Below are 57671 nucleotides of genomic sequence, written 5' to 3'. Positions count from 1 at the left end.
GGCAATCAGGATGGTCAGGTAAGCCATATAAAGAAGGATCGCCGGCAGCAGCTTGAGGAAACGCCCCTGACGCGGATTCACCCGCGACAGCGGCACCGCCATCAGGGTCACGATGAACACCAGCAAGGGCAGGGACATGCGCCATTGCAGTTCGGTTTTCGAACGGATGTCGTCGCTGCCCCACAGGGACGAGGTCGGCATCGCGTCGCGGTCGGTGACCTCTTCGCTGACATCCGGCTTGGGCAGCAGCACACCGTAGGTTTCGTAATGAATGGCGCGGTAATCCGCCTGCCCCGGGCTGCCGTCATAGCGGTAGCCGTTGTCGAGGATCAGGTAGCGATTGCCATCGGGGCGGATTTCCTGGCGGCCCGACTCGGCGACCAGCACGGAAATCCCGCGGTCCTTTTTATCGGCGCCAAGGTTTTTCTGCGAGATGAACACGCTGCCGAGATTGACCCGATCGTCGCTCAGGGTTTCGGTGTAGGTCACACGGGTTCCGTCGCGCAGCGCCTGGAAGCGGCCCGGTTCGAGAGTGTCGAACTCGGTGAGCGCGTCCTGCTTGTTCAACAGCAGCTGAAACTGGTTGGCGCCCTGCGGAGCCAGGCCGAGGCTCAGCCACGCCACCACCAGTGCCACCAGCGTTGCCGGAAACAGCGTCATGCGAAACAGCTTCTGCTGGCTCATGCCGGTGGCCGAAAGAACGGTCATTTCGCTTTCGAGGTACAGGCGACCGTAGGCCAGCAGGATCCCGAGGAACAGGCCCAGCGGCAGAATCAGTTGCAGGAAACCCGGCAGACGAAAGCCCATGATCAGGAACAGCGAACCCGGATCGAGCTGACCGGCCGCAGCCTGCGCCAGGTATTTGATGAAGCGACCGCTCATGATGATGACCAGCAGCACGGCACTTACGGCGCTGAGGGTCAACAGGACTTCGCGGGACAGATAACGGAAGACGATCAAACCAGACACTCCAGGGTTGTCAGGCTAAGGCGGCCAAACAAGCAAACACATCGACCGGCCCGCCATGCAGAGCGGTCGAAAAAAGATGCGGCATTATCCTGTGATTGGGTGCGCCTGTCACTGCGCACACTCATCCATCTCGGTAATCCTTTGCTTATCGTACAACCTAGGGGGCGTTCTCAATTAGTTTTCACACCGCGCCGAGTCTGCTGTTGTGCAGGGCAAGGCGCGAGAAGCGTGGTTTGGTCATTCCAAATAAGCTTCGAGCAACGCAGCCCTGCACAACAGCAGGCCCGGCCCTTCGGGTTGTGCCTTAAAGCCGGCCAGTCTGCGTTGCAGGCCTTGGAAAGGGAACAACCATTCCCAGCGGCCTGCGCCTTGCCTGGCTGGCTTTAAGGCGACAACGCGGTGTGAAAACTAATTGAGAACGCCCCCTAGGGTTGTCAGGCGCGGGGAGCGAGGTTCAAACTGCGGCCCTTGTCGCAGGCTTTGGCCTGCGCCTCTTCTATCTATAAGCAGGCGATTGCGGACAGCGTCGAACGCCTGCGTGTTGACCATTCATTCAGGGATCCGGACATGGAACTGGTTGTAAAAAGCGTTAGCCCAGAAACGTTGAAAACCGCCACCCTGGTGGTTGCCGTCGGCGAAGGCCGCAAACTCGGTGTCGCCGCCAGACTGGTCGACGAGTCGAGCGGCGGTGCGATCAGCACCGTGCTCAAGCGCGGCGACCTGGCCGGCAAGGTCGGTCAGAGCCTGCTGCTGCACAGCCTGCCGAACCTGAAAGCCGAACGCGTGTTGCTGGTCGGCGTGGGCAAGGACGAAGAGCTGGGCGACCGTCCGTTCCGCAAAATCGTTGCCGGCATCCTCAACACCCTCAAAGGCCTGGGCGGCGGTGATGCCGTGCTGGCGTTGGATGAAGTCATCGTCAAAGGTCGCGACAGCTACGGCAAGACCCGCCTGCTGGCAGAAACCCTGGTCGACGGCGGCTACACCTTCGACCAGTTCAAGAGCCAGAAAGCCGAACCGCGCGCCCTGAAGAAAATCACCCTGCTGACCATCAAGGCTGCGCAAGCCGAAGTGCAGCGCGCCGTGAACCACGCTACCGCGATCGCCAACGGCATGGCGTTCACCCGCGATCTGGGCAACCTGCCGCCGAACATCTGCCACCCGACCTTCATGGGCGAACAAGCCAAGAACCTCGGCAAAGAATTCAAGGATCTGAAAGTCGAAGTGCTCGACGAGAAGAAGATCAAGTCTCTGGGCATGGGCTCGTTCTATGCCGTTGGCCAGGGCAGCGCTCAGCCGCCGCGCCTGATCGTCATGCAATTCAACGGTGGCAAGAAATCCGACAAGCCATACGTGCTGGTCGGCAAGGGCATTACTTTCGACACCGGCGGGATCAGCCTGAAGCCGGGCGCCGGCATGGACGAAATGAAATACGACATGGGCGGCGCCGCCTCTGTGTTCGGCACCCTGCGCGCCGTGCTCGAGCTGAAACTGCCGATCAACCTGGTCTGCATCCTCGCCTGTGCCGAGAACATGCCGAGCGGCAACGCCTCGCGTCCGGGTGACATCGTCACCACCATGAGCGGTCAGACCGTGGAAATCCTCAACACCGACGCCGAAGGCCGTCTGGTGCTGTGCGATGCGCTGACCTACGCCGAGCGCTTCAAGCCGCAAGCGGTGATCGATATCGCGACCCTGACCGGCGCTTGCGTCGTCGCCTTGGGCGCGCACACGTCTGGCCTGCTGGGCAACAACGACGAGCTGATCGACCAATTGCTCAGCGCTGGCAAGGCTGCCGACGACCGCGCCTGGCAATTGCCGCTGTTCGATGAGTACCAAGAGCAGTTGGACAGCCCGTTCGCCGACATCGCCAACATTGGTGGCCCAAAGGCCGGCACCATCACTGCCGCGTGCTTCCTGTCGCGTTTCACCAAGAACCTCAACTGGGCGCACCTGGACATCGCCGGCACGGCATGGACCAGCGGCGGCAAGGACAAGGGCGCCACTGGCCGTCCGGTTCCGCTGCTGACCCAGTACCTGCTCGATCGCGCCAAAGCCTGAAACCGCTGAAAGGTGGCGTCACTCTCGGGTGTCGCCACTTGCCGCTCTGGAACCGCAATGACCAAAGTCGACTTCTATATCCTGCCCAGCGCCGATCCTTCGGCGCGCCTGGATTTTGCCTGCAAGCTCACCGAGAAGGCCTGGCGCATGGGCCACCGCATCTACCTGCATTGCAGCGATGCCGCCCAGCGTGACGATCTCGATGCGCGTCTGTGGGCATTCAAGGGTGAAAGCTTCGTGCCCCACGGCCCGGCCGACAGTGAGCCCGACGGCTTGATCGTGCTGGGACTTGGAGACGACTGCGGTGAGCATCAGGATCTGCTGGTCAATCTTGATCTGAAAGTCCCGGCCTTCGCCAGCAAGTTCGCCCGTGTGGCGGAAATGGTGGTCGAAGATCCGGCCATTCGAGCGGCGGCGCGGGAGAGTTTCCGTTTCTATCGCGAACAGGGCTATGCTCTGCAAGACCACCGTTTACAGCGACTCTGAGCACTCCAATGGACACTCCGAAACCGCAACAGAAGTCCGCACATCTGCTGGACGACCTCGAATCGATCCGCCAGCTGCTCGGCGACGACAACCTGCAACCGCCGCTGTTGACCGATACGGTCGATGACAGCGAACAGGAACAGATTCCGATGCTGTTCGATTCCGTCGGCAATCAGCCGGCGGCCGTCGAGCCGCCACCAGCGCCGACCCCAGCCGCTCCGGCTGCCGCACCGGTCGATAAAGGCCCGGATGCCTTGCTGCACCTGGACAGCGAACTGCGCGCCGCCGCGCAATTGATCATGCAAGACGTGATCGACGACTTCGCCCCGCACATCGAAACCGAAATCAAACGCCGCCTCGATGCGCGGATGGAGCGGCTGCTCAGCCAGTACGAGTAACAACAAATCCAATGTGGGAGCGGGCTTGCTCGCGAATGCGGTAAGTCAGGCGACACGCCGGTGACTGATACACCGCATTCGCGAGCAAGCCCGCTCCCACAGTTGAAACGCACACTATCCTCCCCCCGCTCGCCCTCGGCACCATGCCCCGCTATACTTGCCGGCTTTTCCTGAATAAATGCCAATAGGGTCCCGCCGCGCATGGATAAGACCTACCAGCCGCACGCCATTGAAACTTCCTGGTACAAGACCTGGGAGTCCGAGAACTACTTCGCCCCGCAAGGCGCGGGCGAGTCCTACACCATCATGATCCCGCCGCCGAACGTCACCGGCAGCCTGCACATGGGGCACGGTTTCAACAACGCGATCATGGACGCCTTGATCCGTTTCCGCCGCATGCAGGGTCGCGACACGCTGTGGCAGCCAGGCACCGACCACGCCGGTATCGCCACGCAGATGCTGGTGGAGCGCCAACTCGAAGCCCAGGGCCAGAATCGCCACGATCTGGGCCGGGAAAAATTTCTTGAGAAAGTCTGGGAGTGGAAGGATCAGTCCGGCGGCAACATCAGCCGGCAGATCCGCCGCCTCGGCTCGTCCGTCGACTGGAGCCGCGAGCGCTTCACCATGGACGACGGCCTCTCGGAAGCGGTCAAGGAAGCCTTCGTGCGCCTGCATGAAGACGGCCTGATCTATCGCGGCAAGCGTCTGGTCAACTGGGACACCAAACTGCACACGGCGATTTCCGACCTCGAAGTGGAAAACCACGAAGAGAAAGGTTTCCTGTGGAACCTAAAATACCCATTGGCCGACGGCGTGAAAACCGCCGAGGGCAATGACTTCCTGATCGTCGCCACCACCCGCCCGGAAACCATGCTTGGCGACTCAGCCGTCGCGGTTAACCCGAACGATGAGCGTTACAAGGCCCTGATCGGCAAATTTGTCGAGCTGCCATTGGTTGGCCGCCGTATCCCGATCATTGCCGACGATTACTGCGATCCCGAATTCGGCACCGGTTGCGTGAAAATCACCCCGGCCCACGATTTCAACGACTACGAAGTCGGCAAGCGCCACAACCTGCCGCTGCTGAACATCTTCGACAAGAACGCCAACGTGCTGCCTGCCGCACAGGTGTTCAATCTCGATGGCACGCTGAACGACAGCATCGACGGCAAGATTCCCGCCGAGTTCGCTGGTCTGGAGCGTTTTGAAGCGCGCAAGCAGATCGTCGCCGCATTCGACGCCGCCGGCCTGCTCGTGAGCGTCAACGATCACAACCTGAAAACGCCGAAGGGCGATCGCTCCGGCACGGTCATCGAGCCGTGGCTGACCGACCAGTGGTACGTATCGACCAAGCCTCTGGCCGAGCCGGCGATTGCTGCCGTTGAAGACGGTCGCATCCAGTTCGTGCCCAAGCAGTACGAAAACATGTACTTCTCGTGGATGCGCGACATCCAGGACTGGTGCATCAGCCGTCAGCTGTGGTGGGGCCACCGGATTCCGGCCTGGTACGACGAATCGGGCAAGGTCTACGTCGGTCGCGACGAAGCCGAAGTGCGTGCCAAGCACAACCTCGGCCCGGACGTTGCGCTGCAACAGGACAATGACGTACTCGACACCTGGTTCAGTTCCGGCCTGTGGACCTTTTCCACCCTCGGCTGGCCCGAGCAGACCGAGTTCCTGAAGAAATTCCACTCCACCGACGTGCTGGTCACCGGTTTCGACATCATCTTCTTCTGGGTTGCCCGGATGATCATGATGACCATGCACCTGATGAAGAACGAAGACGGCACGCCGCAGGTTCCATTCAAGACTGTGTACGTACACGGACTGGTGCGCGACGGTCAGGGGCAGAAGATGTCCAAGTCCAAGGGCAACGTACTGGACCCGCTGGACATTATCGACGGCATCGATCTCGAGTCGCTGGTGCAGAAACGCACCTCCGGCCTGATGCAGCCGAAACTGGCGAAGAAGATCGAGAAGCAGACCCGCGAAGAGTTCGCCAACGGCATCGAAAGCTACGGCACCGACGCCCTGCGCTTCACGTTCTGCTCGCTGGCCTCGACCGGTCGCGACATCAAGTTCGACATGGGTCGCGTCGAAGGCTATCGCAACTTCTGCAACAAGATCTGGAACGCCGCGCGTTACGTTCTGGACAAGGGCGAAGACTGCGGTCAGAACGGCGAAGCCTACGAGCTGTCGCTGGCTGATCGCTGGATCATTTCGCAACTGCAACGCACAGAAGCCGAAGTGACCCGTCAACTGGATCAGTTCCGTTTTGACCTGGCCGCGCAAGCGTTGTACGAGTTCATCTGGAACCAGTACTGCGACTGGTATCTGGAATTGTCCAAGCCAGTGCTGTGGGACGAGAACGCGCCAGTTGAGCGTCAGCGCGGCACTCGCCGTACGCTGGTGCGCGTGCTGGAAGTGGCGCTGCGTCTGGCGCATCCGTTCATGCCGTTCATCACTGAAGAAATCTGGCAGCGCATCGCGCCGCTGGCCGGTATTCAGGGCAAGACGATCATGCTGCAGCCTTGGCCGGTGGCCAATGAAGAGCGCATCGATCCGGCGGCGGAAAACGACATCGAATGGCTCAAGGAACTGATGCTCGGCACGCGTAATATTCGCGGCGAGATGAACATCGGCCCGGGCAAACCGCTGCCGATCTTCCTGAAGAACGTCAGCGCTGAAGACCAGCGTCGCCTGACCGAGAACGAAGCGCTGCTGAAGAAGCTGGCGCGTCTGGAGTCGATCACCGTCCTCGCCGCTGGCGAAGAAGCACCACTGTCCGCCACCGCACTGGTCGGCGAGATGGAAGTGCTGGTGCCGATGGCCGGCCTGATCGACAAGGCTGCGGAACTGGCACGTCTGGACAAGGAAATCCTGCGCTTGCAGGGCGAAGTCCAGCGGGTTGGCGGCAAGTTGTCCAACGCCGGTTTCGTCGACAAGGCCCCGGCCGAAGTCATCGAGAAGGAGCGCGCCAAACTGGCCGAGGCTGAACAGGCCCTGGGCAAACTGGCCGAGCAGCATGCGCGGATTGCCAGTCTGTAACGGCAAATCGCACTGAAAAGGGAGGCCCAGGTGGCCTCCCTTTTTTATGTCCACCACATCTCGGCGTATTCGACGTCAATGTGGGACAATGCCTGCCACTTTCAGCCATACCCGAATCGACCACGCCCATGACCGCCCCCCGCACACCCAAACCTGCGCGCAAGAAGCCTGACGCCGCGTCCCCGAGCAAAGCCGTCGAGCCACGCGAAAAGGCCAGCCTGCATCCGCGCAATCGCCATCAGGGTCGTTACGACTTCCCGGCGCTGATCAAGACCACGCCGGAACTGGCGAAGTTTGTGATCACCAACCCGTACGGCAAGGAAAGCATCGATTTCGCCAGCCCCGATGCGGTGCGCGTGTTCAACAGGGCGCTGCTCAAGGCCTTCTATGGCATTCAGCATTGGGATATTCCGGCGGATTACCTCTGCCCTCCGGTTCCGGGGCGTGCCGATTACGTGCACTTTCTCGCCGACCTGCTGGCGAGCATGAACGACGGCAAGGTCCCGCGTGGCGCGATCGTCAACGTGCTGGACATCGGCATGGGCGCCAACTGCGTTTATCCGCTGATCGGCAACAGCGAATACCGTTGGCACTTCCTCGGTTCGGAGATCGACCCGACAGCCGTGGCGGCCGCCCGCGCCATCGTGCAGTCCAATGATTTGAGCAAAGTGATCCAGCTGCGCCAGCAGGAAAACCGCAAGCACATCCTCATTGGCTTGCTCGAGCCGGGCGAGCGCTTCGACCTGACCATGTGCAACCCGCCGTTCCACGCTTCAATGGAGGAAGCGACCAAGGGCAGCGAGCGCAAGTGGCGTGCTCTGGGCAAGGCCGATCCGAAACGCAAGCTACCGGTGCTGAACTTCGGCGGGCAATCGGCGGAGCTGTGGTGTGAAGGCGGCGAAGCGCGCTTTGTGACGCAACTGATTGCCGAGAGCGCCAACTTCCAGCACAAGGTCTTGTGGTTCAGCACATTGGTGTCGAAGGCATCCAACCTGCCGGCGATCGAAACCGCGCTGAAGAAAGCGGGTGTGCTGGAAAGCCAAGTGGTGGAGATGTCACAGGGGCAGAAGCAGAGCCGCTTTGTCGCGTGGACCTTCCAGACCAAGTCCGAGCAGCAGATCTGGCGGCGTGAGCGCTGGGTGCGCTAAATGATGCAAAACTACATGTGGGAGCGGGCTTGCTCGCGAATACGGGAGGTCAGTCAATAAACATGTCGACTGACACTCCGCTTTCGCGAGCAAGCCCGCTCCCACTTTGGCCCAGCGATTCAGTCGCCAAATAACAGACACAAAAAAACCGTGCCCAGGATCACTCCGAAGCACGGTTTTTTTTATCGCTGCGTCTTACTTGTTCACAGCGTCGGTCAGGCCTTTGGCCACAACCAGCTTGATCACTTTCTTGGCAGGGATTTCGATGGCAGCGCCAGTCGATGGGTTACGGCCAGTGCGGGCAGGACGCTCGGTCACTTTCAGCTTGCCGATACCTGGCAAGGTGATTTCGCCGCCGTTTTCCAGCTGATCGGCAACGATTTGGCCCAGTTGGTCCAGAGCGTTACGCGCGGTGGTTTTCGGCGCGTCGATAGCTTCAGCGATGTCGGCGATCAGTTGGTCTTTAGTAAGAGCCATGTAGTGTTCCTTCCCTATCAAATTCATATGGATTGCAGAGTGCAGTGTCAGCCATCGAGCCCGATCTTCTGGATCTGGCACCCTCGGCGATAACCACGACGAGTCGGGTTATAGATGCCGAAATCAGGGTTTGGTTCGACCTGACAAATGCTGAATGCACGCTTAACGCAGTGACTTCGCGTAAGACCGGGCAAAACTAGCACAGCGACAAGGAAATATCCGCTTCTAGCTACCCATTTGGTCAGCTTTATTGCGCTAAACCGGTAAAAAACCGCATAAGGCCGGCCTCTTGCCCCGGTTTCACCCTTCAAGCCTCTGTAGGAGCTGCCGAAGGCTGCGATCTTTTGACTCTGATTTTTCAAAAACCCGATCAAAAGATCGCGGCCTTCGGCAGCTCCTACGCAGAGCCTCCACTAGAGATTCGGGTACACTGAGCGCTTTTTCGGGGGAGCCTGCCCTCCTCCCTTCCAACAGCCGAGAAGCCCATGCCGATCCGTCATTGCATCGTCCACCTGATCGACAAAAAACCCGACGGCACGCCCGCAGTTCTGCACGCCCGTGACTCCGAACTGGCCGAGTCCGCAGCCATCGAAAACATGCTCGCCGACCTCAACGAAAGCTACAACGCCAAACAGGGCAAAGCCTGGGGCCTGTTCCATCCCGAATCCGGCGCGTTCCCGTTCAGCGGCTGGCTGAAGGAATACATGGACGGCGGCCGTGACTTCACCGCGTTCAGCAAAGTGGCGGTCGAGCATCTGCAGAAGCTGATGGAAGAATCGAACCTGTCGGTCGGCGGCCATGTGCTGTTCGCGCATTATCAGCAAGGCATGACCGACTACCTGGCGATCGCCTTGCTGCACCACAGCGAAGGCGTGGCGGTGACCGACGAGCTCGACGTGACACCGTCGCGCCATCTCGACCTTGGCCAGTTGCATCTGGCAGCGCGGATCAATGTCTCCGAGTGGCAGAACAACAAGCAGTCGAAACAGTACATCTCATTCATCAAGGGCAAGAACGGCAAAAAGGTCTCGGAGTACTTTCGCGACTTCATCGGCTGCCAGGAAGGAGTCGACGGTCCCGGCGAGACGCGTACGTTGCTCAAGGCGTTCAGTGACTTCGTCGAGAGCGAAGACCTGCCGGAAGATTCGGCCCGCGAGAAAACCAAGACCCTGGTCGATTACGCCAGCAGCCAGGCCAAGCTCGGCGAGCCGATGGGCCTGGAAGAGCTCTCGGAGCTGATCGACGAAGAACGCCCGAAAGCTTTCTACGACCACATTCGCAACAAGGACTACGGCCTGTCGCCAGAGATTCCGGCAGACAAACGCACCCTCAATCAATTCCGCCGTTTCACCGGTCGCGCCGAAGGTTTGTCGATCAGCTTCGAAGCACACCTGCTGGGTTCGAAGATCGAGTACGACGAAGAGAACGGCACCCTGATCATCAAAGGCTTGCCGACCTCGCTGACCGATCAGTTGAAGCGGCGCAACTGATGCTCGCCAATGTGCTGAAAAAGGTCGCCCTGGTGCTGCTGGTCGTTGTGGTCTACCAGAACTGGGGCAAGATCGAGCGCCTGATCGACCCGTCGCAAATGGTCTCGGAACAGACACGGGCGCAGGCTAACGTCGTGCTCTACGCCACCGATTGGTGCGGCTATTGCAAACAGACCACACGCTTTCTCGACAGCAAGGGCATACCGTTCAAGGAGTTCGATATCGAGAAGGACGCCGCAGCGCGCAAAGCGTATGAGGCATTGGGTGGGCGCGGGATTCCGCTGATTGATGTGAACGGCACGTTGATTCGCGGATTTGACCCGGACGAAATCCTGGCTGCCCTGAAATAAACGTCGAGATCAAAAGATCGCAGCCTTCGACAGCTCCTGCACAAGTCTCACGCAGGCTCTGCCGCAGGCTGCGATCTTTTGCTTTTAGCTGGCTTCGATGCGGAAACCAAAGCGCGGGAAGTGCACATGCACCACGCCGCCACGTTCGTCTTCGCGGCGAATGATCAGCTCTTCGCTCCCGGAAAACAGCAACTCACCGACCACCGGATCGACGCCGTAATCGATAGCGGCAATCGCCACTTGCTGGCCCGCCTTGAAGCCGTTCGGATCGACGAACTGCTCATCTGGCAATGCCGCTGGCGTCGCGTTACGCGCGACCTCCAATGCCTCGGCGGACGACATCTCGCTCGCCGCGCCATGGCCAAAGCCAAGCACACGCCCAAGCCAGGCGACAACAGCCGGATACTCATCGACCAGTGGTGCGGTCACATGGGTCGCCTTGAGGAACCACAGCGGATGCGCCAGCGCGAAGTCGGCAATCGACGGCTCGCCGAAGAGGAAATCGCCCTGCTCGCGCTGCAACTGTTGTTCCAGTCGCGCCATGATCGTCGGCCATTGATGTTTGGCCTGCTCCGCGCTCAGGCGCGTTGCGCTGCCTCCGCTGAATAACCCGGCGCGGTCGGCGATAAACGCCTTGATCGCTTCCGGGGGCAACTTGCCGAAGCGCACTGCGACCGATTCCGGCTGGAACACCAGGCTCACGGCGTGCTGAAACACCACCGAATCGGCCCACGCCGCAAAACTGGCGCTGGTCATTTCCTGTCCCTCGGGGAAAAACGCCGGCAGGGCTTTTTCCTGTTCCAAGCGTCGAGCGATCAGGGCGGTGTCGCAATAAATGTCAGCACCGACCTGCAACACCGGGGTTTTGCGATAGCCGCCGGTCAACGCCGTGAGATCAGGCTTTGGCATGACCGGCGAAATATGCACCGAACGCCAGGACAAACCTTTGAAGCCCAGCAGCAGCCGAGCCTTCTCGGCAAATGGAGAGGTCGGGTAATGGTGCAGAATCAACTCGGACATGCTCGGCTCCGCCGCTGGAAAAGTGAGTTCGCAGCTTAGCGCGCATTTGATTAGCAGCCTACAGATCTGCCTGATGGGAACCAATCAGTCAGATTGATAAGACGCGACCAGGCATTCCTTGGCGCTCTTGCGCAGCTTTTTGATCAGCCGTTCCTGTCGCAAAGCATCACTTTTGTCGCGGCACAGTTCGGTGTAGACCAGCGCCATCGCCGGGCTGGAAAGAAAGAACCGCGCGCCCTTGCCGCTCTGGTGCTTGGCGAAACGCCGCGCCGGGTCGTCGCTGATTCCGCAATACAACGAACCATTGGCGGCACGCACGAGGTAGACGAACCAGGATTTGCTCACTGGCTCGGCAGCATCCACGGGTTTTTCGCTAAGGCTGGTCACTTCGGGATCTGAACATGTAGGAAAACAGGCGGCGATCTTATCAGCGCCCGGCCTGAAATGCCTTCAGTCCCTTGCGCGCCTGGGCACGCACGGCGTTGCGCACCAGCGGCGTCCAGCCCAGCAGCAAGCCTTTGAAACCCAACGCCTGACGCGACCAGCGCCACAGATCGAAGTGGTCGTGGTGCTCGCAGATCTTGCCGTCGCGCAAGACGAAACGCGCCTGAATATCGTTGATCACAATGTTGCCGGTCTGGCTGAAGAGATACGTAGCCACCCAATGCGCGCCGCCTGTGCGCTCGTTGGCGCGGACGTTGTCGAAGGTCAGGGAGAAATCCCTGGCGCGGGTGGTGAGCATGCGCCACATGTCGCCGGCGTCGCGACCGCGCAATTCACCGAAGGCCGGATCGCTGAAAACCACGTCATCGGTGTAGCAGGCGGCCATGGCTTCGGCATCAAGGCGCTGGAAGGCTTCGTAGAAGCGGGTGATCAGGGCGCTGTGGGCTTCGCTCAAGGCAATCTCCAAAGAAATATATACAGATTGCCAGCACGATAATCTGCAAAGCGCAGAAACACTATCGGCATTCGCTTGCCGAATACCCGCAGTACACAAATCCAGTGTGGGAGCGGGCTTGCTCGCGAATGCAGTGGGTCAGCCAACATTGATGTGACTGACACACTGCCTTCGCGAGCAAGCCCGCTCCCACATTTGAAATCAGTGCATTCAGGTTCTTTCGCTTTGCACCTGCACATAAAGCGCCCGCCCGGCACCCAGCCCGGCAATGATCGCACCGGCGCCGATAATGCCGAAGATCCAGCCCAGCGCATTCCAGCCGCCGGTCCAGTCATGCACCACGCCCACGGCGAACGGTCCCATAGACGCCAACGTGTAACCGAAACCCTGCGACATGCTCGACAGGTTCGCCGCCACATGGGAATCGCGCGAGCGCAGCACGATCAGGGTCAGGGCCAGACTGAACGTACCGCCCTGCCCCAGCCCGAGCAGAATCGCCCAGCCCCACAGACCTTCGATCGGTGCGTACAGGCAGCCGAACAGACCGGCCAGGGTCAGCGCCATGACCACGACGATCGCCAGACGCTGATCCTTGCCACGGGTTGCCAGCCACGGCGCGGCCAGTGAGCTGGCCAGTTGAATGATCACCGAACCGGACAGCACCAATCCGGCCTGAGTCGGTGTCAGCCCGCGCCCGATAAGGATCGACGGCAACCAGCCAAACACGATGTAGGCCAGCGACGATTGCAGGCCCATGTACAAGGTCACTTGCCAGGCCAGCGGATCGCGCAGCAACCCGCGCACGCGATAAGCGACGTTGTGCGCGCCGTGCCTGGAGCCGACTTGCGGCAGCCAGAATACCGCTGCCACCAGCGCCGGAATCACCCAGAACCCCAGGCCCATCGCCCAGTTGTTGCCGAAATGCTCACTCAGCGGCACGGTCGAACCCGCCGCCATCGCCGCGCCCAGGCACAGGGCCATGGTGTAGACGCCCGTCATGGTGCCAGCGTGTTTGGCAAAATCGCGTTTGACGATACCCGGCAGCAAAACGCCGACGATGCCGATGCTGGCGCCGCCGAGCACACTGCCAGCGAACAGGCCGATCTCGCCGAAGTTACTGCGCAGGATAATCCCGCCAGCCAGCGTCAGCAGAATGCCCAACACCACCCGCTCAGCACCGAAACGCCGCGCCAGAATCGGCGCCAGCGGCGCAAACAAACCCAGGCACAGCACCGGCAACGTGGTCAGCAATCCCGCCTGCGCCGCAGACAGCCCGAGGCTCCTGGAGACCTCGCTGAGTAACGGCGCCATGCTCGACAATGCCGGGCGCAGGTTCAGCGCCACCAGAATCAACCCGAGCAGCAACAGCCATGGACGTTTTACTAACGGATGACTTTGCTGGACCTGCTCGTCATCAGCCTCGGCATCAATCAGCAACTCCTCCAGCTCAGGCGAGCGTTTCGACGTTGTGGATAACTCAGTGCGGGGCATGGTTTTCTCGGTTTCAAGGTTCATTGATCAGTTGCCTCGACAAGGCTTTGGCCCGTTCCGGGTCGCGTTGCTCGACCGCATCGAGCAACGCGATGTGCAAGTCGAACACTTCCTGACGGCGCGGGGAGATATTCAGGGTCTGACGCAATTGCGCGCCCACGATGCTGGAGAAGTAGCGATACAGCTCGCTGAGGGTCGGGTTGTGCGCGGCGTCGACCAGACGCCGGTGAAACACCAGATCGCAGGCGATGTAAGTGTCGAGGTCGCCATGGTAGTGGCAGCCACTGGTGCCGAGCGCTTCACGCAACGCCGCCAGATCCTCGTCGGTACGGCGCAGCGCCGCCAGGCCGATGGCCTCGACTTCGAGGATATGCCGGGTTTCCCGCGCCTGATCCAGCGAACACCGCGATAACGCTTTCAGCGTGTCGAGCGGATCGACCAAGGCGCGCAGATAACTGCCGTCGCCCTGACGGATTTCGATCAGGCCAGAAAACGCCAGCACGCGCATGGCCTCACGCACGGTGTTGCGGCTGATGCCCAGCTCGGCGCACAGCTCCGGTTCAGTCGGCAGCCGCTCACCGACCTGCCATGCACCGCTGTTGATGCGCTGACGCAGTTGGTCCAGAGCCTGGTCGACCAGGGATCGCTTGATCAAAGGGGAAATGTCGGACATGAACCTCGCCTTTTCATCCAATCATAGGATGAATTTTCCGACATGTTAGTCAGACCCGACGGCGCACACAACCTTGGGGACGCTCTGCTTATGGGCACGTTTTCGATCGGGCCCACGGGCGAAGGCAATAACCGCGCGCAAAAACAAACCCGGAACAGGTCCGGGTTTATTTCAGAGCGCAGTCAGATCAATGCAAAATCTGACTCAAGAACAACTTCGTCCGATCGTTTTGCGGATTATCGAAGAAGTCGTTCGGCGCGGCCTGTTCAACGATCTCGCCCTTGTCCATGAAGATCACGCGGTTCGCCACGGTGCGGGCAAAGCCCATTTCATGGGTCACACAAAGCATGGTCATGCCGTCTTCGGCGAGACCGATCATGGTATCCAGAACCTCTTTCACCATCTCCGGATCGAGCGCTGACGTCGGTTCGTCGAACAGCATGATTTTCGGCTTCATGCACAAGGCGCGGGCGATCGCCACACGCTGTTGCTGACCGCCGGACAATTGGCCCGGGTATTTGTGCGCCTGCTCCGGAATGCGTACGCGCTCCAGGTAATGCATGGCGATTTCTTCGGCCTTGCGCTTGGGCATCTTGCGCACCCACATCGGCGCCAGGGTGCAGTTCTGCAGAATGGTCAGGTGCGGGAACAGGTTGAAGTGCTGGAACACCATGCCGACTTCGCGGCGGATCGCTTCGATCTGCTTGAGGTCGTTGGTCAGCTCCACGCCATCGACAACGATGCGGCCTTGCTGGTGTTCTTCCAGGCGATTGAGGCAACGAATCGTCGTCGATTTGCCCGAGCCCGACGGCCCGCACAGAACGATACGCTCGCCCTGTTTGACATTGAGGTTGATGTCTTTGAGTACGTGGAACTGGCCATACCACTTGTTGACGCCCTGCATCTGGATAATGCCTTCAGGGCCCACAGGCTTTTTGATTGCTTCGCTCATTTACAGAGAACTCCTAACGCTTGTGGCCAGTGTCGAGCTTGCGTTCCAGATGCATGGAATAGCGCGACATACCAAAACAGAAAATCCAGAACACCAGGGCGGCGAACACGTAGCCTTCAGTGGCCATGCCCAGCCATTTCGGATCGGCAGCAGCTTGCTTGACGCTGTTGAGCAGGTCGAAGAGGCCGATGATGATCACAAGGCTAGTGTCCTTGAACAGCGCAATGAACGTGTTGACGATGCCGGGAATCACCAGCTTCAGGGCTTGCGGTAAAATCACCAGGCCCATCGAGCGCCAGTAACCGAGGCCCATTGCCGCTGCGGCTTCGTATTGGCCTTTGGGGATCGCTTGCAGGCCGCCGCGCACCACTTCGGCAACATAGGCCGACTGGAACAGGATCACCCCGATCAGTGCGCGCAGCAGCTTGTCGAAGTTCATGCCTTCGGGCAGGAACAGCGGCAGCATCACCGAGGACATGAACAACACCGTGATCAACGGCACGCCGCGCCAGAACTCGATGAAGGTCACACAGACCACGCGAATCGCCGGCATGTTCGAGCGCCGGCCCAGCGCCAGCACGATGCCCAGCGGCAACGCTCCGGCAATACCAACGGTGGCGATCACCAGGGTCAGCATCAGGCCGCCCCACTGGCTGGTCGGCACGGTGGTCAGACCGAAACCGCCATGCAGCAAAGTGAAGGCGATGATCGGGTACAGCACCAAAAAGCTCAGGCCGTAGACCGCTTTGCGCGGCATGCGCGAGATGAACAGTGGCGCTGCACCAATGACTGCCAGCCACACGGTCAGGTCAACGCGCCAGCGCAGTTCGGTCGGGTAATAGCCGTACATGAACTGGCCGAAACGCTGCTGAATGAACACCCAGCAGGCGCCTTCCTTGGTGCAGTCGGCGCGCGTGGTGCCGACCCAATTGGCATCGACGATCGCCCAGCTGAGGATCGGCGGCACGACGAGGTAGATCAGGTAGAACGCGAACAGCGTCAGCAGGGTGTTGAGCCAGCTGGAAAACATGTTCGCGCGCATCCACGCCACCACGCCGATGCTGCTGTTGGGTGGAGGCATGTCGGGTTTGAAAGTATGAGTACTCATGCGCTTTTCCTTACCGCTCGATCAGCGCAATGCGCTTGTTGTACCAGTTCATCAGCAGGGAAATGCTGATACTGATCGCCAGGTACACGCTCATGGTGATGGCAATCACCTCGATGGCCTGCCCGGTCTGGTTGAGCACGGTGCCGGCGAACAGCGAAACCATTTCCGGGTAACCGATACCGGCCGCCAGCGAAGAGTTCTTCGCCAGGTTCAGGTATTGGCTGGTCAGCGGCGGAATGATCACGCGCAGGGCTTGCGGAATGATCACCTTGCGCAGGGTCGGGCCGTTGCGCAGGCCGAGCGAACGCGCCGCTTCGGTCTGGCCATGGCTGACCGACTTGATCCCGGAACGCACGATTTCGGCGATGAACGCTGCGGTGTACACGGTGAGTGCGAGGGTCAACGCCAGCAGTTCCGGGATCAATACCCAGCCGCCGACAAAGTTGAAGCCCTTGAGCTCAGGCATTTCCCAATGCAGCGGAGCGCCGAAGATCAACGCACACAAGGTCGGGATCACCAGCAGGATCGCCAGGCCGGCCCAGAACTTGTGGAACGGCACGCCGGTTTCTTCGAAGCGCTTGTTGGCCCAGCGGGTCATCAGCAGGATGCCGACGATGGCCAGCACAATGCTGATCACGAAGGCCCAGAAGCCGTCAGCGGCCAGCGCGGCCGGCATGTTCAGGCCACGGCTGCTGACGAAGAAGGTGTCGCCGAAGTTGTGGCTGTTGCGCGGTCCCGGCATGGTCAGGAACACCGCGAAGTACCAGAACAGAATCTGCAGCAGCGGTGGAATATTGCGGAACACTTCCACATACACCGTCGCCAGTTTGGCGATGATCCAGTTCTGCGACAGCCGCGCTACACCGACGATGAAACCGAGAATCGTCGCCAGGATCACGCCGATAAAGGTCACCAACAAGGTGTTGAGCAGGCCGATGACAAACACCCGTGCGTAGCTGTCCGCTTCGGTGTAGTCGATAAGGGTTTGAGCGATGCCGAACCCGGCACTGCGCTCCAGAAAGCTGAAACCGGAGGTGATGCCCCGGTGCTGAAGGTTGGTTTGGGTATTGTCGAACAGGTACCAGCCAAGCGAGACCACCGCCACAACCGTGATGATCTGAAATAGCCACGCACGCACTCGTGGATCGCTGAGGCTGAGCCTCTGCTTTGGTGCGCCGATTGAATTTTGCATGAAGTGCCCCGGAAGAAATGGAACAAGAACATCACCCGGCGGTTGGCCCGCCGGGCGATAGAACCATTAGCGCACTGGTGGTGCGTACTGAATGCCGCCGTTGTTCCACAGGGCGTTCAAGCCGCGGTCGATTTCCAGCGGAGTGCTCTTGCCGAGGTTTTTCTCGAAGATTTCACCGTAGTTGCCGACTTGCTTGACGATCTGCACAACCCAGTCTTTCGGCAGTTTCAGGTCTTTGCCGTACTCGCCGTCAGCGCCGAGCATCCGGGCCACGTCCGGATTCTTGGTGGACTTGGCTTCAGCTTCGACGTTTTTCGAAGTGATGCCGGCTTCTTCAGCGTTGAGCAGCGCGTAGCCGACCCAACGCACGATGGCCAGCCACTCGTCGTCGCCGTTACGCACGACCGGGCCCAGTGGTTCTTTGGAAATGGTTTCCGGCAGAACCACGTAGTCCTTTGGCGAGGCCAGCTTGCTGCGCTGGGCGAACAGCTGCGACTTGTCGGAGGTCAGCACGTCGCAACGACCGGATTCCAGCGACTTGGCGCTTTCATCGGAGGTGTCGAAAGTGATCGGGGTGTATTTCAGACCGTTGCCACGGAAGTAGTCGGAAACGTTCAGCTCGGTGGTGGTACCGGCCTGGATGCAGATGGTCGCGCCGTCGAGCTCTTTGGCACTTTTCACGCCCAGCTTGTTGTTAACCAGGAAGCCGATGCCGTCGTAGTAGGTGATGAAGCCCGGGAATTTCAGGCCCATGCCCGCATCGCGAGAGCTGGTCATGGTGGTGTTGCGCGAGAGGATGTCGATCTCGCCCGATTGCAGCGCGGTGAAGCGCTCCTTGGCGTTCAACTGACTGAACTTGACCTTGTTGGCGTCGCCGAAAACGGCGGCGGCCACAGCGCGGCAAACGTCAGCATCGATGCCGAGGATCTTGCCGGTTGCATCCGGTACCGAGAAGCCTGGCAGACCGTCGCTCACGCCACACTGCACGAAACCTTTCTTTTGTACCGCATCCAGGGTTGCACCCGCCTGAGCGAACCCGCTGACGCCGAGTACTGCTGCTGCAGTCACGACCGCCAGAGTGGATTTCAACATCTTCATTCAAACCTCCAGTTTTGCTCTTGTTGTGTCGGAGCTTGAGTCCAGTCGCACCCTTTTGAGGCGTTGTTGACCCGTGTTGGCTTTTTTTGGGGTCAACCGACGTAAGACCTTCGCCATGAGTCTAGTAGGAGAAAATCCACATCATGGATCACTCACTTCTCACCAATCGGCCGAACGGGCTGTAGCCCTTTCACGTTCGCTAAGCCCGTAGCGGCCATTGGCGAACATCCATCACCGGATTCGTTGCTGTCCCATCGTGCGACGTGGACTGATAGTGTTACCGCCACGCGTAGGACGCTTCGTACGCAAACCTCCATAGCAAACGCCGTACCACACCGCTTGCCAAAGTGATTGCACGACACGTCAATAGCTAAACTTGTAGCCTTGCGACATCTTGTTAACGGATCAACCGGGCGCGCACTTCAATCACGCACTCAATGAGAGCGCCCGCACATTTTTGGAGCAGATATGACCGAGCCCTTGATTCTTCAGCCTGTTAAGCCTGCAGATGCCTGCGTAATCTGGCTGCACGGCCTCGGCGCCGACCGCTATGACTTCCTTCCGGTGGCCGAGGCACTGCAGGAAAGTCTGCTGAGCACACGTTTTGTGCTGCCGCAGGCGCCGACGCGTCCGGTGACGATAAATGGCGGATATGCCATGCCCAGCTGGTACGACATCAAGGCCATGAGCCCGGCACGGGCAATCGATCTCGACGAGCTGGAAGCCTCGGCGGATCGCATCATTGAACTGATCGAAAACGAGCGCGCCAGCGGAATAGACGCCTCGCGGATTTTTCTCGCCGGTTTTTCCCAAGGCGGCGCCGTAGTGCTGCACACCGCTTTTGTGAAGTGGCAGGGGCCGTTGGGTGGCGTTCTGGCGTTGTCGACTTATGCGCCGACGTTCAGTGATGAACTGGAATTGTCCGCCAGCCAGCAACGCATTCCGGTGCTTTCATTGCATGGACAATTCGATAACGTGGTGCAGAACTCGATGGGCCGCAGCGCTTATGAGCATCTGAAGAAGCATGGTGTCACCGTGACATGGCAGGAATACCCAATGGAGCACGAAGTGTTACCTGAAGAGATTCGCGACATTGGCGTCTGGCTGAGCGAACGCCTGCGCTGATTTGCGGCCAATCCCTGCCCTTTGATCCCTCCTACTACGCCGCGCCCGTTTCTTGCATTACACTGGCCGGCGTACATTCCTTAACCAATTGATGAGATGACCGTGCTCAAAGCACTCAAGAAAATGTTCGGTAAAAGCGAGGCTGAGCAGCTCGCGCCAGTTCCCAGTGCGCCGTCGCACGCCCCCGGTCATCGCACCGATGCCCCGCAGGCCGACCGCCCCGCTCCCGCAGCCGCACCGACGCCAGAAGAAAAACCCGTTACGGCCGCGCCAATCGCCGCCGAGCCTGCGCGCAGCGAAGCGCCGAAACCGGCCAGACCGCGTCGCGAACCGAAGCCCAAGGCACCGGTGATTCCATGGAAACTCGAAGACTTCGTCGTCGAGCCACAGGAAGGCAAGACCCGCTTTCACGATTTCAAACTCGCCCCGGAACTGATGCACGCCATCCAGGATCTGGGCTTTCCGTATTGCACGCCGATCCAGGCGCAGGTGCTGGGCTTCACCCTCGCCGGCAAAGACGCCATCGGCCGCGCGCAGACCGGCACCGGCAAAACCGCCGCGTTCCTGATCTCGATCATCACCCAGTTGCTGCAGACGCCGCCGCCGAAAGAACGCTACATGGGCGAGCCGCGCGCGCTGATCATTGCGCCGACACGCGAACTGGTGGTGCAGATCGCCAAGGATGCCGCTGACCTGACCAAGTACACCGGCCTCAACGTGATGACGTTTGTCGGCGGCATGGATTTCGACAAACAGCTCAAGCACCTCGAAGCGCGCCACTGCGACATCCTTGTCGCCACACCGGGCCGCCTGCTCGACTTCAACCAGCGCGGCGACGTGCACCTGGACATGGTTGAAGTGATGGTGCTGGACGAAGCCGACCGCATGCTCGACATGGGTTTCATCCCGCAGGTGCGGCAGATCATTCGGCAAACCCCACCGAAGTCGGAGCGCCAGACTTTGCTGTTCTCCGCGACCTTCACCGAAGACGTGATGAACCTCGCCAAGCAATGGACTACTGACCCGGCGATCGTCGAAATCGAAATTACCAACGTCGCCAACGAGAACGTCGAACAGCACATCTATGCCGTGGCCGCTGCTGACAAATACAAACTGCTCTACAACCTGGTCAACGACAACGGCTGGGAGCGCGTGATCGTGTTCGCCAACCGCAAGGACGAAGTGCGCCGCATCGAAGAGCGTCTGGTGCGCGACGGCATCAACGCCGCGCAACTGTCCGGCGACGTGCCGCAGCACAAGCGCATCAAAACCCTGGAAGGTTTCCGCGAAGGCAAGATCCGCGTGCTGGTGGCCACTGATGTCGCCGGTCGCGGCATTCACATCGACGGCATCAGCCATGTGATCAACTTCACCCTGCCTGAAGTGCCGGACGACTACGTGCACCGCATCGGCCGTACCGGTCGCGCGGGGGCCGATGGTGTGTCGATCAGCTTTGCTGGCGAAGACGACTCGTATCAGTTGCCGTCCATCGAAGAGAAACTCGGTCGCAAGATCAGCTGCGAAACGCCGCCGACGCATCTGCTGCGCGCGGTTGACCGCAAGCGTCCGCAATAAGCGTCGCGGTATGAAAAAGCGCAGCCGGAAACGGACTGCGCTTTTTTTATGCCCGATGGTTGCTCGCCAGAACTAAAAGTCCATAATGGAAAAATAAGTTTAGTTTTGGAGCAAAAATGTCCAGCACCCCCTATGTGATCAATCAAGCTCAGGCCCGTGAGCTCCTGGCATGCATCGATGTGCCGGAGATTCTGCGCAAACTGTTCCGCGATCTCGCGGCCGGTAACGCCGTGCAGCCAGCTCAGCAGTTGGTGGACTTTCCCAAGGGTGCTGGCGACTTCATCAATTATCTCGGTGTGCTGGCCGAGGACGGCGTCTACGGGGTGAAGACTTCGCCGTACATCGTTCGTGAGCAGGGTGCGCTGGTGACGGCGTGGACCCTGTTGATGTCGATGCAAACCGGCCAGCCGCTCTTGCTCTGTGATGCCGGTGAACTGACCGTCGCGCGCACGGCTGCAACCACGGCGGTAGCGGTCGATGCACTCGCGCCGCTGAATGCTCAGCGACTGGCGATCATCGGCAGCGGCAAGGTCGCTCAAGCGCACCTGCATTACGTCAGATCCGTGCGCGACTGGCAGAGCATTACCCTTTATTCCCCTTCGCTGATGGAAGATGCCGAAACTCAGGCCGTATTGAAGGCCATCGCGCCGCCATTGAAGATTGCCGATAGCCGCGAGTCCGCCATCGCCGACGCGCAGGTGATCATGCTCTGCACCTCGTCGGCCGGGCCGGTGATTGATCCTGCCGAATTGAGCAAACCGGCGTTGATCACCTCGATCAGCACCAACGCCCCACGCGCGCATGAGGTGCCGCCGGGCAGCCTCAACGACATGCAGGTGTTCTGCGACTATCGTCTGACCACCCCGGCGTCTGCGGGTGAGATGTTGATTGCGGCTGAGCAGCATGGCTGGAACAAGGAGTCGATTGTTGGCGATCTGGCGGATTTGCTCAGCGAGAAGACTGCACGGCCCGATTACCATCGGCATGTATTTTTCCGTTCGATCGGCTTGGGCCTGGAAGACATTGCGCTCGCCAATGCGGTTTATCACCTGCACCACTGACACCACATGTCCCCTGTAGGAGCTGCCGAAGGCTGCGATCTTTGATCCTGTTTTCAAGATCGAGATCAAAAGATCGCAGCCTCGTTTCACTCGACAACTCCTACAGAGTTCTCGATAGCCCTGGAGTTTTCATGAACCACGCAGATTTCATCATCATCGGCGGCGGGATTGCCGGCGCTTCCACCGGGTTCTGGCTGGCCCCGCACGGCAAAGTGATCGTGCTCGAGCGTGAATCTCATCCGGGCTATCACTCCACCGGTCGTTCCGCTGCGTTGTACACCGCCGCCTACGGCACCGCACAGGTACGCGCACTGACTCAGGCCAGCCGCGCGTTCTTCGACCACCCGCCGAGCGGTTTCTGCGAGCATCCGCTGCTGACCCCGCGCGGTGAAATGACCGTCGATTTCATCGGTGACCCCGCCGAACTGAACAACCAATACCTCAGCGCCAAAGCCACCGTGCCGCAGATGCAATTGCTCACTGCCGAAGAAGCCTGCGCACGCCTGCCGATTCTGCGCCGGGACAAAGTCCACGGCGCGATCTATGATCCTTCGGCCTGCGACATTGATACTGATGCGCTGCATCAGGGCTATCTGCGCGGGATTCGGCGCAACCACGGCGAAGTCCGCACCGATTGCGAAGTGCTCGGCCTGAGTCGCGATGCCGAAGGCATCTGGCACGTGCAAACCAGCGGCGAGACTTTCAGCGCACCGGTGCTCATCAATGCCGCCGGCGCCTGGGCCGACAGGATCGGCGCTTTGGCAGGCGCCCGGCCGCTGGGCCTGCAACCGAAACGTCGCGCTGCGTTTATCTTTGCCGGTCCTGAAGGCGTGGATATTCATCATTGGCCGATGCTGGTCAGCCTCGACGAATCCTTCTACATGAAGCCCGACGCCGGTATGTTCCTCGGCTCGCCGGCCAATGCCGATCCGGTCGAACCGCATGACGTGCAGCCGGAAGAACTCGACATCGCCATGGGCATCTACCAGATCGAAGAAGCCACCACGCTGACCATCCGCCGCCCGACGCGCACCTGGGCTGGCTTGCGCAGTTTCGTCGCTGACGGTGATCTGCTCAGCGGTTTCGACCCGCAGGTGCCGGGGCTGTTCTGGGTTGCTGCGCAGGGCGGTTACGGCATTCAGACGTCACCGGCGATGGGCCAGGCCAGTGCGGCGCTGGTGCGCGGCGAGCCGCTACCCGAGCACCTGCACGAATTCGGCCTGGACAGCGCCATGCTCTCCCCCGCTCGACTGACTTGATCGCATCGACTCATCCCAGAGATTGCGGCACACTCGCAGCGCCCCGGCACAAGGGGCGCTGACGCTGCCTGGAGCTCCACTGTCATGACTGCCCCCGAATTCGACCCGGCGCTGGATAACTTCCGCGCCATCGCCGACGCCATCGCTACGCTGTTCTTCCCTCATGCCGAGGTGGTGCTGCACGACCTGCGTACGCAGAAGGTCGACTACATCGCCAACAACCTGTCCAAGCGCGAGATCGGCGACGACTCGTCGCTGGAAGACATGCTCAGCGAGGATGTCAGCGACAGGAACATCGGCCCGTACGAAAAGCTCAACTGGGACGGTCAGAAAATTCGCAGCCTGAGCACCGTGTTGCGCGACGGCGAAAGTCGTCCGCTGGCGGTGCTGTGCATCAACCTCAACATCTCATTGTTCGAAAACGCCAAAGCGGCGCTGGAACTGTTCCTGTCACCGAGCAAACTGATTCCGCAACCGGACTCACTGTTTCGTGATGACTGGCAGGAACGCATCAATACCTTCCTCCACGCCTGGCTGCGCGAGCGGCAGTTGAGCCTGAACCTGCTGACCCGTGATCACAAACGCGAACTGGTATTGGCACTGCACGCCGAAGGGGCGTTCAAGGGCAAGAGCGCCTCGAACTATGTGGCCAATGTGCTGAACATGGGCCGGGCGACGGTGTACAAGCATTTGAAGGAATTGAAGGGCTGAAAATCAAAAGATCGCAGCCTACGGCAGCTCCTACAGGAGAACGCATTCCCATGTAAGACCTGCCGAGGGCTGCGATCTTTTTATCAGTCGCCGTAGATATCGGCCTTGAAATACCTTTCGGAAATCTTCTGATACTCGCCACTCGCACGAATCCCGTCGATGGCGCTGTTCAGCTGGCTGACCAGTTCGGCATTGCCCTTGCGCACCGCAATCCCGGCACCTTCGCCGACGTACTTCGGATCCTTCAGCTCCGGCCCGACAAACGCATAACCCTGGCCGCGCGGCATCGACAGAAAGTCGTTGAGCGGGATGGTGTCGGCGAAAATCGCATCGAGGCGCCCCGCCGCCAGGTCCATGTAGATCTCTTCGTTGTTGCTGTAGCGCTTGACGTTGATGCCCTTGGGTTCGAACACCTCGGTGGCGAAACGATCGGTAGTGGTCGCGCGTTGCACGCCGACGTTCTTGCCCTTGAGGCTGGCGTATTGATCGTCGACACTGGCGCCCTCTTTCATCACCAGACGCGAAGAAGTGAAGTAATACTTGTGGCTGAAATCCACCGACTTCCTGCGATCTTCGTTGATGGTCATCGACGACAGCGCCATGTCGATCTTCTTCACTTTCAACGACGGAATCAGGCCGTCGAACTCACCCTCGACCCACGCGCACTTGACCTTCATCTGCGCACACAGGGCATTGCCGATGTCGTAGTCGAAACCGACGATTTCACCTTTGTCGGTTTTCGAAGCGAACGGCGGGTAAGCGGCTTCGATGCCGATGCGCAGGGTTTTCTCGGCGGCGAAGGTGCTGGCGCAAGCCAACAGACTGAGGGCCAGACCGGTGACGAGGGGGAGTTTCTTCATGTTCGTTCTCTCGCGAAGTTGTGAAGAGCAGCGGAAAGACAGCAGTCTTTTTTTGTACTTGTAAATCCATACTGGACTTAGATGTACAAATCGTCAATCAGGCAAAGAGAGAGGATTTTTGGTGTTTCGCAAGGCCCCATCGCGAGCAAGCCCGCTCCTACGCTGGATCGGCGAACGACTCAGATCCAAGGTGGGAGCGGGCTTGCTCGCGAAGGCTTACGGGAGAACACCACAAGAATTACTGCTTCCAGCGATCCGCAGCCGCATGATCACTGTCGCGCCCTTCAACCCAGCGCGGGCCGTCGCTGGTGTTTTCTTTCTTCCAGAACGGTGCGCGGGTTTTCAGGTAGTCCATGACGAAGGCGCAGGCATCGAACGCGGCCTGGCGATGAGCGCTGGCGGCGCCGACGAAGACGATCGGCTCGCCCGGCTCCAGCGCGCCGACGCGGTGCAGCACTTCCAGTTTCAACAGCGGCCAGCGCTGCTCAGCTTCGACAGCGATCTTGCCGAGGGCTTTTTCGGTCATGCCCGGATAGTGCTCGAGAAACATCCCGGCCACGTCGCGGCCGTCGTTGAAGTCGCGTACATAACCGACAAAACTCACCACCGCGCCGACGCCGACATTAGCCGCATGCATCGCATTGACTTCAGCACCGGGATCAAACGGTGCCGCCTGCACGCGAATCACCATGGCTCAGCCTCCGGTCACGGTGGGGAAAAAAGCCACTTCGTCACCATCGACCACTGGCTCGTCGAGTTGGCAGAGATCTTCGTTGCGCGCGCACATCAGGTTCTGCTCGCTCATCACCTCGGCGCCATCACGTTGCGCCAGCAATGCGCGCACATCGTCGATGGTGTTGAAATTGCCTTCTACTTCCACCGAATCCACGCCCAGCGCTTCACGGTAACGGGCAAAAAACTTAACGGTCAGTTTCATGGCTGCTCCGCCTGGAAGTGGCCGCTTTTGCCGCCGACTTTCTCCAACAGACGCACGCTTTCGATGGTCATGCCACGGTCGACGGCTTTGCACATGTCGTAAATGGTCAGGGCGGCAACGCTGGCGGCAGTAAGCGCTTCCATTTCGACGCCAGTTTGCCCGGACAACTTGCAGCGGGCGACGATGCGCACACTGTCATTACCCTCGGCGTTGAGTTCGACTTTCACACCCGTCAGCATCAGCGGATGGCACAGCGGAATCAGATCGCTGGTTTTCTTCGCCGCCTGAATCCCGGCAATGCGTGCCACGGCGAACACATCGCCCTTGGGATGACCGCCGCTGACGATCATCTGCAGGGTTTCAGGAAGCATGCGCACCAGCGCTTGAGCGGTCGCTTCACGGAACGTCACGGCTTTTTCAGTGACGTCGACCATGTTGGCGCGACCTTGGGAATCGAGATGAGTCAGCACGGGATTACTCCTGATCAGGAGCGTGGATTGTAAACCTGTGGGTCAGATGTCTGCGAGCGCGATCACCGCCCCGACGCAAATCCCTGTGGGAGCGGGCTTGCTCTCGAAAGCGGTGGATCAGTCACCTTTGAGATGGCCTGACATACCGCTTTCGCGAGCAAGCCCGCTCCCACATCTGATTTTGCATTCAGGCATAAAAAAACCGGGTGGCTTGAGGGCCGCCCGGTTTTGGGTGAAGGGTTACAAATGCGACTCTGCGTATTCAGCCAGAATCGAGCGAGGCACCCCTTGCAGGGTGATGTGCACACCGTTGGGGAAATCCTTGAAGCGTTCGGTCAGGTAGGTCAGCCCGGAGCTGGTCGCGGACAGGTAAGGCGTGTCGATCTGCGCCAGATTGCCCAGGCATACCACTTTGGAACCGGCGCCGGCACGAGTGATGATGGTTTTCATCTGGTGCGGCGTGAGGTTCTGGCATTCGTCGATCAGGATCAGGCTCTGCTGGAAGCTGCGCCCACGAATGTAGTTGAGCGATTTGAACTGCAGCGGCACTTTGCTGAGGATGTAGTCGACGCTGCCATGGGTGTTTTCGTCATCCATGTGCAAGGCTTCGAGGTTGTCGGTGATGGCGCCCAGCCAAGGCTCCATTTTTTCCGCTTCGGTGCCGGGCAGGAAACCGATTTCCTGGTCCAGGCCCTGCACGCTGCGGGTGGCGATGATGCGGCGATAACGTTTGCTGACCATGGTCTGCTCGATCGCCGCGGCCAGCGCCAGAATGGTTTTGCCGGAACCGGCGGCGCCGGACAGGTTGACCAGATGAATGTCCGGATCAAGCAGCGCGTACAGCGCCAGACTCTGATAGATGTCGCGCGGCTTCAGCCCCCACGCCTCCTGATGCAGCAGCGGTTCCTGATGCAGGTCGAGGATCAGCAGCCTGTCTTCCTGGATTTCCTTGATCCAGCCGACAAAGCCCTGCTCGTCAATGATGAACTCGTTGATGTGCACGGCCGGCAGGTTGTCGATCAGTTGCACCTGATGCCAGGTGCGGCCGTGGTCCTGCCGGGTTTCGACCTTGCTCACGCGGTCCCAGAAGGAGCCGGTCATGTTGTGGTAGCCGTTGGGCAGCAGGGATACGTCATCGACCAGTTGGTCGGTGCTGTAGTCCTCGGCGTCGATGCCACAGGCGCGCGCCTTCAGGCGCATGTTGATGTCTTTGGTGACCAGCACTACCGGTTTCTGCGGGTCGCGGGTGTGCAGATCAATCAGTTGGTTGATGATTTTGTTGTCGTTCAGGTGCTCGGGCAGAATCAGGTTCGACTCGGCCTGCTTGCTCATCAGAATTGACAGCAAGCCCTTCGGCCCGCCCTTGCCGCGCTGGATCGGCACGCCCAGTTCGACGTCCTCGGGGGACGCATCGCCCAGGGTCTTATCGATCAGGCGGATCGCCTGGCGGCATTCGGCGGCCACGCTGTGGTGGCCGCTCTTGAGCTTGTCCAGCTCTTCCAGCACGGTCATCGGGATGGCGACGTGGTGTTCTTCGAAATTCAGCAGGGCATTTGGATCGTGAATCAATACGTTGGTATCGAGTACATACAGGATTGGCTGGTTGGAGGAAGGGCTGCGTCCGTGATCATCCATACTCGGTCACCTTTGTGGGAGCCATTCGACGCAATACCTTGACAGTGCTGCGCCTCGAGGTGACTGCCGATTCATCCACGAGGGCCTGGATGAACTGCACACAGTAGGAGTCTGGGAAGACGCCACCTGTGTTGCAGGTTTCGGCGGTCTGTCTTCGTAATACTCCAAAACCGATGACATAAAAAAGCACTTTGACGGTTTTTTTAAGTTTATTTTGCAGAGTGACGAAAAGCCCTTGGCGGACTCCCCGGACACCGCTAAAGTCGGAAGTCCGCCTGCATCGAACCCCCTACAAAAATCACCCCAAACCCAATGTTTTCGGGCCCTTCGTCTTTCTCAACGAAAGGCGTCCTGACAGTCTTCCCACCCAATGCCGCTCTGCGCAGTCTGGGTGATCAGCCACGGCAGCGACGTCTTCACTGCATCCTGTTTCATGTTGAAATTGATCACCCCGTGCCGCCACAGCAGCATCAGGGTCAACACCCGCTGCGCGCTTGCCGGGCCCTTGAGCTTGCCGGCACCGTCCTGGGCATCGATGTCCCACAGCGCTACTTGCAAGCCCTGGCTATTGAAGAAACCTTGTGCGTCACTGCGGCGCTGGCCATCCGGTGGACGGAACAGCGGCACGTAGTTTTCCGGCAACTTGTTCTTCACCAGATCGGCACTGCGCCGTACCGAATCCTGCCAGTCCTGCCAATGGCTGTGGGAGCGGAACTCCCAGCCCTGGACGCCAACGCACTGCCGGGAAAAGCTCGCCTGCAGACTGCTGACCGAACGGCCAGCGAGTCGTGCCTGAATATCCTTGCCCAGCACAAAGAACGTTGCGCTCAGATTGGACTTGCGCAGGTACTCGGTCAGCCAGTCAGTATTGTCCGGTTGCACGTTGGCGCCGCTGTCGAAGGTCAGCAGAAACAGTCGGTCGTGCATCTCGTCGCCGTTACGCTCGTAGTCGCCGAAACGATCGAACTCATTACTCGTTTGCGGTGACAGCGCGGCCTTGCGCATCAACTCGTCGAGGTACTGCAAATGGAAGATCCGGCTCGGCTCGGCCCACTTGGTGTAATAGCTGTCGTCGCTGACCACGAACTTGGCCGCTTGCTCACGCAGGGTCGGCAGGTCTTCGACGAGGAAGCAGAACGAGGCGTCCTGATCGCAGCTTTGCTGGGCGTAGTTGTAGTTGGCCAGCAAGCGCTGCCAGAGACGTTGGCGCAGCTGATTGACCGCATCGGTATTGACCGTACGCAGCCCCAGGCGCTGGGCCAGTGCGGCCTCGTCGATGGATTCGGTACCGAGCAGACCGCGAGCGAACATGAGGATTTCCGCTCGCGATGCGACGTCGAACAGGGTCGGATTGCCGAGCTGCTCCGGCCAGGATGTGCGATCCAGCGTCGCCGCCTCACCGGGCGCCGCCACGGCCCCGAAGCTCAGCAGCCACGCGGTAAACAAAAGAACAATGCGCAAAGGGATGTCTCCATAACAAAACCCGCGCGGCACTATATCGCGGGTGGATCAAAAGAAAGATCAAAAGATCGCAGCCTTCGGCAGCTCCTACCTGTCCCCCATTGGATTCATTGCGGTTTCATGTCGTGCGCAATCTGTAGGAGCTGTCGAGCCCCGGCGAGGCTGCGATCTTGTTCCATGACACCACCGATCACCTATCATGCTCATAGCTGGAGTCAACAAGAACAACCCCCTAGAATCGCCCCCACGATTAAAGGAGACGACTTCATGCTGATGGTGATTTCCCCCGCCAAGACCCTCGACTATGAAACACCGCCGGCGACCCAACGCTTTACCCAGCCGCAGTACCTCGACCATTCGCAGGAACTGATCCAGCAACTGCGCGAACTGAGCCCGGCGCAGATCAGCGAGTTGATGCACGTGTCCGACAAGATCGGTGGCCTCAACGCCGCGCGTTTTGGCAGTTGGACACCCGCCTTCACCCCGGAAAACGCCAAGCAGGCCCTGCTCGCATTCAAGGGCGATGTGTACACCGGCCTGGACGCGCAGTCCTTCAGCGAAGCGCAATTCGACTACGCGCAAAAGCATCTGCGTATGCTCTCCGGCCTTTATGGACTGCTGCGCCCGCTGGACCTGATGCAACCTTATCGTCTGGAGATGGGCACCAAACTGGCCAACGGCCGTGGCAAGGATTTGTACGCGTTCTGGGGCACACGCATCAGCGAATGGCTGAATGAGGCGCTGGCTGAGCAAGGCGATGATGTGCTGCTCAATCTGGCTTCCAACGAGTACTTCTCTGCGGTCAAGCGCAGCGCGTTGAATGCGCGAATCATCAACACGGAGTTCAAGGATCAGAAAAACGGCCAATATAAAATCATCAGTTTCTATGCGAAGAAAGCACGCGGTCTGATGAGTCGTTTTGTGATTCAGGAGCGCATCAACGACCCCGTTCAGCTCAAGCAATTTGACGTGCAGGGCTATCGCTACAGCGCCGAGCAATCGAAACCTGACAATCTTGTGTTTTTGCGCGACCACGCCCCGGAATAAAGCATGCCCAATGCACGACTCTTTCCATACAGAGTCGTGCACATCGCACGATGTCAGAAATCCCCCGCCACATTTCGCCAGTTTAATGGCGCCAAAAAAATACCCCTGTCTTTTCTAAGATTTCTTTCACTCGACACTCGTCAGTTTTTTCAGTAGTGGCACCTAAATTTTTTTGCAGTAGTGGCACAAAACTATCGAGCACGCTTTTAGCCCCAGAACTAAAGGGCGAAATAGCAAGTGCTATCAATTTGCATCCAGTGCCATCTTTATCAATATTTCAAAAAATTTCGGCTGGCACGATGAGCGGGCTGGAACTATGTCCAAATGCGTTGCTCATACCACCGGTAACGATTCTCGCCGAGTTTGTACGAGATAACTTACGCAGAGCTGATAGCCATGTAACCAAGTTGTCACAGCAACTTGCCTGAGTGACTAACGAGTCTCAAAACAATCGAAGGACAGGAGATACGCACCATTAATATCCCCTACAAAGGCCAAGGCCGCGCCCCTATAAACGTGCTCGCCTGAGCACCTAACTGCTTGATTTAACGGCTCCCTACCGGACGTCGAGCAGGCTACACGACAGCACTAGAGTCTTCCCGCACGGAAGATCGGCTGCATAACAGGGCAAGTCATAACAACAAGGCCTAGTTGCGCACATCTTGAGTGCACTTATTAGACACTCGGAACTTTGTATGCCTGCACACGGCATTGTGGCGCCTGTAAGCCGCACTTCCGAGTGCACTAGTGACCGCTGAACACCATTAACTCCGGCCTTCTAAGGCCTGATATATACAGAGGTAATTGCGATGCGCATCAGCATATTTGGTTTGGGTTACGTTGGCGCAGTATGTGCCGGTTGCCTGTCTGCACGGGGCCATGACGTAGTTGGCGTCGATGTTGCCAAAGACAAGATCGACATGATTAACGCCGGCAAATCGCCGATCGTTGAACCAGGCCTGGGCGAACTGCTGCAGCAGGGTATCCAGACCGGTCGTCTGCGCGGCACGACCAACTTCGCCGAGGCGATTCGTGATACCGACCTGTCGATGATCTGCGTCGGCACGCCGAGCAAAAAGAACGGCGATCTGGAACTGAACTACATCGAGGCCGTGTGCCGCGAGATCGGTTTCGTCCTGCGTGAAAAAACCACCCGCCACACCATCGTCGTGCGCAGCACCGTGTTGCCAGGCACCGTGGCCAACGTGGTCATCCCGATTCTGGAAGACTGCTCCGGCAAGAAAGCCGGCGTCGATTTCGGCGTTGCGGTCAACCCTGAATTCCTGCGTGAATCCACCGCCATCGCTGACTACGATCAGCCACCGATGACCGTTATCGGCGAGTTCGATACCGCGTCGGGCGACGTTCTGCAATCGCTGTACGAAGAACTCGACGCACCGATCATCCGCAAGGACATCGCTGTTGCCGAAATGATCAAGTACACCTGCAACGTCTGGCACGCGACCAAAGTGACCTTCGCCAACGAGATCGGCAACATCGCCAAAGCGGTCGGCGTCGATGGCCGTGAAGTGATGGAAGTGGTCTGCCAGGACAAGACCCTCAACCTGTCCCAGTACTACATGCGCCCAGGCTTCGCCTTCGGCGGCTCGTGCCTGCCAAAAGACGTCCGCGCCCTGACCTACCGCGCCGGTTCGCTGGACGTCGAAGCGCCGCTGCTCAACTCGCTGATGCGCAGTAACGAATCGCAAGTGCAGAACGCTTTCGACATCGTTGAAAGCCATGAAAAGCGCAAAGTCGCCCTGCTCGGTCTGAGCTTCAAGGCCGGCACCGACGACCTGCGCGAAAGCCCGCTGGTCGAACTGGCCGAAATGCTGATCGGCAAGGGTTACGACCTGAGCATCTACGACAGCAACGTCGAGTACGCCCGTGTTCACGGCGCTAACAAAGACTACATCGAGTCGAAAATCCCGCACGTATCGTCCCTGCTCAATTCGGACTTCGATTCGGTGATCGACAACTCCGACGTGATCATCCTCGGCAACCGCGACGAGAAATTCCGTTCGCTGGCTCAGGAAGCGCCGCAGGGCAAGCAAGTCATCGACCTGGTGGGCTTCATGTCCAAGGCCACCAGCGCCGGTAGCCGCACCGAAGGGATCTGCTGGTAAGCAGACATTGCGCGGCACCGCATACCGCGTCGCCGCGCACTGACTGTGTGAACCCGTGGTAGGAGCTGACGAGTGAAACGAGGCTGCGATCTTTACCGGGGTCACTTGAGTCGTGAGTGAACACCCAGAAGATCAAAAGATCGCAGCCTTCGGCAGCTCCTACAGTGGGCCATTGATGAGCCTGCCTTAACCCCATCGGGCCCAGCCCGAGATAGAGACGGATGCAGATTATGCACAGGCTAAAACACGGCCTACTTCAGGCCGCCGGTTGGCTGTTTTACCTAAGTTTGTTGATGGGCCTGGCCTTGATGCTGCCCACGTCCACATTCGACTCCGAGTCGAAGGACTTCATTTTCCTGATTGGCGCCGTGGGTATCTGGCGCTACTCGATGGGTGCAACGCACTTTGTGCGCGGCATGATTTTTCTCTACATCGTCTACCCGCACCTGCGTCGCAAAGTACGCAAGCTGGGTAAAGCGGCCGACCCGTCGCATGTATTTCTGATGGTCACGAGCTTTCGTATTGACGCGCTGACCACCGCGCAGGTCTACAGCTCGGTGATCCGCGAAGCCATCGACTGCGAACTGCCGACCACCATTGTCTGCTCGATCGTGGAAATGTCCGACGAGCTGCTGGTCAAGGCGCTGTGGGCGCGGATGAATCCGCCGGAGCGGGTCAAGCTCGACTTCGTGCGTATTCCCGGTACCGGCAAGCGCGATGGTCTGGCCTTCGGTTTCCGCGCGATCTCCCGTCACCTGCCGGACGACCGTGCAGTAGTGGCCGTGATCGACGGCGACACCGTGCTCGGCGAAGGCGTCGTGCGCAAGACCGTGCCGTGGTTCCAGCTGTTCGGCAACGTCGGCGGCCTGACCACCAACGAATTCTGCGAAGTACGCGGCGGCTACATCATGAGCGAATGGCACAAGCTGCGTTTCGCCCAGCGCCACATCAACATGTGCTCGATGGCCCTGTCCAAGCGCGTACTGACCATGACCGGTCGGATGTCGGTGTTCAAAGCGTCCGTGGTGACCAACCCGGAATTCATCGCCGACGTTGAAAGCGACTCGCTGCAGCACTGGCGTCTGGGCCGCTTCAAGTTCCTGACCGGTGACGACAAGTCGAGCTGGTTCAGCCTGATGCGCCTGGGTTACGACACCTTCTACGTGCCGGACGCCGCGATCAACACCGTTGAGCATCCGCCGGAAAAGAGCTTCATCAAGGCCAGCCGCAAGCTGATGTTCCGCTGGTACGGCAACAACCTGCGCCAGAACTCCCGTGCACTGGGTCTGGGTATCCGCCGCCTCGGCGTATTCACTTCGGTGGTGCTGTTCGACCAGCGCGTGTCGATGTGGACCTCGCTGCTCGGCCTGACCGTCGCACTGATCGCCAGCTTCAAGTACGGCACCGCGTTCATCCTCGTGTACCTGCTGTGGATCGGCATCACCCGCCTGATCCTGACGCTGTTGCTGTCGTGTTCCGGTCACCGTATCGGCCCTGCTTACCCGGCGATTCTGTATTACAACCAGATCGTTGGCGCCCTGGTGAAGATCTACGTGTTCTTCCGCCTCGACCAACAATCCTGGACTCGCCAGCCCACATCCCTGACCCGTGATCTCGCCAGCTTTCAACGTTGGTTCAACACCTGGTCGTCTCGGACCATGACCTTCTCCGCCGGCAGCATTTTTGTCGCCGTGCTGCTGATGATGGTCTGACCCGCTCCTATTGAATTAACAAGGAAATCGCCCCTATGAATACCGCCGTCAACGTCAACGTAGTGCATGAATCCGAAGCCCAGCGCCAGCACGCTCGCGTGAAAATCCCGGCCAAGCTGCGTTTCTTCGGCCCTGACCGGACTCCGGTCGAAGCGCGGGTATTGGACCTGTCGGCTGGCGGTCTGGCGTTCAACGCCGGGCAGATGCCGCTGACCATCGGCGAGGTGTACAAGGCGCGTCTGCAATTTGTCATCGACAACCTCGGCCTGGCCATGGACGTTGAACTGCAGGTGCGTTCCTTCGATCGCGCCACTGGCCGCGCCGGTTGCCAGTTCCAGAACCTCGAGCCGCAGGACATTTCCACCCTGCGCCACTTGATCACCTCGCACCTGGCCGGCGACATCGTCAGCATCGGCGAAGTGCTGGCGACCCTGCAGCGCGACAACTTCACCAAGGCGCGCAAGAACAAGAGCAACGACACCGGCATGACCGCGTTCGGCCGTCTGAAAGCCGTGACGTTCAGCGCCGGCATCTTTGCTGTTGGCCTGGTCGCTGCCGGTTTCATCTTCAAGTCGGTGTACGGCATGTACTTCGTCAGCCACGCGCAGGCCGGTCTGGTCAGCGTGCCGGGGATGAACATCACCATGCCGCGCGATGGCACCGTGCAGAGCCTGGTCAAGTCCGACGGTGTTGCCGCCAAAGGCGCCCCGCTGGCGACTTTCAGCACCAGCATGCTCGACGTGCTCAAGGGTCATCTGGCCGAAGACCAACTGGCCCCGGCCAAGGTTGAAGAACTGTTCGGCAAGCAAATGACCGGCACCCTGACCTCGCCGTGCGACTGCACCGTGGCCCAGCAACTGGTCGCCGACGGTCAGTACGCGAGCAAGGGTGACGTGATCTTCCAATTGGTGCCGCGCAACACCCAGGCCACCGTTGATGCACGCTTCTCCTATCGCCAGTTCGGCGATGTGCGTCCGGGTACGCCAGTGAGCTTCCAGATCGCCGGCGAAGACAAGACCCGCACCGGCAAGATCGTCAGCAGCACCAGCCTGAAGAGCGCCGACCTGTCCTCCGACATCCGCGTGCAGATCCAGCCTGACGAGCCGCTGGACAGCAGCTTCGCCGGCCGCCCGGTGGAAGTGAACAGCGACCGTGGCCCGAACCTGAACTGGCTGATCGACAAAGCCATGGCTGCCGGTCTTTAAGTCGAGGACATGCCTGTGACTACTCCAACTGTCTCGAACACGCCGCAGCCCTTGTGGGAGCGGGCTTGCTCGCGAATGCGGTTCAACATTCAAAATCAGTATGGGCTGACACACCGCCTTCGCGAGCACGCCCGCTCCCACATGGGGCCTCTGTGTGCAGTTGCATTGGCAGTTTCTCTGGCCGGTTGCGCCGGGCTGCCCGATCAACGTCTGGCCAATGAAGCGCTCAAGCGTGGCGACACCGCCACCGCTGCGCAGAATTACCAGCAACTGGCCGATCTGGGTTACAGCGAGGCGCAAGTCGGCCTGGCCGATATCCAGGTCGACAGCCGCGACCCGGCGCAGATGAAACAGGCCGAAGCGACCTATCGCGCAGCGGCCAGCGTGTCGCCGCGCGCCCAGGCCCGTCTTGGTCGTCTTCTGGTGGCCAAACCAGGCTCCACCGAAGCCGAGCATCACGAAGCCGAAACCCTGCTGAAAAAAGCCGCCGCCAATGGCGAAGGCAACACGTTGATCCCGCTGGCGATGCTGTACCTGCAATACCCGCACAGCTTTCCGAACATCAACGCCCAGCAGCAGATCGATCAGTGGCGCAAATCCGGCTACCCGGAAGCCGGTCTGGCGCAGGTGCTGCTGTATCGCACCCAGGGCACTTACGACCAGCATCTGGATGACGTGGAAAAGATCTGCAAGGCCGCGCTCAACACCACCGACATCTGCTACGTCGAGCTGGCCACCGTTTACCAGAAACGCGGCCAGCCGGAACTACAAGCCGAGCTGATCAAGCAGATGCAGGCCGGTTACAGCCGTGGCACCGTCACCGCACAGCGCGTTGATTCGGTCGCCCGTGTGCTGGCCGACTCGACCCTGGGCAAGACTGACGAGAAAACCGCGCAGTCGCTGCTCGAGCCGATCGCTCCGGGCTACCCGGCGGCGTGGGTCAGCCTTGCACAACTGCTCTACGACTTCCCGGAACTGGGCGACGTCGATCAGATGATGAAGTACCTGGACAACGGCCGCGCCGCCGACCAGCCACGCGCCGAGCTTTTGCTGGGCAAGGTCTACTACGAAGGCAAACTGGTCCCGGCCGACGCGAAAGTCGCCGAGGAACATTTCCAGAAAGCCGTTGGTCGTGAAGTCGCCGCCGATTACTACCTCGGCCAGATCTATCGCCGTGGCTACCTGGGCAAGGTCTATCCGCAGAAGGCCCTCGACCATTTGCTGACCGCTGCGCGCAACGGTCAGAACAGTGCCGACTTCGCCATCGCCCAACTGTTCTCCCAAGGCAAGGGCACCAAGCCCGATCCGCTGAACGCTTACGTATTCAGCCAACTGGCCAAGGCCCAGAACACTCCGCAAGCCGACGAACTGGCAGCGACCCTCGAGGCGCAATTGCCGCCCGAGCGTCTGCCCGAAGCCCGCCGCCTGTTGCAACAGGAACAGGCCAGCCGTGGCGCCCTGAACTCGAACACGCTGCAACTGCACGCCCTGCAAGAAGAAGACGGCGAGGAAAAACTATGAAGCTGAACCCATTCGTGAAGGCCGGTATTGGCCTCACCTTCGCGCTGCTCTGGTCTTGCCCGACACTGGCTGCGATGACTGAAAGCAAGAACTTCGGTCTGGATGTCAAACTCACCGGCCAGTCCGAAGACGACCGTGACCTCGGCACCGCCGGTGGCGGCGACGTCAACGGCGTGGGCCTCGACCTGCGTCCGTGGATCTACGGCGAAAGCGGCGCGTGGAGCGCTTATGCGATGGGTCAGGCCGTAACCTCGACCGATATCATCGAGACCGACACCCTGCAGCAATCGGACGGCGAACAGACCACCGACAGCGGCGATCGCGAAACCAAGAAAAACTACCTGGCGATGCGTGAATTCTGGGTCGGCTACAGCGGCTTCACGCCCTACCCTGGCGAGATTCTCAAGTTCGGTCGTCAGCGTCTGCGCAATGACGATGGTCAATGGCGCGACACCAACATCGAAGCGTTGAACTGGACCTTCGACACTACCCTGCTGCGGGCCAATGCCGGTGTTGCCGAGCGCTTCAGCGAATACCGCACCGACCTGAAAGAGCTGGCGCCCAAAGACAAGGATCGCCTGCACGCCTACGCCGACGCCGCTTACCAGTGGACGCCGGGCCAGTGGGTCGGCATTCGCGGTCATCACACCCACGATGACGGCAAACTCGATTACGCCGAGCCGGGTGTTCCGCGCGACTCGCTGGACAAGACCGAGAACGGTGACATCAGCTGGATCGGCCTGACCGCCGACAGCGACGCCTACAACTGGCGCAACACCAACACCGTCAACTACTGGGGCAGCATCACCGGCATGAGCGGCGACCGCGACACGGTCAACGCGCTGAATGCCGATGGCACGCGCCCGACACAAGCCAAACGCAGCGATGACATCAGCGGCTGGGCAGCCGATATCGGCGTGCGTCTGCGTCTCGATCCACAGTGGCAAGTCGGCGGTGCCTACGCCCGCGCCAGTGCCGATTACGAGCAGAACGGTCTGGAGAGCAACCGCTCCAACTACACCGGTACCCGCTCGCGCGTGCACCGTTTCGGTGAAGCGTTCCGTGGCGAAATGAACAACATGCAGACCGCCACCCTCTTCGGCTCATGGATGGTCAACGACGAGTACGACGCCAGCCTGATCTACCACAAGTTCTGGCGTGTCGACGGCAACAAGCCGGTCGGCAGCAACGGTATCAACGCGGTGGAAAACAACACCGACGACGTCACCGGCGCCATCCTCTCCAGCACCTCACTGCCGCTTGAAGATGGCAACAAGGACCTGGGTCAGGAAATGGACCTGGTCGTCACCAAGTACTTCAAGCAAGGCCTGTTGCCGGCGGCATTGAGCCAGTCGATCGACGAGCCTTCGGCACTGGTGCGTTTCCGTGGCGGTGTGTTCAAACCGGGCGATGCCTATGGCAGCCAGGTTGATTCGTACATGCACCGCGCATTCATCGACGTGATCTGGCGCTTCTGATGCAAACCGCCAAGGGAGTGCCCGACATGATCAGCACCAGAACAGGCTCACTCAGCCTGCTGGCCGGCGCGATGCTGCTGGCCAGCGCCGGCGCCTTCGCCAATGTTGAACCGGCGAAACCTGCGACCGTAGCCAAGGAACTGCAACAGGCCAAGACCTACACCGTCAGCAGCGCGCCAACCGACGCGCTGCAACTGGCCAAGCCGACACTGCCCGACCTGTCCGGCTTCACCGCCGAAGCCGCTGCCGCGAAGATCGTGCGCAGCAAGCCGGGCAAGATCAGCGTGCGCCGGATGATGCAGGAAAACGCCCTGAAGGACTTCATCGGCGGCGATAACAAGATGGCCGAATGGGTGGTGCGTCAGCACGGCATTCCGCAAGCGATCTTCATCGACGACGGCTACATGAACCTCAAGGATCTGGCGAAGAAACTGCCCAAGCAGTATTTCAGCGAGACCGCTCCGGGCGTGTACCTAGCTAAATTGCCGATCGTGGTCGGCGAGAAAGGCACCCTCGAAATCGACGGTCAGACCCAGGAACTGCGCCTGTCGCAAGAGGCCGGTTCGTTCCTGGTCAACGACGGCAAACTGTTCGTGCGTGACACCAAAGTCACTGGCTGGCGCGAGAAGGACAACGGCCCGGCAACCTTCCGTTCGCCGAAGGAATTCCGTCCGTTCCTGCTCGCCTGGGGTGGCACCGAGACCTACATCGTCAACAGCAAAATGGCCAGTTTCGGTTACGCCAACAGTAAGTCGTACGGGGTGAGTATTTCCCAGTACACGCCGAACATGGCGAAGGTGCTCAAGCGTCCTGAGCCGACCGGCTGGATCGTCGGCTCCGAGTTCTCGGACATGTGGTACGGCTTCTACTGCTACGAAACCAGCGACTTTGTGGTCAAGGGCAACACCTACAAAGACAACATCGTCTACGGCATCGACCCGCATGACCGTTCGCATCGGCTGATCATTGCCGAGAACACCGTGTACGGCACGAAGAAGAAACACGGGATCATTATTTCCCGTGAGGTCAACGACAGCTTCATCTTCAACAACAAGAGTTTCGACAACAAGTTGTCGGGCCTGGTGATCGACCGGAACAGCATCAACAACATCATTGCCTACAACGAGATCTACAAGAACCACACCGACGGCATCACGCTCTATGAGTCTGCCGACAACCTGTTGTGGGGCAACAAGGTCATCAGCAACCGGCGCCACGGCATTCGTATTCGTAACAGCGTAAACATCCGCCTCTACGAAAACGTTGCCATGACCAACGGCCTGACCGGCATTTACGGCCACATCAAAGACCTGACCGACACCGACCGCGACATCAAGCTCGACCCGTTCGACGCGCAGGTCTCGTTGATCGTCGTCGGCGGCGAACTGGCAGCCAATGGCAGCGGCCCGCTGTCGATTGACTCGCCGTTGAGTGTCGAGCTGTATCGCGTGTCGATGCTGGCGCCGACCAAGTCCAGCGGCATCAGCTTCAACGGCATCCTCGGCGAGCGCCAGGATGAAATTCTCGATCTGTTGGTGCGCCAGCAGAAAGCCGTGCTGATCGACCCTGTCGAACGCCAGACCGAAATGCAGGACTGAGGAAATTTTTATGCACCCACACATGATCAAACTGCTCAGCCTCTCGGCCCTGACCCTCGGCATTCTCGCTGCCGGCAACGCCCGCGCCGACGCTGAAGGCGCAAGCGCCACGCCACCGAAGTTCACCGCCGAGCCATGCTGCAACCTGTGCCCGGCTGCCCATGACGCGAAGAACTACACCACGCGTTATCAGCAGAACTTCACCACGCTGGTGCAGGCTCAGGGCGACTGGCTGTTCCGTACCCAGGAAGACCTGCGCACCGAGTTCAACACCACACCGGCCGGCTACAAGCGCTTGCAGCAGTTGCACGATGCGTTCAAGAGCAAAGGCGTGGAACTTGTGATCGTTTACCAGCCGACCCGTGGCCTGGTGAACCGCAACAAGCTCAACCCGCAGGAAAAAGCCGCGTTCGATTACGAGAAAGCGCTGAGCAACTACAAGACCATGCTCGGCCGTTTCGCCAAGATGGGTTACGTGGTCCCGGATCTGTCGCCACTGACCAACGAATCGTTGCCGGACACCCTGCCCGCCCACGATTTCTACTTCCGTGGCGACCAGCACTGGACGCCGTACGGTGCCCAGCGCACGGCCAAAATTGTTGCCGAGAAGGTCAAGCAGATCCCGGCCTTTGCCGACATTCCCAAGCGTGAATTCGAGACCAAGCGCTCCGGACGCATGGGCAAGACCGGCACCCTGCACAACATGGCCGGGCAGCTGTGCGGCACCAGCTACGCGATCCAGTACATGGACCAGTTCACCACCGAGCCGAAAGGCGAAGCTGGCGACGGCGACCTGTTCGGCGACTCCGGCAATCCGCAGATCACTCTGGTCGGCACCTCGCACAGCGGCAAGAACTACAACTTCGCCGGTTTCCTCGAAGAAGCCATCGGCGCCGACATTCTCAACGTGGCCTTCCCCGGCGGCGGTTTCGAAGGTTCGATGCTGCAATATCTGGGCAGCGAAGAATTCCAGAAGACCCCGCCGAAGATTCTCATCTGGGAATTCTCGCCGCTGTATCGCCTCGACCAGGAAACCATCTATCGCCAGATGATGGCGCTGCTCGATAACGGCTGCGAAGGCAAAGACGCGCAGATGACCGGCAGCGCCACGCTGAAGCCGGGCAGCAAACAGGAACTGCTGGTCAACAGCAAGAACCTGAACCTGCAGAACGCCAACCATCAGGTCGACATCCGCTTCGCCGACACCTCGGTGAAAACCCTGCAAGCCACCCTCTGGTACATGAACGGTCGCCACGAGGACATCAAGATCGAGAAACCGGAAACCTCCGACACCGACGGTCGTTTCGCCTTTGAGCTGCGCACGGACGAAGACTGGGCCTCGCAAAATTTGCTGGCCGTGGAAGTCCAAGGCCCCGAAGCCGGTCCTGGCGCCGCGCCACAAAAAGTCGAAGCGAAAATCTGCAAACGCAACGTATTCCCGGGCGCCGGTCAACAGACCGCGCAGCTTGGGCAATGAGGTCTGCTATGCGAAATCGAACGATCAAACACCTGCTCGCGCCTTCCCTGCTGACCTTGGCGATGTTCGCCGGGGCGACTCAGGCCGCCGCGCCACTGCGTCCACCACAGGGCTACTTCGCCCCGGTGGATAAATTCAAGAGCGGCGACAAAAGCGACGGTTGCGATGCGATGCCGGCGCCGTACACCGGCCCGCTGCAATTTCGCAGCAAATACGAAGGTTCGGACAAGGCCCGCGCGACACTGAACGTCAAGTCGGAACAAGCCTTTCGCGACACCACCAAAGACATCACCACGCTGGAACGCGGCACCGCCAAGCGCGTCATGCAGTTCATGCGCGACGGTCGTGCGGAGCAGCTCGAATGCACGCTGAACTGGCTGACCGCGTGGGCCAAGGCTGATGCCTTGATGTCCAAAGACTTCAACCACACCGGCAAGTCGATGCGCAAATGGGCGCTGGGCAGCATGGCGTCTTCGTACATTCGCCTGAAGTTCTCCGACTCGCATCCACTCGCGCAGCATCAGCAGGAAGCGCAGTTGATCGAGGCGTGGTTCAGCAAAATGGCCGATCAGGTGGTCAGCGACTGGGACAACCTGCCGCTGGAAAAAACCAACAACCACTCGTACTGGGCCGCCTGGTCGGTGATGGCCACCGCCGTCGCCACCAACCGCCGCGACCTGTTCGACTGGGCCGTCAAGGAATACAAGGTCGGCGTCAATCAAGTCGATGCCGATGGCTTCCTGCCCAACGAACTCAAGCGCCAGCAACGCGCCCTCGCCTATCACAACTACGCCCTGCCGCCGCTGGCGATGATCGCCAGTTTCGCCCAGGTCAACGGTGTCGATCTGCGTCAGGAAAACAACGGCGCGCTCAAGCGTCTCGGTGATCGTGTGTTGTCCGGGGTGAAAGACCCGGATGAATTCGAGGAAAAGAACGGCAAAGAGCAGGACATGACCGATCTGAAAGAGGACATGAAATTCGCCTGGCTCGAACCGTTTTGCACGCTCTACACCTGCGCTCCTGATGTGATTGAGAAGAAGCGCGACATGCAACCGTTCAAGACTTTCCGTCTTGGCGGCGACCTGACCAAGGTCTACGACCCGTCGCATGAAAAGGGCAACAAAGGTTCGTAAGGCCAGACGCAAAACCCTGTAGGAGCTGCCGAAGGCTGCGATCTTTTGATCTGGCTTTTGAAGATCAGGATCAAAAGATCGCAGCCTTCGGCAGCTCCTACAGGGATCGGTGTCAGGTTTGAGATTTTTGAGTTGACCCTCCGGTTTTACGTGGGGGGTTTGGGGGGGCTTTGGCCCTTGACTGTTGGTTCAAACATGGAGAGATCGGGATGGTATTTTCATCCAACGTGTTCCTGTTTCTGTTCTTGCCGATCTTTCTCGGCTTGTACTACTTGAGCGGGCAACGCTATCGCAACCTGCTGCTGCTGATCGCCAGCTACGTGTTCTACGCCTGGTGGCGTGTGGACTTCCTCGCGCTGTTCGCAGCCGTCACGCTGTGGAACTACTGGATCGGCCTGAAAGTCGGTGCCGCCGGCGTCAGGACCAAACCGGCCCAGCGCTGGCTGCTGCTCGGCGTGGCCGTCGACCTGTGCATCCTGGGCTACTTCAAGTACGCCAACTTCGGTGTCGACAGCATCAACGCGATGATGACGTCGGTGGGTCTTGAGCCGTTCATCCTCACGCACGTGCTGCTGCCGATCGGTATTTCGTTCTACATCTTCGAATCGATCAGCTACATCATCGACGTTTACCGTGGTGACACCCCGGCGACGCGTAACCTGATCGACTTCGCAGCGTTCGTGGCGATCTTCCCGCACCTGATTGCCGGCCCGGTGCTGCGCTTCCGCGACCTGGCCGACCAGTTCAACAACCGCACGCACACCCTCGACAAGTTCTCCGAGGGCTGCACGCGGTTCATGCAGGGTTTCATCAAGAAAGTCTTCATCGCCGACACCCTCGCCGTTGTTGCGGACCACTGCTTCGCCCTGCAAAACCCGACCACGGGCGATGCCTGGCTCGGCGCGCTGGCGTACACCGCGCAGCTGTACTTCGACTTCTCCGGTTACAGCGACATGGCCATCGGCCTGGGCTTGATGATGGGTTTCCGTTTCATGGAAAACTTCAAGCAGCCGTACATCAGCCAGTCGATCACCGAGTTCTGGCGCCGCTGGCACATCAGCCTGTCGACCTGGCTGCGTGACTACCTGTACATCACCCTCGGCGGTAACCGTAAAGGCACGCTGATGACCTATCGCAACCTGTTCCTGACCATGCTGCTCGGTGGTCTGTGGCACGGCGCGAACATCACCTACATCGTCTGGGGCGCCTGGCACGGCATGTGGCTGGCGATCGAAAAAGCGCTGGGCCTTAACACCTCACCGCGCAGCCTCAACCCGATCCGCTGGGCACTGACCTTCCTGCTGGTGGTAATGGGCTGGGTGATCTTCCGTGCCGAGAACCTGCACGTTGCCGGGCGTATGTACGGCGCAATGTTCAGCTTCGGCGACTGGTCGCTGTCGGAACTCAATCAGGCCAGCCTCACCGGTCTGCAAGTGGCGACTCTGGTGGTGGCTTACGTGACGCTGGCGTTCTTCGGCCTGCGTGACCTGTACACCAATCAGCCGCCAGCCAAGACCAAACCTGCGGTCAACGTCGAGGCCGATGGTCCTGCGACTGCCACGCCTGGAATGATCAAGGCAGCGCCTGGCGAAAACCCGGCGAGCATCCATGAACCTGGCTACACCGTCGGCGTCGAAGCCCAGGTGCAACCGGCCTACTGGACCGCGGACTGGTCGCGCTACGTGATGCGCGGGCTGATCCTGCTGCTGTTCATTGCCTCGATTCTCAAACTCTCGGCGCAAAGCTTCTCGCCGTTCCTTTACTTCCAGTTCTGAGGGATCTGACATGACCCGCTCATTACGCATCTTCTACATCGCCCTGTTCCTGGTGACACTGTTGGTCCTGGGTCTGTGGTCGGTTCGCAGCTTCTTCGGCTTCAGCACCAACGCCGATGCGACGGTGCTAAACGGCCGCTGGACGAAGGCGGTGGAAACCCACTACGACGATGAATTTCCGATCAAGCGCCTGGGCACCAACCTCTGGGCCGCGCTGGATTTCAAACTGTTCAACGAAGGTCGTCCGGGCGTCGTGCTCGGCCGCGACCAGTGGCTGTACAGCGACGAGGAATTCAACCCGATCGTCAATGAAGAGCAGAACCTGCAAGGCAACTACGCGCTGGTCGAAGGCGTGCGCCAGACCCTGAAAGAAAAAGGCGTGAAACTGGTGATGGCGATCGTTCCAGCCAAGGTGCGTCTGTACCCGGAGCATCTGGATGAAGTGAAGCCTTCGAGCATTCACCAGAACCTGTATCAGGATTTCCACGCCCGTGTCGCGGCCGACAAGATCCTCGCCCCTGACCTGCTCGGCCCGCTGCAACAGGCCAAGCAGAACGGTCAGCAAGTGTTCCTGCGCACCGACACCCACTGGACGCCGGAAGGCGCCGAAATCGCCGCCAACACCCTGGCCAAAACCATTGCCGAGAAATTCCCGCTGAGCGGCGAGCCACAGCGCTTTGTCACCACGCCAGCAGAGCAGGTCACGCACAAGGGCGATCTGCGTCTGTTCCTGCCGCTCGATCCGCTGTTCGAAAACATGATGCCGGCGCCTGAGCCACTGCTCAAACGCAACACCGTTGCCGCCGAGCAGCCTGCCGGTGACGACGCGCTGTTCGCCAACAGCGAAGTACCGGTCGCACTGATCGGCACCAGCTACAGCGCCAACCCGAACTGGAACTTCGTCGGTGCGCTCAAACAAGCGCTGCACAGCGACGTGGTCAATTACGCCGAAGACGGCCATGGCCCGATCCTGCCGATGCTCAGCTACCTGAAAAGCGATGACTTCAAGAACAGCCCGCCACAGGTGCTGATCTGGGAGTTTCCTGAACGATATCTGCCTGTGAACAACGAAATCGGCGACGCCGACCCGCAGTGGGTCGCAGAGCTCAAACAAGCCGGCGCCCGCCAACAAAACGTAGCCATCAACACTAAATCCGAGACGCCCGATCGGGCGCAAAACTGAAAGAGAGGTACACCATGACTTTCACTACTACTCCTCGTCGTCTCGCAAAACGCATTGCACTGGTTGCAGGTCTGAGCGTGCTGTCGGTTCAAGCTTTCGCCGGTGGCGACGCTGCGCTGTACGGTCCGACCGCTCCGAAAGGCTCGACCTTCGTGCGTGTCTACAACGCCAGCAACGCTGAAGTCAGCGCCACTGTCGGCAGCACCAACCTGAGCGACATCGCGCCACTGGCCAGCAGCGATTTCAGCTTCATGCCGGGCGGCGACTACAGCGCCAAAGTCGGCAGCCAGACCCTGCCGGTGAAACTGGCTGGTGACCACTACTACACCCTGGTCAACAACGCTTCCGGCGCGCCACAACTGATCGAAGAGCCGCCGTTCAAGAACAAGCAGAAGTCCCTGGTTCGTGTACAGAACCTCAGCGACAAACCGCTGACCCTGAAGACCGCTGACGGCAAGACCGAAGTGGTGCCGAACGTGGCCGCCAAGGGCCGTGGCGAACGTGAAATCAACCCGGTGAAAGTCAGCCTGGCACTGTACGAAGGCGACAAGAAAGTCGGCGACGTGAAACCGGTCGCCCTGGAGCGCGGTGAGGCAGCGGTGCTGTACGTCACCGGCAACGGCAGCAACCTGTCGCCAGTCTGGGTGAAACGCCCAGTGTCGACTCGCTAACCAATTTTCCACAGAGACGCTGATCCCTGTAGGAGCTGTCGAGTGAAACGAGGCTGCGATCTTTTGATTTTGAAGATCAAGATCAACAGATCGCAGCCTTCGGCAGCTCCTACAGGTGACCCCACCCGCCTCTGGGTACGAGACAAAAACAAGAGTGAAACGACACAACGTTCGTTGCTCTAACCAAATTGATTTTATGGAGTAAACATTATGATTCCGGTGATCTTGTCAGGTGGTAGCGGTTCGCGTCTGTGGCCTCTTTCGCGCAAGCAATTCCCCAAGCAATTCCTCGCTCTGACCGGCGAACACACCCTGTTCCAACAAACCCTCGAACGCCTGGTGTTCGAAGGCATGGACACGCCGATCGTGGTCTGCAACAAAGAGCACCGTTTCATCGTCAACGAGCAACTGGCCGCTCGCAAACTCGAATGCCAGCGCATCCTGATGGAACCTTTTGGTCGCAACACCGCGCCGGCCGTGGCGCTGACCGCGATGATGCTGGTCAATGAAGGCCGTGACGAGTTGATGCTGGTGCTGCCGGCCGACCACGTGCTGGAAGACCAGAAAGCCCTGCAACGCGCCCTCGCCCTGGCCACCGTTGCCGCTGAAAATGGCGAAATGGTGCTGTTCGGCGTGCCGGCGACCAAACCGGAAACCGGTTACGGCTACATCAAATCCACGGGCGATTCGCTGCTGCCGGAAGGCGTCAGCCGCGTCTCGCACTTCGTCGAAAAACCTGACGTCAAGCGCGCCACCGAATACGTCGAGTCCGGCGGTTACTACTGGAACAGCGGCATGTTCCTGTTCCGCGCCAGCCGCTTCCTCGAAGAGCTGAAGAAGCATGATCCGGACATCTATGACACTTGCCTGTTGACCCTTGAGCGCAGCCAGCAGGATGCCGACACCGTCACTCTGGACGAAGCCACTTTCGCCTGCTGCCCGGACAACTCCATCGATTACTCGGTGATGGAAAAAACCCAGCGCGCCTGCGTCGTGCCACTGAGCGCCGGCTGGAGCGATGTCGGCTGCTGGTCGTCGCTGTGGGAAGTCAACGAGAAAGACGCCAACGGCAACGTCAGCAAAGGCGACGTGGTCATTCAGGACAGCAAGAACTGCATGATCCACGGCAACGGCAAACTGGTCTCGGTGATCGGTCTGGAAAACATCGTCGTGGTCGAAACCAAAGACGCCATGATGATCGCTCACAAGGACAAGGTTCAGGGCGTCAAGCAGATGGTCAACACGCTCAACGAGCAGGGCCGCAGCGAAACCCAGAACCATTGCGAAGTCTATCGTCCGTGGGGCTCCTACGATTCGGTGGACATGGGCGGGCGCTTCCAGGTCAAGCACATCTCGGTGAAGCCGGGCGCATGCCTGTCGCTGCAGATGCACCACCACCGCGCCGAACACTGGATCGTGGTCAGCGGCACCGCTGAAGTGACCTGCGACGAGAACGTGTTCCTGCTCACCGAAAACCAGTCGACCTACATCCCGATCGCCTCGGTGCATCGCCTGCGCAACCCGGGCAAGATCCCGCTGGAAATCATCGAAGTGCAATCGGGTTCGTACCTGGGTGAAGACGATATCGAACGCTTTGAAGATATCTACGGCCGCTCCACCCCGATCGAACGCGGCGTATCGGTGAAAACCATCGCGCAGTGATCGCTCGCTGAAACAAGAAGCCCTCGTCCAGCCCGTTGCGTCCCCTATCCGCAGCGGGTTGGGCGGGGGCTTTTTTTGTCCTGATTCTGTGTCGCCTGTAATGGCCTGCTCGCGAAGAGGCCGGGTCAGCTCCCCAAGTCCCGATGCCCATCGCCAACCTCCCCCACGCTTAGGTAGGATGCCTCTCTGTCTCTGCGAGGTTATCCGACATGTTCATCGGCATTCTGCTGGTCATCACCTGGCTGATCCTGCTGCTGCGCTACCCGGCCAAAGCGCTGCCGGTATCGGTGGCCGCTGCCATCGGCCTGGGCTTCGTGGCCATGTGGGTGGTGTGGCTGGACAATCGCGAGATCAAGCAACTGGCGCGTCTGGAACTGCGCATTGCCTACGCTCCCGAACACTGCCCGGCCGATCGTCCGCTGCAATTGAAAATGAACAACGGCAACGATGTGCCGCTGGCCGAGCTGCGCTGGCGCATCGCCGCCTACGCGCCGGGCGATACGGTCAACCTGGCCGACAATCAATACACTGCCCCTCGCTATCGTGGCCCCGGCGAACTGCAGGCCGGCGCGACCTGGGAAGATTGCCTGCCACTGCCGCCGCTGCGCCCCGGTTATCGCCCGCAAACCCTGGAGTTTCGCGCCGAGCACTTGCAGGGCAGTTTCTCTGACTGATCCCCTCCCCCTACTCTTTGCACAAGGAATGCGCCATGCCCGTTGCGTTGATTACCGGTTGTTCCAGCGGCATCGGCCGCGCCCTCGCAGATGCGTTCAAAGCAGCCGGCTACGAAGTCTGGGCCAGCGCACGCAAAACTGAAGACGTCGCTGCGCTCAGCGCCGCCGGTTTCACCGCGATTCAGCTGGACGTCAACAATGGCGCCGCGCTAGAGCAACTCGCCGAGCGTCTGAACCAGCAACACGGCGGCCTCGATGTGCTGATCAACAACGCCGGTTACGGCGCGATGGGGCCGTTGCTCGATGGCGGTGTCGCGGCCATGCAGCGCCAGTTCGAAACCAATGTGTTTTCGATCGTCGGTGTCACCCGCGCGCTGTTCCCGGTGCTGCGGCGGGCCAAAGGACTGGTCGTGAATATTGGCAGCGTGTCCGGTGTTTTGGTCACGCCCTTTGCCGGTGCCTATTGCGCGTCGAAAGCGGCGGTGCATGCCTTGAGCGATGCACTGCGCATGGAACTGGCACCGTTCGGCATTCGTGTAATGGAAGTCCAGCCCGGCGCGATTCAATCAAGCTTCGCCAAAAATGCCGGGCATGAAGCCGAGCAACTGATCAACGAGCAATCGCCGTGGTTTCCCCTGCGTGAAGGCATTCGCGCACGGGCCAAGGCCTCGCAGGACAAGCCGACCCCTGCCGTAGAGTTTGCCGCTGAGCTGCTGAAGGCCGTGCAGCAGAGCAAACCGCCGCGGTTGATCCGCGTCGGCAACGGCAGCCGGGCGTTGCCGTTGTTGGCGACGTTGTTGCCCAAAGGACTACTTGAATGGACCTTGACGAAACGCTTCGGCCTGCGCGCAAAGCTCTAGGAAAAGATCGCTCCCACGCTCTGCGTGGTAGCGCGATGCCCGGGACGCTCTGCGTCCCAATTCGTGACGCAGAGCGTCACAGGCTGCATTCCCACGCGGAGCGTGGGAACGATCAATCTTCAGCGCGCCGGAGATTCAGCTTAGGAGCGAGCCTGCTCGCGATTCAGGCGACCCGGTCTTTCAGAGATCCGCAGTAGCCTGATTCACCACCACCGTACAAGTAATCCCCGCCGCCAGCAAAACGCCCTCCGGCACCTCATCAATGTGAATCCTTACCGGCACCCGCTGCGCCAACCGCACCCAGTTGAACGTCGGGTTCACATCCGCAATCAGCTCGCGGCTTTCCGGGTTGTCGCGGTCGTAAATACCACGCGAAATACTTTCGACATGGCCCCTGAGCACTTCGCCGCTCATCAATTGCATATCGGCTTGGTCACCGACTTTGACGTGGGGCAGTTTGGTCTCTTCGAAGAAGCCGTATACCCAGAACGAGTTCATGTCGACCACCGCCATTTTCGCCTCGCCGATGCGCGCGTAGTCGCCGCGATGCACGTTGAGGTTGGTCACATAACCGTCCACCGCGGCGCGCACTTCGGTGCGTTTGAGGTTGAGCTCGGCCGCTTCCAGTTGCGCCTGGGCATGTTGGTAGTCGGCCAGCGCGGCGTCGGCGATGTTGCTGGCGTCGTCGCGGTTTTCCCTGGAGATCACCAGATTGTCGAGGTCGGCGCGGCGATGGGCGTTGAGCTTGCGCATCTCCCAGGTCGACTTGCGCGAAGCCACCAGCGACTGCGCCTGTTTGACCGCAATGCGATAGTGCTCGGGGTCAATGCGCATCAGCAGATCGCCCCTCTTGACCAACTGATTGTCACGCACCGGCACTTCGACCACTTCGCCGGTGACGTCGGCGGCGACGTTGATGATGTCGGCACGCACGCGGCCATCGCGGGTCCAGGGCGTGTTCATGTAGTGCTCCCACAAGGTGCGGCCGATCCACAGCGCCAGAGCCAGTACCAGCAGGGTCGCGAGCAGGCTGAAAAACTTTTTCATCAGAGCCTTCTATAGAGACAGAGAGTCAACGGTAGACAGTCAGCGCCATGGCGCCGAACAGACAGGTAAACAGGCTCAGACGCAGCAGCGCCGGGTGCCAGAAAAAGCGGTACAGATCGAACCCCGAGAGAAAACGGTCCAGCGCCCAGGCCAACCCCGCAGCGACAAAGAACATCAGGGTCATGGTCGGCATGTACACGCCGTGGAAGGCGATTTCACGAGGCATGGGCAAGTCCTTCGGAGCTGGCAGAAGCGAATTCGGCGAGCGGTGATTGCGGGTCGAGCAGCGAGGTGCGGATGAAGTGCAAATAGCTTTTCACCCGCCGCAACGCAGAGGTATCGAAGTGCGGCGCGAACGGCTCATCGGTGGCGGCGACGCGGCTGATCGCGTGATCGACCGCGACCAGTGCGCGCTCCAGATTGCTCGCGTTCGGCTGCAGGAACAGGCGCACCAGCGCGCGGCCCATCACCCGAATGGCCTGGCGCCACGGTTGCGATTCGGCATACGCCGGGTGTACCGGCAGGATCGCCTGCTCCTTGCGCAATTCGATGATCGCGTGGCCGACCTCAAGCACCACAAACATCCAGCGCAACAAGCGCTTCTGCACTTTGGGTTGTCCGGCGGCGAGGCCGTACGCCTGATGCAGCAGATCGCGGGTGCGGCTCTCGAAACGCGAGGCCAGGCCTTTGAGCTTGCCGCTGATCGCATAGACCACTTGCCCGCGCAGATCCTGCTCCAGCCGCTGCCATAACCAGCGGCTGTTCGGCGGCAGAATGATCGCCCCCGCCGCAGCACACACAAGCATGCCCATGACCATTGCGATGTAGTCGTTGATGAAAGTGTAGGGGTTGTAGATCGTGAGGTTGTCCGGCACTGAACCGGTACTGAAAAAAATCAGCAGGCCCAGACCCACCCCAGCGTATTGCGGCCGCGAAGCGAGGAACGAACCGAGCACGATCACTGGCGCAAGCATCACACAGAGCAAGGGGAAACCGTCGATCCACGGGAAGATGAAAAACATCTCGACGAAGCCGATCAACGCACCGAGAAAGGTCCCGCAGGCCATTTGGAATGCCATGCGTTTCGGGTTCGGCGTGGCGGCGGACAGGCCGACGGTGGCGGCGGCGATCAGGGTCATGGTCGCCCCGCTCGGCCACGCGGTGGCGACCCAGTAACTGCCCAGCACGACGAGGATGAACGAGGCGCGAATCCCCGAGGCTGCGGCCGCCCACCAGTTGGTTTGCGGCGTGAACGGCTCGTCCCAGCGTTCACGTTCGTGGCGGTGATCGGCCAGGGACGCGTGAGTCTGCGCGTAGCTGTGCAGGTCATCGACGAAGCGATAGAGCAATTCGTAAGCGGTGTGAAAATCCAGTTGTTCGGCGTCGCTTGGACCGGTTTCCTGAAAGATCCCGCGCAGGGTGCGCACCCGCGTCGGCAAGCCTTCCTTGTAGGTCGCGAGCGCGCTGGCCAAACGTGCAGCGTCGGGGCTGGTCAAGGCGCGACCGCTGAAGCCGTCGAGCACTTCGGCGAGGTCCTGCAAACCCGGTTTGATCGCTGCCACGACATGTTCTTCGCCATTGCCGCGCAGGCGTTCAAGCAACTGTTGCAAGGCGTTGAAGCGCGTGGTGATGCCCATGAACTCACTGTTCAAACGACTCAGACGACCGTTGCGCCGGCGCATGTGCGGATCTTCGAACACGGTCACGCTGCGCAAGCCTTCCAGACCGACGGCTTCGGCAATGAATCGCACGTTGCTGGCTTCGAACGCCTCGGCTTTGCTGCGCCCGCGCAGGCCGTCGGTGACGAACAGGGCGAACACACCGAAGCGCTGATACAAGGCGTTGCGCATCGCCGCACTGGCGGTCTGCGGCAGGATCGCGGCGCTGATCAGCGTCGAACAGACAATCCCCAGCGAGATCTCCAGCACTCGCCAGACTGCCGCCATAAAGGCGCCGTCGGGATGGGCCAGCGCCGGTAATCCGACCATCGCAGCGGTGTAACCGGCCAGGACAAAACCGTAGGCGCGAAAGTTGCGGCAACGCGCGGCACCGGCCGAGCAGATGCCGACCCAGATCGCCAGCGAGCCGAGAAACAGTTCAGTGTTCTGCGCGAACAAGGCGATCAGCGTGACCATCATCGCCGACCCGGCCAGCGTGCCAAGGAAACGATAGAAGCTCTTGGCAAACACCTGGCCGCTCTGCGGCTGCATGACGATGAACACGGTGATCATCGCCGTGCGCGGTTGCGGCAGTTCCAGACGCATGGCCAGCCACAGCGTGAGGAATGCGGCGAGCAATACCTTGAAGATATACACCCAGGTCACGCCATCGCTGCGTGCCCAGTCGAAAAAACCGCGACGCCATTCCAGGGAGTGGAGCCAGCGTATTGGGGCGGGCAAGGGAGTCATGAATTTTGCTCAGAAAAGTCGGCGTGACCCGGATCCTGTGGGAGCGGGCTTGCTCGCGAAGGCGTTTTCATAGTCAACATTGACGTCGACTGATCCGCCGCTTTCGCGGGCACGCCCCCTCCCACATTGGGTCTTGCGTTCACCGTAAAAGGGCCGGGGTTTTCGGGACTGCGGTCTGTTCAGAAGTCGGCACGTCATCACCCGCACCGAGGCCACCGCCCAATGCCGTCACCAGCTCGGCATGCGCACTCAACCGCGCTGCCTGCACCTGCTGTTGCACTTGCTGTTGCTTGAACAGCAACGTCTGCGCATTCAGTACGTTGAGGTAATCGGTGAGCCCGCGTTGATAGGCGATCATTGCGATGTCGTAAGTCCTTTGCGCTGCGGCCACGGATTCGGCGGCGAAGTCCTGCTGCTTGTCCATCGACTCGCGGCGGATCAACTGATCGGAGATGTTCTTCAGTGCGTTGATCAGGGTCTGGTTGTAGTGCGCCACGGCGATGTCATAACCGGCCGCCGCTTCACCCAATTCGCCACGCAGTCGACCGCCGTCGAAGATCGGCAACGAGATCGCCGGGCCGACGTTGTAGTTGAGTTTCTTGCCGGTCAAAAACTCCAGCGCTCCGCCGCCGGTAGCCATGTAGCCGAGGCTGCCGACCAGATCGACATTGGGGTAAAACCCGGCGTGGGCGACATCAATACCGCGCGCCTGCGCCGCCACCTGCCAGCGACTGGCGACCACGTCCGGGCGCTGGCCGAGCAGTTCGGCAGGCAACGCCGAGGGCAACTTCAACGGCGCCGCGAGGGACAACGTCGGCCGTCGCAGTTGCGCAGCCGCGCCCGGGCCTTTGCCGGCCAGCGCAGCGATCTGGTTGCGGCTCAGGGCAATTTCCTCGTCCAGCGCATCGAGTTGGCGATGAGTCTCCGGCAGCGGCGTTTCGGCCTGGCTGACTTCGAAATGCGTGCCGATGCCGCCGCTCAGGCGTTTCTGCGCCAGATCAAGAATCTGCTGTTGCTGCTGGAGCGTCGCCGCGACGATGTCGCGCTGGGCGTAATGCAGCGACAACTCGATGTAGGCGCGGACGATGTTGTTCTGCAGTTCCAGTTGCGCCAGCCGTGCCTCGGCCACGCTCACATGCGCCATATCCACCGCCCGTTCGCTGGCATTGCGCTCGCGGCCCCAGAGGTCGAGGGCGTAGCTGAAGCCAAGCGCAGCGTTGTTGTCCCACGTGGTGGTGTTGGCCAGTTCGCCGGGGCCGTAGAACTGATCGGTCGGCCAATTGTGGCGCTTGAGGCTCGATTCGCCGCTTACCTGTAATGATTCGGCAGCTTCGGCTACACCTGCCATCGCCCTGGCCTGGCGCACCCGCGCGGCGGCCATGGCCATGCTCGGGCTGCCTTGCACGGCGAGGTCGATCCAGCGATCGAGTTGCGCATCGCCAAACGCCCGCCACCATTGTGCGCTGGGCCAGTGCGCGTCTTTGGCGGCCTCGGCAATGGCTGCATCGGTGGTCAGTGAATCGGCCGCAAGCGTCTCGCCGTAAGGGGCAATGCCTTGAGTAGAGATGCAGCCGCCGAGAGCCAGGGTTAAAGCCAGAACACTGAGCGGCAAAAGCGCTCTGTTGATGCGACGCGGCACAGCTGCGAATTCCTGAGAGAGGGATAGATCGAGGACCGTGTAGGTACTGCCGCAGGCTGCGATTTTTTGATCTTGATTCCCTTAAAACAAAATCAAAAGATCGCAGCCTTCGGCAGCGCCTAAAGGGAACGGCGCAATTCTATGGAGCTGCCTTGACGGCGATAAGCTGGGATTTCTGTGAATCTTTGTTACGGTTAACGAGATAATCCCTTGGTCGGGGGTCTCAGCCCCTGAAACTTCGTGTCACAATTTGCCATCTCCCTTGAGAGCACCCCATGGACACTTTGCAAAACATGCGCGCCTTCAGTTGTGTTGCCGAAGCGGGCAGCTTTACCGCCGCCGCCGTGCAACTCGACACCACTACCGCGAACGTCTCGCGCGCGGTTTCCAACCTCGAAGCCCATCTGCAAACCCGTCTGCTCAATCGCACGACCCGGCGCATCGCTCTGACCGAGGCTGGCAAGCGCTACCTGTTGCGCTGTGAACAGATCCTCGCCTATGTCGAAGAAGCCGAAGCGGAAGCCAGCGATGCCCATGCACGCCCGGCCGGCCAGTTGAAAGTGCACACCATGACCGGCATCGGTCAGCATTTCGTCATTGACGCCATCGCCCGCTACCGCAAGACCCACCCTGACGTGACCTTCGACCTGACCCTGGCCAACCGCGTGCCGGACCTGCTCGATGAGGGCTATGACGTCTCGATCGTGCTGGCCAGTGAACTGCCCGATTCCGGCTTCGTCTCGCAACGCCTGGGCATCACCTACAGCATCGTCTGCGCCTCGCCGGCCTACGTGAAAGCCAACGGCGCCGCACAGAAACCCAGCGACCTGCTCAACCACGCCTGCCTGCGTCTGGTCAGCCCGGTGATCCCGCTGGAGAAATGGGCCTTCGACGGCCCGGACGGCCAGGAGACGGTCACCATCAACAGTTCGCCATTTTTGGTGAACTCCGCCGACGCCATGAAAACCGCGATCACCAGCGGCATGGGCGTCGGCGTGCTGCCGGTGTACGCCGCCATCGAAGGCCTGCGCAACGGCACCCTGGTGCGCGTGATGCCGAACTACCGCTCGCAGGAACTCAACCTCTACGCGATCTACCCGTCGCGCCAATATCTGGATGCGAAGATCAAGACCTGGGTGGAATATTTGCGCGGATCGTTGCCGGAGATACTGGCAGCGCATCAGGCGGAATTGGTCGCGTATGAATTGACCGGAAGCCTGGCCGGCGTTCGCGTTGCCACCTAAGTTTTAAACACTCGAAGGTTTCGTGTAGGAGCTGACGAGTGCAACGAGGCTGCGATCTTTTGATCCTGCTGTTTAAAAATCAAAAGATCGCAGCCTACGGCAGCTCCTACATGGTGGTGTTTTCACGGAAGTTTCCGACAGGTTTTGCAGGTTGTCCGTCGGACGTGCGCTGGCTAGGATCTGGCGGTTGCTGACGAATCAGCGACCGGGCTTGGTCGTCCGGGTTTAGAATGGCGCACATTTTTAAGCATGCTTAATGGCGAGCTGTGCGTGGGAGGGCCTCGGCCCTGCCGGGTTTCCATTCCCTGGTCGACCAACCCGCGTACGGTTCGCCACCCGATTGCTTGGTCGCAATCAGTGGCGAACTCCACTTCCCGAATGGAGTTTCACCATGTTCAAACCCACACCCAATCCCCCCGGATCAGAAAGCACCTCCCCCTACCAATCCCCCGACTCGAAAAAACTCCACGACGCCGCCGAGCGCGCGCTGGATCACTACCTCAAACCGTCCGCCACCGCGCAGCAAAGCCACAGACCCAGCACCATGTTCCAGGTAGCACCGGACCAGGACAACGAAAGCCTGCTGGCCCACGCCTGCGAATCGCTCGCGTCGGCGAGCATCATGAGCAGCGACATCGCCGCCTACGTCGACAGCCCACAGCGGCACACGATATTGGCCATCCAGCAGGTGATCATGCTGGCGGAACTGGCAGTGAATCGGGTATTGGACAATTACGAAATCCACCAGCCCCCGACACGCAGCTGACCTTCCGGGAGCGAGCCCGACCGCGAGGGCTTCGGCACATTCACCATTCGAGGTGTCAGATAAACCGCTTTCGCGAGCAGGCTCGCTCCCACAGAAAAGCAAAAACAAAAATCAAAAGATCGCAGCCTTCGGCAGCTCCTACAATTGGATCGCGTGAATTCGATAGTAATTTGTTGACTAGCGGGCCGCCTTCGCGAGCAAGCCCGCTCCCACAGAAAGGCCAAGCAGCGCAGCCGCCCCACTCAACAATGAGCGCAAGCTCGAGTGCTTTTGATCTTGATCCACGGGCGACGTCGGTTCGACGAATTCGAACACAGCGCAAGGAGGTGCAGCGGAGCAAACCGTAGCCGCTACGCCCGGATCAATCCCGCAGCGAAGGGACCCGGGCCTGCGAGGGCCGAATGCAGGAGCTAGCGTTTTTTGCTTACTTTTTTACTGGGCCGGCATTCCGGGCGCTTGTAAAAAAGTAAGTCGCCGTCAGGCGAAACCGCCAGC

General features: G+C 60.0%; 50 protein-coding genes (1 of these 50 only partly in view). 29 read left to right on the top strand and 21 right to left on the bottom strand.

Going from position 1 to position 57671, the window contains the following annotated elements; genetic code table 11:
• On the bottom strand, nt 1-960 hold the 5' portion of the coding sequence (gene lptF / locus CXF97_RS16115) for an LPS export ABC transporter permease LptF (RefSeq protein ID WP_101159337.1). 162 nt of this gene lie to the left of the window's left edge; 960 of the gene's 1122 nt are visible here — the first part of the coding sequence; it begins with the start codon at nt 958-960; its stop codon lies off the left edge, out of view.
• A 576-nt stretch (nt 961-1536) separates the two neighbouring features.
• On the opposite strand from lptF, the gene CXF97_RS16110 reads away from it, so the two are divergent.
• From CXF97_RS16110 to rlmF, 5 genes are all read left to right on the top strand, one after another.
• Entirely contained in the window at nt 1537-3027 is a 1491-nt protein-coding gene (locus tag CXF97_RS16110; protein ID WP_101159336.1) for a leucyl aminopeptidase, read from the top strand.
• 57 nt (nt 3028-3084) lie between these two features.
• On the top strand, nt 3085-3513 hold the full coding sequence (locus CXF97_RS16105) for a DNA polymerase III subunit chi (protein ID WP_101159335.1): 429 nt from the start codon (nt 3085-3087) through the stop codon (nt 3511-3513).
• Nucleotides 3514-3521: 8 nt separating this feature from the next.
• Nucleotides 3522-3911, top strand: coding sequence for a DNA polymerase III subunit chi (locus tag CXF97_RS16100; protein WP_101159334.1), 390 nt, complete (start codon nt 3522-3524; stop codon nt 3909-3911).
• A 201-nt stretch (nt 3912-4112) separates the two neighbouring features.
• Nucleotides 4113-6959, top strand: coding sequence for a valine--tRNA ligase (locus CXF97_RS16090; RefSeq protein WP_101159333.1), 2847 nt, complete (start codon nt 4113-4115; stop codon nt 6957-6959).
• Nucleotides 6960-7087: 128 nt separating this feature from the next.
• On the top strand, nt 7088-8107 hold the full coding sequence (gene rlmF, locus CXF97_RS16085; protein ID WP_101159332.1) for a 23S rRNA (adenine(1618)-N(6))-methyltransferase RlmF: 1020 nt from the start codon (nt 7088-7090) through the stop codon (nt 8105-8107).
• A gap of 195 nt (nt 8108-8302) precedes the next feature.
• Here rlmF and CXF97_RS16075 read toward each other — a convergent pair whose 3' ends face one another.
• Nucleotides 8303-8584 carry an HU family DNA-binding protein gene (locus CXF97_RS16075; protein WP_003221909.1) on the bottom strand — a complete coding sequence of 94 codons (282 nt, stop codon included), beginning with the start codon at nt 8582-8584 and terminating at the stop codon, nt 8303-8305.
• Nucleotides 8585-9069: 485 nt separating this feature from the next.
• On the opposite strand from CXF97_RS16075, the gene yejK reads away from it, so the two are divergent.
• Together yejK and CXF97_RS16065 are read left to right on the top strand one after the other, a co-directional pair.
• The gene (yejK, locus tag CXF97_RS16070) at nt 9070-10074 is read left to right on the top strand and encodes a nucleoid-associated protein YejK (RefSeq protein ID WP_016771572.1); all 1005 of its coding nucleotides are present in this window, start codon (nt 9070-9072) and stop codon (nt 10072-10074) included.
• Nucleotides 10074-10424: a glutaredoxin family protein gene (locus tag CXF97_RS16065; RefSeq protein ID WP_101159331.1), complete on the top strand. Its 351-nt coding sequence runs from the start codon at nt 10074-10076 to the stop codon at nt 10422-10424. The genes yejK and CXF97_RS16065 overlap by 1 nt, the downstream gene beginning before the upstream one ends.
• 84 nt (nt 10425-10508) lie before the next feature.
• Here the strand turns inward: CXF97_RS16065 and CXF97_RS16060 are convergent, their stop codons facing one another.
• From CXF97_RS16060 to CXF97_RS16020, 9 genes are all read right to left on the bottom strand, one after another.
• Nucleotides 10509-11444 (bottom strand): glutathione S-transferase family protein, encoded by a 936-nt coding sequence (locus CXF97_RS16060; RefSeq protein ID WP_101159330.1) that lies wholly within the window; start codon nt 11442-11444, stop codon nt 10509-10511.
• An 84-nt stretch (nt 11445-11528) separates the two neighbouring features.
• Nucleotides 11529-11831 carry a GIY-YIG nuclease family protein gene (locus tag CXF97_RS16055; RefSeq protein ID WP_101159329.1) on the bottom strand — a complete coding sequence of 101 codons (303 nt, stop codon included), beginning with the start codon at nt 11829-11831 and terminating at the stop codon, nt 11529-11531.
• Nucleotides 11832-11871: 40 nt separating this feature from the next.
• Nucleotides 11872-12342 (bottom strand): nuclear transport factor 2 family protein, encoded by a 471-nt coding sequence (locus CXF97_RS16050; RefSeq protein ID WP_101159328.1) that lies wholly within the window; start codon nt 12340-12342, stop codon nt 11872-11874.
• Between the two features lie 210 nt (nt 12343-12552).
• Nucleotides 12553-13857 (bottom strand): CynX/NimT family MFS transporter, encoded by a 1305-nt coding sequence (locus tag CXF97_RS16045; RefSeq protein ID WP_101159327.1) that lies wholly within the window; start codon nt 13855-13857, stop codon nt 12553-12555.
• Complete coding sequence (locus CXF97_RS16040; protein ID WP_101159326.1) at nt 13847-14506, bottom strand: FadR/GntR family transcriptional regulator; 660 nt, start codon at nt 14504-14506, stop codon at nt 13847-13849. Before CXF97_RS16040 ends, CXF97_RS16045 begins: the two co-directional genes overlap by 11 nt.
• Before the next feature lie 187 nt (nt 14507-14693).
• The gene (locus CXF97_RS16035) at nt 14694-15458 is read right to left on the bottom strand and encodes an amino acid ABC transporter ATP-binding protein (RefSeq protein WP_016771581.1); all 765 of its coding nucleotides are present in this window, start codon (nt 15456-15458) and stop codon (nt 14694-14696) included.
• Nucleotides 15459-15471: 13 nt separating this feature from the next.
• Nucleotides 15472-16566, bottom strand: coding sequence for an amino acid ABC transporter permease (locus tag CXF97_RS16030; protein ID WP_042607719.1), 1095 nt, complete (start codon nt 16564-16566; stop codon nt 15472-15474).
• Between the two features lie 10 nt (nt 16567-16576).
• Nucleotides 16577-17758 (bottom strand): amino acid ABC transporter permease, encoded by a 1182-nt coding sequence (locus tag CXF97_RS16025; protein WP_101159325.1) that lies wholly within the window; start codon nt 17756-17758, stop codon nt 16577-16579.
• A 66-nt stretch (nt 17759-17824) separates the two neighbouring features.
• The gene (locus CXF97_RS16020) at nt 17825-18856 is read right to left on the bottom strand and encodes an amino acid ABC transporter substrate-binding protein (RefSeq protein WP_016771583.1); all 1032 of its coding nucleotides are present in this window, start codon (nt 18854-18856) and stop codon (nt 17825-17827) included.
• A 468-nt stretch (nt 18857-19324) separates the two neighbouring features.
• On the opposite strand from CXF97_RS16020, the gene CXF97_RS16015 reads away from it, so the two are divergent.
• The 5 genes from CXF97_RS16015 (at nt 19325) to CXF97_RS15995 (ending at nt 24587) form a co-directional block, all read left to right on the top strand.
• Nucleotides 19325-19981, top strand: a complete 657-nt coding sequence (locus CXF97_RS16015) for an alpha/beta hydrolase (protein WP_101159324.1) — start codon at nt 19325-19327, stop codon at nt 19979-19981.
• 96 nt (nt 19982-20077) lie between these two features.
• Entirely contained in the window at nt 20078-21556 is a 1479-nt protein-coding gene (rhlB, locus tag CXF97_RS16010; protein WP_101159323.1) for an ATP-dependent RNA helicase RhlB, read from the top strand.
• A 116-nt stretch (nt 21557-21672) separates the two neighbouring features.
• Nucleotides 21673-22617, top strand: a complete 945-nt coding sequence (locus CXF97_RS16005) for an ornithine cyclodeaminase family protein (RefSeq protein WP_101159322.1) — start codon at nt 21673-21675, stop codon at nt 22615-22617.
• A 131-nt stretch (nt 22618-22748) separates the two neighbouring features.
• On the top strand, nt 22749-23876 hold the full coding sequence (locus CXF97_RS16000; RefSeq protein ID WP_101159321.1) for an FAD-binding oxidoreductase: 1128 nt from the start codon (nt 22749-22751) through the stop codon (nt 23874-23876).
• Nucleotides 23877-23960: 84 nt separating this feature from the next.
• On the top strand, nt 23961-24587 hold the full coding sequence (locus CXF97_RS15995; protein WP_101159320.1) for a transcriptional regulator: 627 nt from the start codon (nt 23961-23963) through the stop codon (nt 24585-24587).
• Nucleotides 24588-24670: 83 nt separating this feature from the next.
• Here the strand turns inward: CXF97_RS15995 and CXF97_RS15990 are convergent, their stop codons facing one another.
• The 6 genes from CXF97_RS15990 to CXF97_RS15965 all read right to left on the bottom strand — a co-directional run bounded on the left by CXF97_RS15990 (nt 24671) and on the right by CXF97_RS15965 (nt 29950).
• Nucleotides 24671-25447 carry an ABC transporter substrate-binding protein gene (locus CXF97_RS15990; protein ID WP_101159319.1) on the bottom strand — a complete coding sequence of 259 codons (777 nt, stop codon included), beginning with the start codon at nt 25445-25447 and terminating at the stop codon, nt 24671-24673.
• Between the two features lie 238 nt (nt 25448-25685).
• Entirely contained in the window at nt 25686-26138 is a 453-nt protein-coding gene (moaE, locus tag CXF97_RS15985; RefSeq protein ID WP_101159318.1) for a molybdopterin synthase catalytic subunit MoaE, read from the bottom strand.
• 3 nt (nt 26139-26141) lie between these two features.
• Nucleotides 26142-26384: a MoaD/ThiS family protein gene (locus CXF97_RS15980; protein ID WP_101159317.1), complete on the bottom strand. Its 243-nt coding sequence runs from the start codon at nt 26382-26384 to the stop codon at nt 26142-26144.
• Nucleotides 26381-26854, bottom strand: a complete 474-nt coding sequence (moaC, locus tag CXF97_RS15975; RefSeq protein WP_101159316.1) for a cyclic pyranopterin monophosphate synthase MoaC — start codon at nt 26852-26854, stop codon at nt 26381-26383. The genes CXF97_RS15980 and moaC overlap by 4 nt, the downstream gene beginning before the upstream one ends.
• 240 nt (nt 26855-27094) lie before the next feature.
• The gene (locus CXF97_RS15970; RefSeq protein ID WP_024011685.1) at nt 27095-28489 is read right to left on the bottom strand and encodes a PhoH family protein; all 1395 of its coding nucleotides are present in this window, start codon (nt 28487-28489) and stop codon (nt 27095-27097) included.
• A 336-nt stretch (nt 28490-28825) separates the two neighbouring features.
• The gene (locus CXF97_RS15965) at nt 28826-29950 is read right to left on the bottom strand and encodes a polysaccharide deacetylase family protein (RefSeq protein ID WP_101159315.1); all 1125 of its coding nucleotides are present in this window, start codon (nt 29948-29950) and stop codon (nt 28826-28828) included.
• A 267-nt stretch (nt 29951-30217) separates the two neighbouring features.
• Between CXF97_RS15965 and yaaA the strand changes: the two genes are divergently transcribed.
• From yaaA to CXF97_RS15880, 15 genes are all read left to right on the top strand, one after another.
• Nucleotides 30218-30997 carry a peroxide stress protein YaaA gene (yaaA, locus tag CXF97_RS15960; RefSeq protein ID WP_101159314.1) on the top strand — a complete coding sequence of 260 codons (780 nt, stop codon included), beginning with the start codon at nt 30218-30220 and terminating at the stop codon, nt 30995-30997.
• An 809-nt stretch (nt 30998-31806) separates the two neighbouring features.
• Nucleotides 31807-33123: a nucleotide sugar dehydrogenase gene (locus tag CXF97_RS15955; RefSeq protein ID WP_016771595.1), complete on the top strand. Its 1317-nt coding sequence runs from the start codon at nt 31807-31809 to the stop codon at nt 33121-33123.
• A 230-nt stretch (nt 33124-33353) separates the two neighbouring features.
• Nucleotides 33354-34835, top strand: coding sequence for a mannuronan synthase (gene alg8, locus CXF97_RS15950; RefSeq protein ID WP_371918389.1), 1482 nt, complete (start codon nt 33354-33356; stop codon nt 34833-34835).
• Nucleotides 34836-34870: 35 nt separating this feature from the next.
• On the top strand, nt 34871-36040 hold the full coding sequence (locus CXF97_RS15945) for an alginate biosynthesis protein Alg44 (protein WP_090281864.1): 1170 nt from the start codon (nt 34871-34873) through the stop codon (nt 36038-36040).
• 15 nt (nt 36041-36055) lie between these two features.
• Entirely contained in the window at nt 36056-37561 is a 1506-nt protein-coding gene (gene algK / locus CXF97_RS15935; RefSeq protein WP_178081200.1) for an alginate biosynthesis TPR repeat lipoprotein AlgK, read from the top strand.
• Nucleotides 37558-39039: an alginate export family protein gene (locus CXF97_RS15930; protein WP_101159312.1), complete on the top strand. Its 1482-nt coding sequence runs from the start codon at nt 37558-37560 to the stop codon at nt 39037-39039. Before algK ends, CXF97_RS15930 begins: the two co-directional genes overlap by 4 nt.
• Before the next feature lie 26 nt (nt 39040-39065).
• Complete coding sequence (gene algG / locus CXF97_RS15925; RefSeq protein ID WP_101159386.1) at nt 39066-40637, top strand: mannuronan 5-epimerase AlgG; 1572 nt, start codon at nt 39066-39068, stop codon at nt 40635-40637.
• Nucleotides 40638-40647: 10 nt separating this feature from the next.
• Nucleotides 40648-42114 carry an alginate O-acetyltransferase gene (locus CXF97_RS15920; RefSeq protein WP_101159311.1) on the top strand — a complete coding sequence of 489 codons (1467 nt, stop codon included), beginning with the start codon at nt 40648-40650 and terminating at the stop codon, nt 42112-42114.
• Between the two features lie 8 nt (nt 42115-42122).
• The gene (locus tag CXF97_RS15915; protein WP_101159310.1) at nt 42123-43247 is read left to right on the top strand and encodes a mannuronate-specific alginate lyase; all 1125 of its coding nucleotides are present in this window, start codon (nt 42123-42125) and stop codon (nt 43245-43247) included.
• A 209-nt stretch (nt 43248-43456) separates the two neighbouring features.
• On the top strand, nt 43457-45022 hold the full coding sequence (locus tag CXF97_RS15905) for an MBOAT family protein (RefSeq protein WP_101159309.1): 1566 nt from the start codon (nt 43457-43459) through the stop codon (nt 45020-45022).
• 10 nt (nt 45023-45032) lie between these two features.
• On the top strand, nt 45033-46205 hold the full coding sequence (locus CXF97_RS15900) for an alginate O-acetyltransferase (protein WP_101159308.1): 1173 nt from the start codon (nt 45033-45035) through the stop codon (nt 46203-46205).
• A 14-nt stretch (nt 46206-46219) separates the two neighbouring features.
• Nucleotides 46220-46876, top strand: coding sequence for an alginate O-acetyltransferase AlgF (locus tag CXF97_RS15895; RefSeq protein WP_101159307.1), 657 nt, complete (start codon nt 46220-46222; stop codon nt 46874-46876).
• Between the two features lie 210 nt (nt 46877-47086).
• Nucleotides 47087-48538 (top strand): mannose-1-phosphate guanylyltransferase/mannose-6-phosphate isomerase, encoded by a 1452-nt coding sequence (locus tag CXF97_RS15890; protein ID WP_101159306.1) that lies wholly within the window; start codon nt 47087-47089, stop codon nt 48536-48538.
• Nucleotides 48539-48747: 209 nt separating this feature from the next.
• A complete protein-coding gene (locus CXF97_RS15885; RefSeq protein WP_101159305.1) occupies nt 48748-49212 on the top strand; it encodes a multidrug transporter in 465 nt (154 codons plus the stop codon).
• 35 nt (nt 49213-49247) lie between these two features.
• On the top strand, nt 49248-50072 hold the full coding sequence (locus tag CXF97_RS15880) for an SDR family oxidoreductase (protein ID WP_101159304.1): 825 nt from the start codon (nt 49248-49250) through the stop codon (nt 50070-50072).
• 180 nt (nt 50073-50252) lie between these two features.
• Here the strand turns inward: CXF97_RS15880 and CXF97_RS15875 are convergent, their stop codons facing one another.
• From CXF97_RS15875 to CXF97_RS15855, 4 genes are all read right to left on the bottom strand, one after another.
• Entirely contained in the window at nt 50253-51119 is an 867-nt protein-coding gene (locus CXF97_RS15875) for an HlyD family secretion protein (protein ID WP_101159303.1), read from the bottom strand.
• 25 nt (nt 51120-51144) lie between these two features.
• Nucleotides 51145-51345, bottom strand: a complete 201-nt coding sequence (locus CXF97_RS15870; protein ID WP_041479478.1) for a DUF1656 domain-containing protein — start codon at nt 51343-51345, stop codon at nt 51145-51147.
• Nucleotides 51335-53527 carry an FUSC family protein gene (locus tag CXF97_RS15865; RefSeq protein ID WP_101159302.1) on the bottom strand — a complete coding sequence of 731 codons (2193 nt, stop codon included), beginning with the start codon at nt 53525-53527 and terminating at the stop codon, nt 51335-51337. Before CXF97_RS15865 ends, CXF97_RS15870 begins: the two co-directional genes overlap by 11 nt.
• Before the next feature lie 139 nt (nt 53528-53666).
• Nucleotides 53667-55166 (bottom strand): efflux transporter outer membrane subunit, encoded by a 1500-nt coding sequence (locus CXF97_RS15855; protein WP_101159300.1) that lies wholly within the window; start codon nt 55164-55166, stop codon nt 53667-53669.
• A 275-nt stretch (nt 55167-55441) separates the two neighbouring features.
• Here CXF97_RS15855 and CXF97_RS15850 point away from each other — a divergent pair, with 275 nt between their 5' ends.
• Nucleotides 55442-56410, top strand: a complete 969-nt coding sequence (locus CXF97_RS15850; protein ID WP_039759257.1) for a LysR family transcriptional regulator — start codon at nt 55442-55444, stop codon at nt 56408-56410.
• Between the two features lie 391 nt (nt 56411-56801).
• Entirely contained in the window at nt 56802-57176 is a 375-nt protein-coding gene (locus tag CXF97_RS15845) for a DUF6124 family protein (protein ID WP_101159299.1), read from the top strand.
• Nucleotides 57177-57671 lie beyond the last annotated feature (495 nt).

Source organism: Pseudomonas sp. Choline-02u-1 (assembly GCF_002836515.1).
Taxonomy (GTDB): Bacteria; Pseudomonadota; Gammaproteobacteria; order Pseudomonadales; family Pseudomonadaceae; genus Aquipseudomonas.
Note: the sequence above shows the minus strand (reverse complement) of the source record. Positions and strands in the feature narration are given on the sequence as shown.

Excerpts from the sequence above, each read along its gene's own strand:
- CXF97_RS16110 (WP_101159336.1), top strand. The coding sequence starts at position 1,537 with ATGGAACTGGTTGTAAAAAGCGTTAGCCCAGAAACGTTGAAAACCGCC.
- CXF97_RS16105 (WP_101159335.1), top strand. The coding sequence starts at position 3,085 with ATGACCAAAGTCGACTTCTATATCCTGCCCAGCGCCGATCCTTCGGCG.
- CXF97_RS16100 (WP_101159334.1), top strand. The coding sequence starts at position 3,522 with ATGGACACTCCGAAACCGCAACAGAAGTCCGCACATCTGCTGGACGAC.
- CXF97_RS16090 (WP_101159333.1), top strand. The coding sequence starts at position 4,113 with ATGGATAAGACCTACCAGCCGCACGCCATTGAAACTTCCTGGTACAAG.
- rlmF (WP_101159332.1), top strand. The coding sequence starts at position 7,088 with ATGACCGCCCCCCGCACACCCAAACCTGCGCGCAAGAAGCCTGACGCC.
- CXF97_RS16075 (WP_003221909.1), bottom strand. The coding sequence starts at position 8,584 with ATGGCTCTTACTAAAGACCAACTGATCGCCGACATCGCTGAAGCTATC.
- yejK (WP_016771572.1), top strand. The coding sequence starts at position 9,070 with ATGCCGATCCGTCATTGCATCGTCCACCTGATCGACAAAAAACCCGAC.
- CXF97_RS16065 (WP_101159331.1), top strand. The coding sequence starts at position 10,074 with ATGCTCGCCAATGTGCTGAAAAAGGTCGCCCTGGTGCTGCTGGTCGTT.
- CXF97_RS16060 (WP_101159330.1), bottom strand. The coding sequence starts at position 11,444 with ATGTCCGAGTTGATTCTGCACCATTACCCGACCTCTCCATTTGCCGAG.
- CXF97_RS16045 (WP_101159327.1), bottom strand. The coding sequence starts at position 13,857 with ATGAACCTTGAAACCGAGAAAACCATGCCCCGCACTGAGTTATCCACA.
- CXF97_RS16040 (WP_101159326.1), bottom strand. The coding sequence starts at position 14,506 with ATGTCCGACATTTCCCCTTTGATCAAGCGATCCCTGGTCGACCAGGCT.
- CXF97_RS16035 (WP_016771581.1), bottom strand. The coding sequence starts at position 15,458 with ATGAGCGAAGCAATCAAAAAGCCTGTGGGCCCTGAAGGCATTATCCAG.
- CXF97_RS16030 (WP_042607719.1), bottom strand. The coding sequence starts at position 16,566 with ATGAGTACTCATACTTTCAAACCCGACATGCCTCCACCCAACAGCAGC.
- CXF97_RS16025 (WP_101159325.1), bottom strand. The coding sequence starts at position 17,758 with ATGCAAAATTCAATCGGCGCACCAAAGCAGAGGCTCAGCCTCAGCGAT.
- CXF97_RS16020 (WP_016771583.1), bottom strand. The coding sequence starts at position 18,856 with ATGAAGATGTTGAAATCCACTCTGGCGGTCGTGACTGCAGCAGCAGTA.
- CXF97_RS16015 (WP_101159324.1), top strand. The coding sequence starts at position 19,325 with ATGACCGAGCCCTTGATTCTTCAGCCTGTTAAGCCTGCAGATGCCTGC.
- rhlB (WP_101159323.1), top strand. The coding sequence starts at position 20,078 with ATGACCGTGCTCAAAGCACTCAAGAAAATGTTCGGTAAAAGCGAGGCT.
- CXF97_RS16005 (WP_101159322.1), top strand. The coding sequence starts at position 21,673 with ATGTCCAGCACCCCCTATGTGATCAATCAAGCTCAGGCCCGTGAGCTC.
- CXF97_RS16000 (WP_101159321.1), top strand. The coding sequence starts at position 22,749 with ATGAACCACGCAGATTTCATCATCATCGGCGGCGGGATTGCCGGCGCT.
- CXF97_RS15995 (WP_101159320.1), top strand. The coding sequence starts at position 23,961 with ATGACTGCCCCCGAATTCGACCCGGCGCTGGATAACTTCCGCGCCATC.
- CXF97_RS15990 (WP_101159319.1), bottom strand. The coding sequence starts at position 25,447 with ATGAAGAAACTCCCCCTCGTCACCGGTCTGGCCCTCAGTCTGTTGGCT.
- moaE (WP_101159318.1), bottom strand. The coding sequence starts at position 26,138 with ATGGTGATTCGCGTGCAGGCGGCACCGTTTGATCCCGGTGCTGAAGTC.
- CXF97_RS15980 (WP_101159317.1), bottom strand. The coding sequence starts at position 26,384 with ATGAAACTGACCGTTAAGTTTTTTGCCCGTTACCGTGAAGCGCTGGGC.
- CXF97_RS15970 (WP_024011685.1), bottom strand. The coding sequence starts at position 28,489 with ATGGATGATCACGGACGCAGCCCTTCCTCCAACCAGCCAATCCTGTAT.
- yaaA (WP_101159314.1), top strand. The coding sequence starts at position 30,218 with ATGCTGATGGTGATTTCCCCCGCCAAGACCCTCGACTATGAAACACCG.
- CXF97_RS15955 (WP_016771595.1), top strand. The coding sequence starts at position 31,807 with ATGCGCATCAGCATATTTGGTTTGGGTTACGTTGGCGCAGTATGTGCC.
- alg8 (WP_371918389.1), top strand. The coding sequence starts at position 33,354 with ATGCACAGGCTAAAACACGGCCTACTTCAGGCCGCCGGTTGGCTGTTT.
- CXF97_RS15945 (WP_090281864.1), top strand. The coding sequence starts at position 34,871 with ATGAATACCGCCGTCAACGTCAACGTAGTGCATGAATCCGAAGCCCAG.
- CXF97_RS15930 (WP_101159312.1), top strand. The coding sequence starts at position 37,558 with ATGAAGCTGAACCCATTCGTGAAGGCCGGTATTGGCCTCACCTTCGCG.
- algG (WP_101159386.1), top strand. The coding sequence starts at position 39,066 with ATGATCAGCACCAGAACAGGCTCACTCAGCCTGCTGGCCGGCGCGATG.
- CXF97_RS15920 (WP_101159311.1), top strand. The coding sequence starts at position 40,648 with ATGCACCCACACATGATCAAACTGCTCAGCCTCTCGGCCCTGACCCTC.
- CXF97_RS15915 (WP_101159310.1), top strand. The coding sequence starts at position 42,123 with ATGCGAAATCGAACGATCAAACACCTGCTCGCGCCTTCCCTGCTGACC.
- CXF97_RS15905 (WP_101159309.1), top strand. The coding sequence starts at position 43,457 with ATGGTATTTTCATCCAACGTGTTCCTGTTTCTGTTCTTGCCGATCTTT.
- CXF97_RS15900 (WP_101159308.1), top strand. The coding sequence starts at position 45,033 with ATGACCCGCTCATTACGCATCTTCTACATCGCCCTGTTCCTGGTGACA.
- CXF97_RS15895 (WP_101159307.1), top strand. The coding sequence starts at position 46,220 with ATGACTTTCACTACTACTCCTCGTCGTCTCGCAAAACGCATTGCACTG.
- CXF97_RS15890 (WP_101159306.1), top strand. The coding sequence starts at position 47,087 with ATGATTCCGGTGATCTTGTCAGGTGGTAGCGGTTCGCGTCTGTGGCCT.
- CXF97_RS15885 (WP_101159305.1), top strand. The coding sequence starts at position 48,748 with ATGTTCATCGGCATTCTGCTGGTCATCACCTGGCTGATCCTGCTGCTG.
- CXF97_RS15880 (WP_101159304.1), top strand. The coding sequence starts at position 49,248 with ATGCCCGTTGCGTTGATTACCGGTTGTTCCAGCGGCATCGGCCGCGCC.
- CXF97_RS15875 (WP_101159303.1), bottom strand. The coding sequence starts at position 51,119 with ATGAAAAAGTTTTTCAGCCTGCTCGCGACCCTGCTGGTACTGGCTCTG.
- CXF97_RS15870 (WP_041479478.1), bottom strand. The coding sequence starts at position 51,345 with ATGCCTCGTGAAATCGCCTTCCACGGCGTGTACATGCCGACCATGACC.
- CXF97_RS15865 (WP_101159302.1), bottom strand. The coding sequence starts at position 53,527 with ATGACTCCCTTGCCCGCCCCAATACGCTGGCTCCACTCCCTGGAATGG.
- CXF97_RS15850 (WP_039759257.1), top strand. The coding sequence starts at position 55,442 with ATGGACACTTTGCAAAACATGCGCGCCTTCAGTTGTGTTGCCGAAGCG.
- CXF97_RS15845 (WP_101159299.1), top strand. The coding sequence starts at position 56,802 with ATGTTCAAACCCACACCCAATCCCCCCGGATCAGAAAGCACCTCCCCC.